Source organism: Rhodococcus sp. K11/5 (assembly GCF_055193735.1).
Genome location: NZ_CM143721.1, coordinates 3,614,815 through 3,672,485, shown reverse-complemented (window position 1 = coordinate 3,672,485; position 57,671 = coordinate 3,614,815). Strand labels below are relative to the sequence as shown.

Genomic DNA, 57,671 nt, shown 5'->3' with positions numbered 1-57,671 from the left:
CGGCATGACCTTCGCCGGAGCGGACGTCGACGACGCCTCGCACTACCCGATGACCGTTCTCGCGCACACGGATTCGACCGTGCACGTGACGCTCAAGTACCTGCCCTCGGTCTTCGGGGCCGATCGCGTCGAGACCATCGCAACGCGCTTCGCGCACATTCTGGAGATCGTCGCGACCCGAGGATCGTCGACGGTGGGCGACATCGACCTGCTCACCGACGCCGAGCGTCGCTCGGTGCTCGTGGACTTCAACGACACCGCCCGCGAGGTCCCGGACACCTCCCTGACCGCGCTGATCGGCGCGCAGGCGGCTCGCACTCCCGACGCGATCGCGGCGGAGTTCGCCGGCGAGACGATGACGTACGCGCAGTTCGACGCGCGGGTCGCTCGGGTGGCTCGCGGTCTGCTCGCGCGGGGCCTCGGTCCCGACGATCGGGTGGGAGTGGCCCTGCCGCGCTCCCTCGATCTGCTGGTGAGCCTGGTGGCCGTCAGCGCCGCCGGTGCGGCGTACGTACCGCTCGACCCGGAGAACCCGATCGAGCGCACGGCGGCGGTCCTCGCCGCCGCGTCGCCGCGAACCGTGATCGTCCACGACGCCGCGACGAGCGAGATCGCCTCCCTCGGTGTGGACGTGGTCGAGCCGGCGCACTTGGCGGAGGGACGCTCGGACGAGCCGATCACCGACGCCGAACGCGGCGTCGTGCACGCCGATGCGCTGGCCTACGTGCTCTTCACCTCCGGTTCCACCGGTGTCCCCAAGGGCGTCGAGGTGACGGTTCGCGGGCTGGTCAATCAGCTCCGGTGGTTCACCGAGACGTACGACCTCACCGAGAGCGACGTCGTCCTGCTCAAGACCCCGGTGACGTTCGACGCATCCGTGTGGGAGGTGTTCGCGCCCCTGACGGTGGGTGCGCGCACCGTGATCGCGGAACCCGACGGTCACCGCGATCCGGCGTACCTCGCGCGCACGGTGTCCGATCGCCACGTCACGGTCGTGCAGTTCGTGCCGTCCGTGTTGTCGCTGTTCGTCGAGGCCGCAGCATCGGGCGAACTCGATTCGCTGCGCGTGGTCTTCTCCGGCGGCGAGGCCCTCGGCTCCGCCCTGGTGGAACGCGTTCGAGCGGTCACCGAGGCTCGGGTGGTCAACCTCTACGGCCCCACCGAGGTCACGGTCGACGCGACCGCACACGAGGTGGTCGAGCCCGTCGGGGCCTCACCCGCCATCGCCGGCGCGGGTGCCCTCCCCATCGGTCGTCCGGTCTGGAACACCACGGCCAAGGTCCTCGATCACCGGCTGAAGCCCGTCGCCCCGGGCGCGTCGGGCGAGCTGTATCTCGCCGGCACCCAGGTCGCACGGGGCTACGCGGCGCGTCCGGATCTCACGGCCGAGCGGTTCGTCGCCGATCCGTACGGAGCCGCGGGTGAGCGGATGTACCGCACGGGCGACCTGGTGCGCTGGACGCCCGACGGCGATCTCGAGTTCGTCGGACGCGTCGACTTCCAGGTGAAGTTGCGCGGTCTGCGCATCGAGCTCGAGGAGATCGAGGCCGTCCTGGCCGATCACCCGGACGTCGCGCGCGCCGCGGTGACGGTGCACGAGAGCGGATCCGCGAGCGTGCTGGTGGGCTACGTCATGCCGCGCCCCGGGACCGACGTGGACGCCGACGCGGTGATCGCGGCGGCGGCCCGGTCGCTCCCGGCGTACATGGTGCCGGACACGGTGATGGTGCTGAGCGAGTTCCCGTCCACGTCGAGCGGCAAGACCGATCGTCGCGCGCTCCCTGCCCCGCAGCTCACCTCGTCCGGGGACTACCGGGCGCCGAGCACGGCGACGGAAACGGCGCTGGCCGCGATCGTCGCCGAGGTGTTGGGCGTCGAGCGAGTAGGCGCGGACGATTCGTTCTTCGAACTCGGCGGCGACAGCATCGTCTCCATGCAGCTCGTCGCGCGCGCCCGCGCCGCCGGCATCGTGTTCACCGCACGCAACGTGTTCGAGCTGAGGACGGTCTCCGCCCTCGCGGCAGCCGCGGACGCGAGGTCGGATTCGGCTCCGGCCGAGCAGGTTCGGGATCGAGTGGGCAGCGCGCCGCTGTCCCCGGTCGCGGAGAAGATGCTCGATCGCGGCGGTGACTGGTCCGGATTCGTCATGCCGATGATGCTCACGCTCCCGGCGGGTGTCGCGGCAGCGGACCTGCACGCCGTGCTGGGCAGCGTCGTCGACCGCCACGACGTTCTCCGCGCGCGCCTCGACGTGACCGATCACGCTCTGGTGATCCCCGAGCCGGACGCGTTCGACCTCGCGGCGTCGGTGACGCGCATCGACCTGCCGATCGGGGCGGAGCCCGGCACCGACGGATACGCCGATCTGCTTCGGGAGCACTTCGACGCGGCGCTGCACCGGCTCGACCCGGTCGCCGGACCGATGCTCGAGTTCCTGTGGTTCGCACCGTCGGAGTCGTCCGTCGCCGGACGGCTGCTGATCCTCCCGCACCACCTGGTGGTCGACTCGGTGTCCTGGCGCATCCTGGTGACCGACCTGGTCACGGCGGGCGCCGCGGTGGCCGCGGGGGAGACCCCGCAGCTCGCCCCGGTGGACACGTCGTGGCGAACGTGGGCGACGGGCCTGCACCGCGCGGCCACCGGCCGCCGCGGCGAGCTCGAGTACTGGCGATCCGTTCTGGCTCCCGAGGATCCGCCGTTGGGTCGACGTCGGTTGGACCCGGCCGTCGACACGGCCGACCGCCTGTCTCGCACGACGGTCGTGGTGCCCGACGCGGTCTCCGAGGTGCTGCTGGCGCCGTCGACCGAGGGACAGGCGTCCACGTCCGATCTGATCGTCGCGGCGCTCGCCGTCGCGGTGGCACGGTGGCGCGCGCAGCGCGGGACGCCCGCGTCGTCGGCGCTGTTCACGCTGGAGGGCCACGGCCGCGAGGAGTCCGCGGTGCCCGGCGCGGACGTGGCCCGCACGGTCGGCTGGTTCACCACCATGTACCCGGCGCGGGTCGATCTGTCCGGCGTCGACGTCGAGGCCGAGGCGGCCGAGGACATGGCCGTCGAACGCGTGCGGTCGGCGATGGCGGAGGTGCCGGATCACGGCATCGGCTACGGATTGCTGCGGTACCTCGACGAGCCGTCCGCGGCCGAGTTGAGTCCGCACGGCGAGCCGCAGATCGTGTTCAACTACATCGGTCGGGTGGCCGAGACGGCCGTGCCGGAAGGGCTGCGCGGATCGCCCTGGCTGCCGGACTTCGACACGCCGGATCTGGTCGACGTCGCGCGCAATCGCATGCCGGCGCAGGCCGAGCTGGACATCCAGTCGATGGCGGAGAGCGACGCGTCGGGATCGCGGATCAAGGCGTTCCTGTCGTACCCGCCCGAGGTGTTCTCGGACGCGGACGTCACCGAGCTGACGGAACTGTGGCAGGCGGCGCTCGCCGCGATCGTCGGTCGGCGGTAGTCCACCCACTCACGGACGAAGGCCCGAGGAGAACCGGAGAACGGTTCTGCTCGGGCCTTCGGTCGTGAGCGGCGCGGTCGGGTCAGCGCCCGACGTCGTAGGGAAGTACTCGCTGCGGGTGCTTGGAGATCAGTTGCTTGATCGAGTAGTTCCCCGACACCGGATTCCAGGCCCGTGAGGGGACCCAGAACACCAGATGCATGATGCGCATGAACCGCACCGAGGCCTTGGACTTCTCGGCCTCGTCGTGCATTCCCCGCGCCTCGTAGGTGGCGGGCATGTACTCCACGAAGGTCTTGTAATTGGCAACGCTCGAGAGCATGCGACGACCCGACGCGCTGATCTCCATGCCGGGTACCAGCACCGACTTCTGTCCGGCCTCGGTGACGCACAGCGTGATGTCGAGATCGTCGAAGATGCCGGGGATGTCGAGCAGGTGCGGACGGATGGTCGTCCAGGTCGATCGCCGCACGGCCATGTTGGCACCGAAAAGCGTCGGTACCTCGAGGGGGCCGTCGGTGTCGTTCTTGAAGCCGGCGTTCAGCATGAATCGGTGCACACTCTGAAGCGGCATGTCGTACTGATCGAACTTGCCGGTGCCGGCCCCGATGTCGTCGGCGGCGGTCGCGAAGAACTCACGAACGGTACGCGCCCACCCCGGCTTGGCCCGGGCGTCGGCGTCGAGTCGGCCGATGATGTCTCCGGTCGCGGCGTCGAAGCCGGCGTTGCGGGCCTTCACCACGCCGGGAGCGGTTTCGTCGATCACCCGGAGCTTCGGAATATCGGCCGACAAGGTGGCGAGAATTGCTGCCGTTCCGTCCGTCGAATTGTTGTTCACGACGATGATCTCGTGCAGGTCGTCCTGTTGTTCCCGGATCGAGTCGATGAGATACCCGATGGTGTCTTCCTCGTTGAACGCGGGAATTACAAGAGACAGCGTGGGTAATTCCATGGCGACGATGTTACGTCAGCGGCGTGGTTCGGGCAGTGGCGTGGTTCAGGCAGCGGCGAGAAGATCGAGAGCGGCGATCGTTTCGTCGACCACGGTCTGCGGATCCGTGAGTTGCACGTAATGGCCGCGCTTCTTCGCCAACACGTGCCGTCCAGCGGGTGCAGCCGTGACCGTGTCTCGGTGGCTCTGATAGATCCAGTCGCGTTCGAGTTTCTCCGGATCGGCCGAGCGCAATGCGGTGATCTCGGTGACGTAGGTGTCGGGGACATGAGGCCCCGACGCCTCGAGGTCGTGCAATCCGGCAATCATGTGCTTCCACTCGCTGCGGGCCGACTTGGTCGCGGAGACCCGGCCGCCTTCTTCGGTCGCCTCGCGCAGCGCGGCGCCGTCCAGGTGGCGGAAGTAGGTTCGCCGTAGGGCGCGGGTCTGAAGTCCGATTCGGGCGAGATTCACCTGCATTCCGTACAACAGGCCGGCCCCGGACATACCTTTCTGCAGCTTGGCGGCACCGCTGATCTCGGACACCTCGTCGACGAGGACGACGCCGATGACCTTGTCTGGGCGCTCGAGGGCGGCGCGGCGCACGATCGGGCCGCCGTAGCTGTGGCCGACCAGAAGGCAGGGGGTGTCCACGACCTCGTCCAGCATGCGGAGGTGGTCGTCGAGGAGGGCGTCGAAGGTCCTGGCGCGCCGCGCAACGTCGCTGCGTCCCAGGCCGGCGCGATCGTAGGACACGGTGCGGGCATGACGGGCCAGTGCGGGTTGCGTGAGGGACCAGGTCGACCGGGACTTACCGAGACCGGCTTCGAAGAGCACGGTCACCGGTCCATCACCGTCCGTGCAGTAGTGGAGGTTGCGCGTTCCGGTGCTGTCACGAACGGGAAGATAACGCGACTCACCCTGTGCGGTCGTCGTCTGCATCGAATTCCTCCACTGGTGATTTTCTTCGGTAATGACAGTTACCAGTGTATCCACCGAGCGCGAGGACAATCTTTCAGGAGAACAAACCGATTGCCTGTTCGGGTCGACTTCTGCGAGCTTCGAGGTTTTCTACCGGAGGCGATGACGAAACGTGGTCGAGACTCGATCGATAAACGAACCGAATTGTGAAATCGGACTCATCGCTTCGAAAGCATCCACTATCGCGATCGAATTACCGGGCCGTCCGAGGGAACGTGAATTTCATCGATTCGTGGTCGACGAGGTCGAAAGAGCGCGTCGCGGTTCCGGCGCGTCGCCGCTGTGTCGGCGTAGCAGTCGGCCGGGTCGGAACGTTTCCGACGACGGCTCCCAGGCCCGGAAGGGGAGCCACATCGCCGCGTAGAAGGGCAACGACACCGTGAGCATGGTGACGACCGCAGCTCTGCGCTCGGCCGGGCGGCCGTGGATCGCGAAGGTACGCTGATCGCACCAGCAGTACTTGGCGTAGGACACCACACCGCTGGTGTACCGGCGACCGGAGATTCGGGCCCTGGCTCCGGGAATGATCGCGCACCGCACCCCGACCTCCTGTGCGCACAGGGTGAGGTCGACGTCTTCGAAGATGTCGGTGCGCATCGACGTTCGTGAGGCGATCCGCCGCCACGCGCTCGCAGTCAGGGCCATGTTGGAGCCGAACAGCCGGGGAGCGTCGACGTCTTTGCCGGCGAGGAGCTTCGCCTGCACCGACTCCGTCAGGGTGTCCTGGGCGGCCTGGAAACGCTCTTGGAACGGCAGGTCGTATGCCGTGCAGGTCCCCGACCCGGCCTCGTACACGTGACCGTGCGCGTCGAAGAAGTCGACGATTGCGCGGGCCCATCCGGGCTGAACCCGGGTGTCGGCGTCGATGCGGGCGAGGACGGTTCCGCGCGAGGCGTCGAAGCCGGCGTTACGGGCCGGGGGAATGCCTTGCCGGGACTCGTGCAGCAGCACGATCTGCCCGCCGTGGGCATCGGCGAGCCGTCGCACGACCTCCGCGGTGTCGTCCGAAGAATTGTTGTCGACAACGATGATCTCCGCGATGTCGTCGATCTGCGCGAACAACGCCTCCAAGCACGATTCGATAGTGGAGGCCTCGTTGTACGCCGGAATGACGACGGACAGTGTATTGCGTGACATCGTGTGCACCTCGAACCTCTGTCGAGTGAATAACGGCGACGTAACCGGATGAACGGTACGGAATGGGTGCCGTGAGCATAACCGCTGTTGGACGGGTTCGCTGATGTCGAGCGGGGCGTCCTGACGCCTTTTTGCAACGCGAAAACAATCGAAGTGCTGTCTTTTGTCCTCGATTGCAGGATCGACACTCGAAGGAAATTCCACGAAAGGCCGATCACTGCGGATACGAGCGGTGTGTTTGCGTGGATCAGGCGTTGCGGCTTCCGAACCGGGTCAGTCGGGGGCGGAGCACGAGACGGGTGAAGGAGGTGTCCCCGCGTCGTCGAGCCCGCGCATGATCAACCACGGCATCGGGTCGGCGGATGCGAGCGCCATGTGATCGATCGTGGAGTCGGGGCACACGTCCTGTACCCAGACGTTGTCGACGGTGGCGCCGGGCCCAGCGGCGAGGAACGTGTTGGCGGGCGGGGTCGAGACCGTGTCGTTGCGGCTCGCGATCACGGTGTAGTCGATTCCGGGAAGGGTGTCGCCACCGGCGTTCAGGATCTGCAGGAACGGGGATCCGACCATCTGCTGCACTGCGGACGGGCCGACGGCCGCGGCGGCGACGTCGACCACCGGGATCCCGACCAACTCGGCGAGCTTCCCCCAGAACTGTTTGTCGTCGTAGGTGGTCCCGTGGTTCGTGGCGCCGAGGGTCACCACGTTCTTCACCGCGTTGCGGGACGGGTTCAACACGTCCGCGCCGCCGTTGAACTTCAGATACTGACGAGCGAGGATGCCGCCCTGCGAATGGCCGACGATGTCGACGCGATCGGCGCCGGTACGTGCCCTCACGACATCGACGAAGGCAGCGAGGTCCCCGGCGGAACGGGCGATGTCGGCGCCGCCCCACAGGTTGAGCAGATTGTTCGGATCGAGCCCTTCGCGCTGACCGTAGTCCATCGCGAACACGCAGTACCCCTGCTCACGCAGCTGCGGGGCCAGATCGGACCACGTGGCCTCGGCGTTGGACCAGGTCCCATGGACCAGGACCACCGGACGTGGATGCTCGGGTGATGGGATGCAGTTCATGTCGTCGGCGCCGGGCACGGTCATGCTCGCTTCGGGAATGGGGGGCGCTTCCTCGCGGGCCTCGGCTGTGGACGGTGATGCGGCCAGGGCGGCGGTCGTCAGCGCCACGGCAGCGATCATCGTGCGGGAACGAAACACCATGCGCTCAGACCTTCGATCGACGACTTCATGCGTCTTCACGTTACAGGTGAGGCAGAAGTGACTCGAGTTACGGTGGTGGTCCGATCGGGACGCGGACCGTGATCCGAACCGGTAGGTTCGTCGGCTGTGACACCTACTGATGCCGTCGCGGCCATTCGGAGGGAGACAGTGGCCGTGCTGCGGGACGTCATTGCGCCGGGACCGGTTGCATTGCTCGACTACCCCCATTATTTCAACGCCGGCGACCACCTCATCTACGCGGGCACCGCGGCATACCTCGATCGGCTGGGCTGCAGCGTCGACTACGTCTGCGCGCCTCATACCTACGACGCGCGGCTGCTCGCCGAACGCGTCCCCACCGGACCGATTCTCCTGCAAGGGGGAGGAAACTTCGGCGACCGGTGGCCTATGCATCAGAAATTTCGAGAGAAGGTGATCGGGGATTTCCCCGGCCGGACCATCGTGCAACTGCCGCAGAGCATCGACTTCTCCTCGGACGAGGCTCGGGCGGCCGCGGCAGTGGTCTACGACGCCCACCCCGACCTGACGGTTCTGATCCGCGACCACGACGGCGTCGAGCGCACCGGCGCCGGCTTCGCCGGAACCACGGTGCGATTCTGCCCGGACCTCGCGTTCGGTGCCGATCTCGCGATCCCACCGGGCAGCGCCCCCGAAGTCGACGTGGTGTTCCTCGCTCGGCGAGATCCGGAAGCGATTCACCGGCTCGACGACGACGCGGTGAACGACCTCACCACCGAGCGTGTCGACTGGTCCCTCGGACCCGCGGCGAACGTGCAGTGGTGGTCTCTCGCGATCGCGGAAGCTTGCGCGGGGAAGGTTCCAGGAGCGAGGCGGCGTACGTACGACGCAGCTCGCCGTGCCATGGACCACCGGTCGACCCTGAACCTCGACGCCGCGATACGACGGCTGGCGAGGGGACGCGTCGTGATCACGGACCGGCTCCACGGAGGTGTGCTCGCCGCCCTGCTCGGGATCCCGGTCGTCCTGGTGGACAACGTCAATCGCAAGGTGTCGGCCGTCCACCGTGATTATCTCGGTGACTGTCCCGGGGTGCACATGGCCATCGATTTCGACGACGCAGTCGGCGCGGCCCGTCGCATCCTGCACGATTCCGACGTCATCCGATGAGTCGCCGCGAGGCGCAGGAGCCCCGTGCCGTCCGGTGCTCGGTGGTTCCCGGCGACGTGGTGGAGGCCACCGTGCGGACTCCGGCGGGGACGGTCCTGGTGAGGACGGTCGCCGATGTTCCGCTGTTGCCGTCGGCCGCTGCCGTGTTGCCGGCGGCGCTGCCCGTGGCGATGCGCGTCGGCGGTGACCTGTACCTCGACGGCACCATCGATTCCGTGCAGCGGGCGAACATCGATGCCGCACAGCAACTCCTGCTGTCCTGGTACCGGCATCTTCGTCCTGTCGACGTACACGTCACCATCGACGACACAGTGCCCGAGCGCGCCGCCGGCGTCGGGTGCTTCTTCAGCGGGGGCGTCGATTCGTTCTACGCGGTACTACGGCACCAGGAGCGGATCACCCACCTGATCTTCGTCCTCGGCTTCGACATCGCGGTGGACGACACCGCGCTGGGTGAATCGACGCTACGCGAAATCCGTTCCGCCGCATCGGCTCTGGGAAAAGAACTGATCGTGGTCCGAACCGACGTACGGGCGCTCGGAGCGCGCGCGAAGTTGGACTGGGGACCGATCTACCACGGTGCGGCGATGGCCCACGTCGCGATCGCGCTCGCCCCGTACGTGGGCACCGTGATCGTGCCGAGCACACACGTCGTCGACAGCGTGGTTCCCTGGGGAACCCATCGAGATCTCGACCCGTTGTGGTCGACGGCTCGGGTGACGTTCGAGCACGATTCGATCGAGGTCGGTCGGCCCGGCAAGGTCGCACGGATCGCGTAGAGTGCGGTGGCCATGCGGCACCTTCGGTTGTGCTGGATCAACTACGACGGCGCCTACAACTGCGGGCGGTGCGAGAAGTGTCTGCGCACGATGCTGTCGCTGCGTGCGATCGGCGCGACCTGTGAGACGTTTCCCGATCACATCGACCCGGCGTCGGTGCGCCGCCTGCGTCTGACGCGCAGCCAGGCGCGTGCCATGGCGCGCAATGTCGTCGCGCTCGAGGAGTCCGACGGTGACCACGCCGAACTGATCGAGGCGGGGCGTCACGCCATCGCCGCGTCGAGACGGGTGTGGGCTCGTTTCTTCGAGACCTACGACTGGTTCGTCTCGGGTGCCTGTCGAGAGATCTGGCGCCGCGGCGATCGGTGACCGTAGTCGTCAGGTCCAGGCAGGTGCCACGCGCCGCGCGCGGCGTCCGGCCTGCAGGCGACCCAGCGAGAAGGTGCGCGTGTCCGGGTCGTAGGCCCGAAACGGCACCCACATCACCAGGTAGAACGGCAGCGTCACGACGGCAAGGCGAACCCGAGCCAGCCGTTCTTCCCGCTTCATCCCGTGTGCGCGGTAGGTCGTCATCTCCCGGCGCGCGTACCGCAGGTAGGTGGGCAGCGGGTCGAGATACCGCCGTCCCGAGATGGTCGCGGTCAGCCCGGGAATCACGGCGATGCGGTGACCGTGTTCGCCGAGGGTCAGGCCGAGGTCGAGATCTTCGAACCTGGCGGTCGAATCGGCGAGCGCCGAGCGCACCGACCGCCACGTCCGGCGGGTGATCGCCATGTTCGATCCGAACAGGCGCTCCTGATCGATCGCGTCACCCTCGGCCAGGCGCTGGTCGAGGTCCGCGGACATGGTGGCATGAGCGTCGGCGAATTTCTGCTGGAACGGCAGGTCGTATGCCGTGCAGAAGCCCGCACCGGCTCCGTACACCGCACCGTGTGCGGCGAAGAAGTCACGAACTCGCGCGGACCAGTCGGGTGGAACCAGAGTGTCGACGTCGATGCGACCGATGAGGTCGGTGGTGACGGCGTCGTATCCCGTGGTGCGGGCATGCACGGTGCCCTTGCGGGGTTCACTCAGCACCCGTACGGAGACCGAGCTACGCGCCGCGAACGCCTCGGCGCGCCGACCGGTGTCGTCGCGAGAGTTGTTGTCCACGACGATGATCTCGTCCGGTGGTTCGGTCTGGGCCTCCAGGGCGTCGAGACACGTGTCCAGATTCGCGCCCTCGTCGAAGGCAGGGATCACCACGGTGAGCGTCGGGCGAGGCGTGGCGTCGAGTGTGGCGTCGTGCGATGTCGGCTCGTTCGAAGAATTCGTCATCGCCGAGCAACGTTATTCGCAGTTCGAACGACCCGCATCTCGAGTCACGGGCGGGTGCGCGCCCCGAGCTGCCGCGTCGAATCGGCGGCCAGCGTCCGTCGCACGAGTTCGACGGCGTGCGGGTCCGTGGTCAGCTGCATGTGATCGGCCGTGTTCGCCGGGTCCCCGTCCTGTAGCCAGACGTTGCTCACCTCGGCTCCCGGACCGGCGTCGAGGAACGTCGCTTCCGGGGGAGTGGACACGGAGTCGAATCGCGTGGCGACGGCGGTGTAGCGCACTCCCGGCACGGTGTCGCCACCCTCGTTGAGCGCGGCGATGAAGGGGGACCCGAACAGCTGCTGCGCATACGACGGGCCGACCGTCGCGTCCGTCGTGGGCACGACCGGGAAGCCGAGCCGTTCGGCCACCGCGCCGACGACCTGTTTGTTGCCGTACGTGGTGCCGTGGTTGGTGGCCCCGAGGGTGACGAGGGTGCGGACGCGGTTTCGACGCGGGTCGCTGCGGTTCGCGCCACCGTTGAACTTCACGTATTGATGCGCCACGGTCCCGCCCTGCGAGTGGCCGACGATGTCCACCGCGTCGGCGCCGGTCGAACTGGCGACCTTCTCCACGAAGCCGGCCAACTCTCGCGCGGAATCCGCGATGTCGCCACCGCCGACCATGTTGAACGCGTTGGTGGAGTCGTAGCCGCGGCGATGGCCGTAGTCGAGTGCGAAGACGGCGAAGCCGTCGGCCACCAACGCGGGTGCCAGGGTCGACCAGGTGTCGTAGGCGCTGCACCACGTTCCGTGAACGAGGATCACCGGGCGGGGGCGACGTGCGCCGGTCATCACCGAGAAGTCGTTCACTCCGGGAATGTCGTCGAGCCGTTGCGGATCGACCGAGGATTCCCGGAGCGTCCCGACGAAGGCTCCCACCGCGGCGACGACGGTCCGAAACGGAGACCGGTGACCGCCCGGCTTCTTGTCGGGTGAAGCGCCGTGTGACGAGGCCATGTGAGGTGTCGACTCCTACGTTTTTCTTCGGGCAGTGTCGCGGTGAAGCGAGCGATGGTTCGGAACGCGAACAACCTCGTCCACGATACCGCCGTGCGGTGTCGGCATCGACGTTCTCGACCCGTTTATGGTGGTCGCAGAGAAGTGCTTGTGCTCGAGCCGACAACGGAAATCCGCGAACAAGACTTTTCGGACATTCGAGGGGGAGTGGTGTGCCGGAGCTAGGCCTGAGTCGTGTGGTGTCCGAGCGAGCCGCGGCGAACCCCGACGCGGTCGCGGTCGATCACGCCGGCGTCACGGTCACCTTCGGTCAGCTCGAGCGGACGGCAGCGGGTCTGCGTGCGGCGGTACCGACCTTCGCGGCGGCGCCCGATTCGGCGCTGTCGGCCGCACTCGCCGTTCTCGCACCGACGGCCCTCGCGGACCTCGGCAGCACCTTCGGCGCGGTGCTGCGCGCCGCGGCCGGCGGTGGCACCCTGGCGGAAGAGATTCGCCGCGTCGCCCGCGACCATCCCCACCGACCCGCTGTGATCGACGGAGATCGAACCCTCACGTTCGCCGCTCTGGACGCCGCGGCCGAGGCCCGCCGATCGGAGGGCTCGGTGACACCGGTCGCGGTGCCACGGACGGAAAGCATCGACACCGCGGTGACCGTCGTCGCTCTCGCCTACGACGGTGCCGCCGCGGTGTTCGGAAGCCGAGACCACGACGTCTCGGCGGTCCGCGCGCCGTCGATGGCCGTGGTCGTCCCCGACGAGAGCGGATGGAGCGCCTTCGACGACGCCGCGGTGATCGAGGGATCGCGCGCACTGTGGTCGGCCGTGGCATCCGCACCGGACGGATCGGCGCTCCCGGTCGGATCGGTGCTCTGGGGCCACCTCGACGATGCGCGGTGGGGGCCGCTCGAGTTCTGGGCAGCACTGCTCGCGGGGTGGACGCTGCGGGTACGGGACCGAACGACGGACGCGATCACGCAGTGCCGCCGCGACGGCGTCGCGCTGATGACGGCGACGGTGCACGAGGCGGCGCTCGCGAGCGCGGCAGACGCCGAGCGCCCGGTCGGGGATTCGATCGTCGTCGCGGTGGACGACGCGTTCGCCGGCACGATCGACGGCGCGTCGATCAGACCCTGCCGCATGCTGCCGGGGGTGTTCGGTCCGTTCGATCCGGCGAACGCGATCGTGGTGGACCGCCGACTGCGACGGGCCCCGGCGGGAGTGTCCGGCGACCTCTACGTGACGGGGGGTGCGGTGGCGTCCGACGTCGGGGGCAGCGCCGCGGTGTCGGCGGCTCGGTTCGTCGCGTCGCCGGCAGCCGCGGGCGGCGCGCGGGCCCTGTGGACCGGAGTCGCTGCGACCGTGGACAGATCGGGAGCCGTCACGGTCGGCGCCCAGCGGAGAACGGCCGCCCTGCGCCGCGGTGTGCGCGTCGACAGCGCCGACATCGCGGCCCGCCTCAGGCAACGTCCGCTCGTGGTGGACGCCGTGGTCCGCTCCGTGCACGACGAGCGTGCCGGCGTCCGCGTCGTCGCTCACGTCCATTTCGCGGAGGAGGTCGCCGACCCGCACGGGTACGCCGCCGAGGCGCTGCCGGACTACGCCGTTCCCGACGCGGTGGTGCCGGTACCGGAACTGCCCCTGGACCGCTCCGGGCGGGTCGAGGAATCCCTGCTGCCGGCGCCGTCGCCGCCGGAATCCGTCTCGGACGACGCGACCGCCCCGCGATCGCCGTCGCTGGACGTGATCGTCTCGGTGTTCGTCGACGTGCTCGGTACGGCACCGATCGGCCGGGATCAGAGTTTCTTCGACCTCGGCGGATCGTCGCTCTCGGCCACCAAGGCGATCGCCCGGATCAACGCCGCGACCGACGCGGGCCTTCGTGTGGCCGACATCTTCGATGCTCCCACCCCGCGCGGTCTGGCCCGAGTGCTGGACGGGCGCAGCGGAGTTCGAGAATCCGACCTGCCGCGCTTCGCCGCCGTGGCCGCGACCGCGCGCCCCGACCGGATCGCGGTGGCGCCTGCCCAGCTTCGGCTGTGGGTGCTGAACCGGCTGGATCCCGAGTCGTCCGCGTACAACGTGCCGATGGTCCTGCACCTGTCGGGGACTCTCGATCACGGCGCGCTCTCCGCGGCCCTCGGCGACGTGATCGCCCGACACGAGATCCTGCGAACGTACTTTCCGGACGACGGTGACGGCCCGGTGTTGGTGACGGCGGATCCGCCGGCCACGGAGCTGCCGGTGATCAGCGTGGACGACGGCGGGGACGTCGACGCGATCGCCGACCTGGTGTCGGCCCCGTTCGACGTCACCGCGGCGCCGCCGGTACGCGCCGCCCTGGTACGCCGCGCGGAGACCGATCACGTTCTCGTGGTGTGTGTCCATCACCTGGTGATGGACGGGGAGTCGTTGTCTCCGTTGGTCATCGATCTCGGTACCGCGTTCGCCGCCCGGGTACGCGGAGTGGCCCCGACGTGGGCGGAGCCCGCGCCGCAGTACGCCGACTACGCGCGGTGGCAGCACGCGATGCTCGGGACGGAGGACGAACCGACGGACCTCGCTCGGACGCAGCTCGCGTACTGGTCCGACGCGCTGAGCGGGCTGCCGGATGCGGTGGAACTCCCCGTCGATCGAACGCGGTCGCCCGTGCGCCCCGACACGGGCGCCGGACAGGTGCGCCGCGACCTCCCGGCGGAGGTGCACCGGTCGATCGACGAGCTCGCCCGCGCCCACGGGGTGAGCGAGCACATGGTGTTGCTCGCGGCCTACTCCGTGGCCGTGGCGCGGTGGACCGGGTCGACGGACTTCGCCGTGGGCATCGCCACCGCCGGCCGTACCGATCCGGCGTTGGACACCGCCCTCGGAACGTTCGTCGGCACGGTCGCGGTGCGGGCCGTTCTCGGCGCATCGGACACGTTCGTCGATGTCCTGCAGGGAATTCGGCGCACGGCCGTCGCCGCGTACGACAATGCCGACGTTCCGTTCGATCGGGTGATCGCCGCAGCAGGACGGGCCGCGTCGCCGCCGTATCGCATCGGATTCGCTTATCGCGCATCGCGATCGGAGGTATCGGTCGAACTTCCCGGCGTCACCGCCCGCATTCTCGGCACGGAGGCGATCGCGGCGAAGGACGATCTGCTGCTCACCGCGGAGGCGTCCGTGGACGCCGACGGTCGCCCCGCCGGCATCGCTCTGTCCCTGGTCTACGCGACCGCGCTCTTCGACGAGACGACGGTCGACGCGTTCGCCTCGTTGCTGCGTACCACCGTCGACGCCGTCCTGGGCGACACCGCGACCCCGGTGATCGACCTCGACGTCACCGGTGTCGTCGAACGGACCCGTGTCCTCGGCGCGTTGCGGGGACCGGCGACGGCGTGGGACGGACCGTCGACCCTGCCGGAGATCCTCGCGGCGGCGGCGCGGAGCCATCCCGATCGACCGGCGGTGCGCACCGACGAGCACGCCGTCACCTACCGCGAGTTGTCGCGTCGCTCGAACCGGTTGGCGCGCCGACTGATCGAGCGCGGCGCCGGACCCGAGACCGTGGTCGCGCTGTCCTTTCCCCGGTCGATGGACATGGTTCTCGCCGTGTGGGCGGTGGCCGCGACCGGGGCGGCCTACGTTCCGCTCGACGCGAGTTATCCCGAGGCGCGGTTGGCGCACATGGTGTCCGACAGCGGGGTCGGGCTCGGAGTCACCCGCCGCTCCGCCGTGTCGACTCTCCCCGCGTCGGTGGACTGGCTCGACGTCGACGACGTGTGGAGCGCCGATCTCGAAGCCTCCGAATGCGATCCGGTCGCCGTCGCGCCGAGCGCCGTGCGCATCGACAACGCCGCCTACGTCATCTACACCTCCGGATCCACCGGACTGCCCAAGGGCGTCGTGGTCACCCACTCCGGTCTGACCACCCTCGCGGCGGCGACGCGGGAACGCTTCGCGACCACCTCTCGGTCGCGGCCCGCGCAGACCGCGTCGCCGAGCTTCGACCCGTACGTGATGGATCTGCTCGTGGCCGCCATTCCGGGAGCAGAACTGGTGGTGGTTCCGCCGGACCTCGTCGGCGGCGACGCCATGACGGACCACCTCGCCGAGCACGGGGTGACGCACCTGTCGTCGACACCCGGTGTGGTGTCCACCCTCGACGCCGAGCGGCTGCCCGATCTCGAGATGATCTCCGTCGGCGGGGAGCCGTTGGCACCGTCCCTGCGGGACACGTGGGCCGAGCGCGTCCGCCTCGTCAATGCGTACGGACCCACGGAAGCCACGGTGGCGAGCCACTTCTCGGAACCCGTTCGCGTCGGGCACCCGGTGGGCATCGGTCGCTCGCTCGCGGGGACGGGATGCGCGGTGCTGGACGCCCGGATGCACCCGGTGCCCGACGGGGCGATCGGAGAGCTGTACCTGTTCGGTCCCGGTCTCGCGCGCGGCTACCGGTCGTCGACGTCGCTGACGGCCTCGCGGTTCGTCGCGTCGCCGTTCACCGCCGCCGGTGAACGGATGTATCGGACCGGCGACCTGGTGCGCACGGTGATCTCCGCCGACGGCACGGCCTCCGACCTGCGGTACGTGGGACGCGTCGACGCCCAGCTGAAGATCCGCGGGATCCGCGTGGAACCCGGCGAGGTCGATGCCGTTCTGGTGCAACGTCCGTCGATCGTCGCGGCGATCACCGTCGGACGGCCGGGGCCGTCGGGGGAGACCGCGCTGGTGTCCTACTTCGTGTGCGGAGGTGGGCCCGAGGATCCGATCGCGTTGCGAGCGAGCCTCGTCGAGGAACTTCCGCCGCACCTGGTGCCCGCGGTGCTGATGGAACTGGAACGCCTGCCGCTGAGCCCCAACGGCAAGGTGGACCGTGGTGCACTGCCGACGCCCGAGTTCGCCGTGCGCGGTCGCTCCCGAGATCCCCGGACGGACACCGAGCGTGCCGTGCTGGCCACGTTCGTCGAGATCCTCGGGGACGAGTCCCTCGGTGTCGAGGACGATTTCTTCGCGGGCGGCGGCAACTCGCTGAACGCGACGCGGGTGGTGTCCCGGATCGGCCGTGATCTCGGCCGACGGGTGGGGGTGCGGGCGCTGTTCGACGCGCCCACCGCCGAGCAACTCGCCGCTTTTCTGGACGCCTCCGGCGAGGACAGGTCGATCGCCCTGGCGGATGTGGTGCGCCCCGAACGTGTTCCGCTGTCCTACGCCCAGACCCGCATGTGGTTCGCGAACGTCTTCGACAACTCGTCCTCCCTCGACGAGGCGGGTGCCCGGTGGAACGCGACCGCCTACAACGTGCCGCTCGTCGTGCGCATCACCGGTGCGCTCGACGTCGAGGCGCTCGCCGCCGCCGTGGTCGACGTGATCGACCGGCACGAGAGCCTGCGGACTCGGTTCCCGGATTCGGCGAGCGGGCCGTACCAGGAGATCGTGCCGACGTCGTCCGTGCCCATCGAGCTGTCGCCGGTGCCGATCGACGAGGGTGATGTGGTGGACGCGGTGACGGAGTTGGTCACCACGCGGTTCGACGTGACCGCGGCGCCGCCGATCGCGATGCGACTGTGGGCGGTGGGAAGGCCGGAGGCCGAGGCAACTCACGTTTTCGCGCTGGTCGTCCACCACGTGTGCACCGACGGCGAATCCATGCGCCCGCTGGTGCGGGACCTGGTCGCCGCGTACTCGGCCCGTGCGGCGGGGGCGGCTCCCGCGTTCGCACCACTTCCGGTGCAGTACGCCGACTTCACCGTCTGGCAGCGGGCGCGCCTCGGTGACGCGACCGATCCGACGTCCGAGGCGGCGCGGCATCTCGACCACTGGCGCGCGTCGCTCGCCGGCATCCCCGACGCCCCGGTCCTCCCCACCGACCGACCCCGGCCGCCGGTCGCGAGCCTGCGATCGGCGACGGTCCCCGTCACTCTCGACGCGGAGGTGCATCGGGCCCTGCGCGGGGTCGCCGACGCCACGGGTGCGACGCCGTTCATGGTGGTGCACAGCGCGCTCGCGGTCTTCCTCGCTCGGTGGGGCTCGTCCGCGGACGTGGTGATCGGTACGCCGATCGCCGGACGGGGTGACCGCGAGTTGGACGATCTGGTGGGCATGTTCGTCGGAACCCTCGCGCTGCGGACTCCGATCGAGTCCGGCGCATCGTTCCTGGACACCGTACGAGCGGTGCGAGCGGCGGATCTGGATGCGTTCTCGCACAGCGAGATCCCGTTCGAGCGCGTCGTCGACGCACTGTCCCCGGTGCGGTCCACCGCGCACCATCCGATCTTCCAGACCATGCTCTCGTTCCAGAATCTGGAGATGCCCGCGGCGGAGGTGGCGGGCGTGCGGCTCGAAGCGCTGAACGTCGATCCGGGAACCTCGCAGTACGACCTGCACCTGGTGGTCTCGGAGACCGTGGGCGCCGACGGTTCACCGGCGGGTCTCGCAGCGGCACTGACGTTCGCGACCGACCTGTTCGGCCCGGATACCGGGGCCGCGATGGCGCGGTCGTTCGAGACCTTGACGGCGGCGCTTCTCGCGGACCCGGACGGCCCGGTGGGGGACGCCGCCCTGCTCGGCCCGGCCGAACTCGACGACCTGCTGGTGCCCGGCATCGCCACGGCTCCGGACGAGGTCACCCTGGCCGGTCTCCTGCATCGCTCGTACGTCGATTTCGCCGACCGGGTCGCGGTGACGGATACCGATCGCACCCTGACGTACGAGGAGCTGGGTCGTGCGGTCGTCGCGCGGCGGGACGCCCTGCGTGCGCAGGGCGTGGGACCGGAATCGGTTATCGCCGTGGAGATGTCGCGTTCGATCGACATGATCGTCGAGATCCAGGCGATCGTGTGCGCCGGCGCGGCGTACCTGCCGATCGACCCGGCGCTCCCGGCCGATCGACGTTCCGCCGTGCGCTCGGCCGATCGACGTTCCGCCGTGCGCTCGGCCGCGAGACTTCCCGGAAGCGGAGGCGCCCTCGGTCCGCAGAACCCGGCCTACGTCGTCTTCACGTCGGGGTCCACCGGTGCGCCGAAGGGAGTCGTCGTGTCCCACGGGGCCGTGACGAACCAACTGCGCTGGCTCCGTGCGGCGATCGACCTCGACGCGGACGACGCGATGCTGTGGCGCACCTCGGCGTCGTTCGACCTGTCGGTGTGGGAACTGTGGCTGCCGATGACCGCCGGAGCACGGCTGGTGGTCGGACCTCCGGGCTGCGAGCGCGATCCGGCGATTCTGGCGAGGACGCTCGCCGAGCAGCGGGTGTCGGTCCTGACGTTCGTGCCGTCCCTGCTCGATGCGTTCCTCGCGCACGGCGCCGCCGCGGTCCGAGATGCTCTGGAGGGAGTGCACACGGTGCTGTGCATCGGAGAGGCGTTGTCGCCGAGCACCGTTCGCACACTCGTGAGCCTCGGCCCCGACGGTCTCGCCGTGCACAACCTCTACGGGCCCACCGAGGCGGCGGTGAGCATCACCCACCACCGAATCGGCAGTCCGGTGTGACGCGGGGTCACTCGCAGGCGGCGAGTTCCCGTCGGAGCGCGGCGATTCCCGAGTAGTCCTGCACCAGCGGTTCTCTCGTCGCGTCGGCGGCGACATCGGCCATCATCGCCTCGCGTCCCGGCACTTCCTCGAGTTCGAGGATGCGGTCCCACGTCGTGAGGTCGTTCGACGCGAACGCAGCCATCGCACCGTCGAGTTCGCGCTGGAACAGCGCCCGATCGTCGATCGACAGGGTGCGGTAGACGACGACGGCCATCTCGGCCGCGATGGATGCGTGGCAGTGCTCGTCACGTTCGTGCAGCGCCACCGTCGCCCGGTTCACCGGTTGGATGTCGGGGCCGTCCTCGATGAGCTTCAGGTACGAGGTGATCGAGATCTCGGCCACCGTCGTGTAGGCGAGAGTGATGAGCGCGGCGGCCCACTCGTCGTCGGTCGCGCGCAGCCGGGCCCTCAGGTTCCGGACCGTGGCGGGCGAGGGGAGGTCCCGGTCCTGCACGGCCAGTCCGCGTTGCCGGCGCGTCAACGCGCTCGCTTGGAGGTGCATCAGCGTGTGGTACTGCTCGTCGACCATGGCCTGCGTGACGGCGACGGCCAGCGTGTCTCCCATGCCGGTGCCGAAGACGTCCTGCGCCAGCAACGCGAAACCGGGGTTGACCACGTGCTGCTCGACGTCCATCACGTTCTTGTTGAACGCGATCCAGGCGAGCGCCCGGATGCGGTGGCGACGGTGTTCGGGGAGGGAGGTGTAGCCCTCGTGTCGCGCGAAGGGCACGAGAGCGTCGGGGTAATCGTGCTTGTTCTCGTCGAACAATCCGTCCCACGTCGGTTCCGGCTTCTTCACCGTCGCGCGCCGATGCCAGTTGGCGGCCAGGCGGGCCACGACGGCGCTCTCGACGGGGGTCCGCGGGTCGAGGGACGGCAGCGTGGTCTCGAGGTCGGCGGTGGTGTCGATGGTCATGAGTGCTCCGGATCTGCGGTCGAACGGTGACGAAAGGGAACGGCGAACAGTGCCGCACAGTGTTCTCGGTAGGAGTCGGTGTCGGAGCCCAGCGCGGTCGCGGCCGTGGACATCGCGGTGGCGAACTCGGGTTCGGTGGCGGCGGCACTGTCGAGGTCGCGCACCGCGTCCGCGAGCGCCAGTCGAGCGGCTGCGGCGTACGGATTACCGTGCTGCACATCGTGATACACCTCGGGGGTGCCGGTCGCGATGCGAGCGAGCAGGGCGGACATCGTGGCGTGCGGTGGCGGTCCCAGGGCGAGGGCGAGGTCCGGATCGACGCCGAGCCGGGCCGCGGCGGTCCCGAAGGCGAGCACGGCGGCGTGGGTGAGCGCCTGGGTGGTGGCCACGGTGCGGTCGTGTTGCTCGGCGTCGACGCGCACCACGCTGGTGCCCCAGGAGGTGAGGAGATCGGTGAACTCGGCGACGCGGGGGTTGGCGTCGTAGACCACGAGTGCCGTCACGCGTCCCGACATGCCCAGGGACGGTGCGAACATCGGGTTCACCCCGACCACGCCGCACCGCGGCTTCGCCGCCGCCGCGCTGCGGGACATGTCGGTCTTCACCGACAGGGTGTCCACCACGAGTGCGTCGGGTCGAAGTAGGGCGGTCACTCCGGCGAGTGCTCCGAGGGCGGCCGGTTCGGGGACGGCCAGCAGCACGATGTCACTGCCGGACAGCGTCTCTCGCAGGGACGCGTCGGGCCGGGTGATGTCGCCGCCCGTCGCCCGATCGACGGCGTGCACGACGAGTCCGGACGCCCGGCACGCGTCGACGTACATGCGGCCGACGGCGCCCTCGGCGCCGACGACGGTCACGGTGGTCACGATCGGCGCGATCGCGCGGCGGTGGGTCGACGCGGGGGAGCGGGATCGTGCCGACACAGCGGCCGCGACGGAGGCGTGAGTTGCGCCGCGGCGATCGGGGCCGGCGCGAGCGAGAGCGCCTTCTGCACCGTCGACGCCTTCACCAGGGTCTCCTCGAACTCGTCCTCGGGATCCGAGAGGGCGGTGATGGCGCCGCCGATACCGAAGCGGACGCGGTCGTCGGTCACGACCATGGTGCGGATGACGATCGACAGGTCCGCGCTGCCGCTCAGCGAGAGGTAACCGATGCTGCCGGAGTAGACGCCGCGAGGCCCCTCCTCGAGGCGGTCGATGATCTCCATCGTGCGGATCTTGGGTGCGCCGGTCATCGATCCGCCCGGGAAGGTCGCCCGGATGCAGTCCACCACCGACGCGGCCGGGGCCAGCGTTCCGCGCACCGTCGAGACGAGCTGGTGCACCGTCGCGTAGGTCTCGACGCCGAACAGAGTCGGCACGTGGACCGTGCCGGCCGCGCACACGCGCGAGAGGTCGTTGCGCACGAGGTCGACGATCATCAGGTTCTCGGCGATGTCCTTCTCGCTGCCGAGGAGGTCGTCCCGCAACGCCGAGTCCGCGGCGTCGCTCAGTCCGCGTGGACGCGTTCCCTTGATGGGCTTGGATTCCACGACGCGGTCGTCGCCGATCCGCAGGAACCGCTCCGGTGAGGTGCTCACCACCGCGAAGGAACCGAACTCGAGCAACGCGGCGTGCGGAACCGGGCTTACTCGACGCAGGTTGTCGAAGGTGGTGACCGGGTCGATCGAGGCCTCGACCGACCCCGCGTTGGTCAGACAGACCTCGTAGGTCTCGCCGGCCCGGATCAGATCGAGGCATTCGCGTACGCGGTCGACGTACTCGGTGTGGCTGTGCCGCAGCGTGATCTCGGTGTCGCTGGGGTGGGTGGCGATGGCCGGAGCGGGCGCGTCCTCGGAATCCGCGACGTCGGGCAGCGCGGTCAGCAGCTCCGTCATCTCGTCGAGCCACGCCCGCGAGACCGGCTCGCCGGCCTCGGCGCTCAGGCAGAGCGCGAAGGCACGGTGACCGTCGTGGTCGAGCACCACGGCACGATCCGCGAACACCATGGCCGCATCGGGATCGGGGGAGGAGTGGGCGGCGCGGCCACAGGTCTCGGCCTTCAGCTCGTACCCCAGGTACCCGACGAACCCGAGCCGGAAGTCGAACGGCAACGGACGCGTCGGATCGTCCGGGGCGATCGTGGTCTCGCGCAGCCGATGGTCCAGAAAGTCGAAGAACGGACTGCGGACGGTCTCGACCCCGCCGTCGCTGCGTCGTACCCGGACCGTCGTCGACTCCACGTCGTAGGTGATGTACTCCGCGCGCGGGCCGTCCGCGTCGCCGATGATCGTGAATCGGGACGCGGCGTCGTTCTTGGCGCTGCCGTCGAGCCAGAAGCGTGTGTCGGCGTTCGCCGCGGGCGTTCGCCGGGCCAGGGCGTCGCGCACGGCCCGAGGATCGAGATTGCGCGGCACCTCGACGTGCTCGACGACGTAGCGAGGAGTGGGAGCAGGCGCGGGGTCGGTCGCGGTCGGAGCGGGCACGAAGGACGAGCCACCGTCGCTTCGCGACAAGTCCCGGCTCGCGCCGTTCTTCCGGGACAAGTCCCGGCTCGCGCCGTTCTTCCGCGACAGGTCCCGGAAGTTCCCCAACAGGCGCCGACCACCGTCGGACGAGATCGACTCGGGATGGAACTGCACACCCCACTGCGGCCGCGATGTGTGCCGCATCGCCATGAGGACGCCGTCGTCCGTCCAGGCCGTCGCCTCGAGGTCCGTCGGCAGATCGGCGACGACGAGCGAGTGATAGCGCACGACGGACAGCGGTGAGTCCAACCCGTCGAACAGGTCGGTTCCGGAGTGCCGGATCTGCGAGACGCGTCCGTGCATCGGTTCGTCGGCGCGGACGACGCGGGCGCCGTAGGACGCACCGAGGCCCTGATGGCCGAGGCAGATACCGAGAACCGGGAGGGTGGATTCGGCGATCACGCGGGCGCACACACCGAAGTCGTCGGTCCGGTCGGGGCGCCCCGGTCCGGGAGAGACCACCACGTTGTCGTACTCGTCGAGATGCAGGGTGTCGAACGGGACGTCGTTACGCACCACCGTCGGCCGCTGCCCGTTGACGTGCGTCAACAGGTCGTACACGTTGTAGGTGAACGAGTCGTAGTTGTCGATCAGCAGGGTACGGGTCATGCGTTGTCCGCACGGGGGTGTCGGTCGGCGTCCGAGGCCACCAGGGTGTCCTCGACCCGGCACGTCTCGGCGATGATCAGCTCGTACAACGACTCGAGGTAGTCCGGCGACATACCGTTGCGCTCGGCGAAATCGCGGGCACCGCGGGTGACCTCACCGACGCGGGCGGGCTGCATGACGGCGATGTCGTGATCGCGCTTGAGGCGGCCGATCTCCTCGCACACGTCGAGACGGGCACGCAGGGCGTCCCGCAGACGATGGTCGACGGAATCGAGTTCGCGGCGCAGTGACGCCAGCCGTTCGTGGGCATCGGTCGACACGGTCACCGCGGTGGCCAGGTCGGGGGCTGTCGATACATCGTCGCGGGAGTCACGAAGCGCCATTGTTCTTCCCCAATCGTTCACGCCGGTGCCGTCACTGGTTCATCGCTCGTAGGGAGGAATTCGTTTCCAGTGCTACGAGTAGATGGTTGTGATCTCGTACATTTCTGTATCGATCAACCCATCGGCACGCAACGTTCGATCGGAGCATATCGACCCTCGCGAAGTCGTGCCGAGTACGTGCGGGTGTACCCGGTCACCCGGCCACACCCCGAGAATTCAGCCGCGGCCCATCGCCGCTTTCCGGTAGCCGCGGATGGCGGGGACGGTGAACAGGACCGTCAGCGCGACGGCCCAGATGGCGGTCTGCATGAGCGGCTGCGCAATCGGACCGCCGATCGCGAGCGCCTTCATCGCGTCGATGGCGGTCGACATCGGCTGGTTCGCGACGAAGCCCTGGAGCCACGGTGGGTAGGCCTGCGTGGGGACGAAGCCCGAGTTGAAGAACATGAGCAGGGTGCACACCAGCGAGAGGAGCTCGACCAGTGGCAGTTTCGGAGCCATGACGGCCAGTGCCGTCACGAACGTCGCGAAGCCGGTACCCAGGAGCAGGGGCAGGCCGAAGAAGCCGATCGCGTGCAGAATGCCCTGGTTGAAACGGAATCCGATGGCGTAACCGACGAGCACGATGAAGAACGTCGTGAGTACCATCCGCACTGCTTCGGCCAGCAGCCGTCCCATCAGTCCGGACGCTCGATGCGTCGGCATCACCCAGAACCGGGTCAGCAGCCCGGTGCGCGCCTCGCGTTTGAGCGAGACACCACTGGCGAGTGCGCCGAAGACGGAGCCGACCAACGCGATCAGCGGCACCTGGCCGAAGATCGCGTCCTCGCCCGTCGCGCCCGAGATCGATCGACCCAGTACCACGGAGAACATGAGCAGCGTGACCGACGGGTAGAAGACGGTCTGAACCATGGTCAGCGGATCGCGGAACCACTTCGTCAACAGCCGCTTGGCCTGCAGGAGGCTGTGAACCACGAAAGCGGAGGGGCTGCGCTCGCCGCGGTCGCGATCCGCGGGCGGGAAGGACGAGCGCGGCTCGTGCACGGCCGGGATACGGATCTGCTCGGTGACGGCGTCGGACGCGGCGACGTCCTGCGTGCGGCCACGCGATGTCGGCATGGTCATGTCACTGCCTTCTGACGTTGGCCCAGATGGACAGGGGCGCGAAGAGAACGACGAACACGGCGCACCAGATCAACGCCGGCACCATCGACGACGCCACGATCGTTCCTTCTGCGAGGTCTCGCATCGCGGTGGCGAACTGCGAGATCGGCTGGTTCCGGGCGAACGGACGGATCCACTCCGGGAAGCCGTCCTCGGGGACGAACCCGGTGGAGAGCATGCCGAGGATCAGCTGGGGGAGCGTGAGTGCTTGAGATGTGGCCTCGGGACTGCGGCTGAGCACACCGATGGCGTCGCCGCCGAAGGCGAACGCGGTGCCCACCAGCATGGCGATGACCAGGAACAGCAACGACGGCAGAAAGCCCCCGGAGAACCGGAAGCCGATGAGGACGCCGTAGAAGATGGCCATGGCCAGCGAGAGCGCGGAGCGGAACGTCGCGCCGGCCATACGGGCCAGCAGTGGTACCGCCGGTCCGATCGGCATGGTCTTGAAGCGAGGGTTGATGCCGTTGAGCTCTTCCTGCGCGCCGCGGCTCGCGGCCGAGATCGCCGTGAACGCCATGGCCTGGAGCACGATGATCGGCATGACGAACTGGGCGTAGTCGATGCCCTGCGTGCGCATGACGAAACGCAGCGGAAGGTAGAAGCCGATGGTGAAGATGGCCGGCGCCAACAGGGCCACCGTGAGCTCGTGCGTGCGGAGCTGGCTCGCGATCACCCGGCCGGTGAGCGCCTGCCACTGTTGGAACGACGACAACTCGGGAGCTCGGTGGCGCCCCGCCCGGGCACGGGCTTCGGTCGTCGCGGTCACGATCGAGACTCGACCGGACGAGCCGGCTGCGCGGTGAGGGAGAGAAAGACATCGTCGAGCGACGGGCGGCGCAACCCGATGTCGGCGAGCTCGACGCCCGCGAGGTCGAGCCGTCGCACCACCTCGGTGAGGGTGCTCGGCCCGTGCGGGGCCGGGATGGACATGCGGTCGGGCTCGGAGTCGACGACGCGGTCCGACGATCCGGCGATGCCCACGAGGATCTCGTGGATGCGGGGCAGATCGTCGGTGTGCACCGGCACCACCTCGCAGTAGCTCGCGCCGGTGCGCGATTTGAGCTGGTCGGCGGTGCCCTCGGCGATGACGGTGCCCTTGTCGATGACCACGATGTTGTCGCTGAGGAGGTCGGCTTCCTCGAGGTACTGGGTGGTCAGCAGGATCGTGATGCCGTCCGCCTTCAGCCCCTCGACGAGATTCCAGACGCTCTGACGGCTGCGCGGATCGAGTCCGGTGGTCGGCTCGTCGAGGAACACCACCTCGGGCCGGGTGACCAGGCCGCAGGCGATGTCGATGCGGCGACGCATGCCGCCGGAGTACCCGGACACCTTGCGAGCCGCGGCGTCCTCGAGGTCGAACTGTTCGAGGAGCTCGGCGCCGCGGGCGCGGGCGGACTTCTTGCTCAGACCCATGAGTCGACCGAAGAGTTCGAGGTTCTCCTTGCCGGTCAGACCCTCGTCGAGGGCGGCGTACTGACCGGTCATCATGATGCGTCGGCGCACCTCGGGGGCGCTCTTGACGACGTCGAAACCCGCCACCGACGCGTAGCCGGTGTCCGGGCGCAAGAGGGTGGACAGCACGTTGACCGTGGTGGTCTTGCCGGCCCCGTTGGGGCCGAGAACACCGAGAACCGAGCCGGTGGGAACGGTAAAACTCACTCCCCGCAGAGCGTGTACGTCCCCGAAGGATTTGGTGATGCCGTCGACGTGGACGGCCACTCCGGGAGATGGCATGACAGCGAGTATGTCACGACGATGTCGACGACACGGTTCAGCCGGGTCGACGGTCGAACCACCACCTCGTGACCCAAAGAAACTTTTGGTCCGTACGTAACGTGGATAACAAGTTATTCGATACATTACTAGCGAGTCAGTTGCCGTGGCTCAGGGAAATAGCACGACAAACCACTCTTTTCTTGCACATCGGAACAGAACGACGCGTCGACCGGACGCGCATCGACGGACAGGGGGGATTGCTCTACATGCGCGATCGCTCCCTCGTCTCGTCCGATCGGGTGCGCACGCTCGCCGATGGCTCCGTGTCCCGCCCGCAGCCGGAGACCTTTCCCCTCTCCGACGCCCAACGCGGACTCTGGTACGCCCAGCACGCCGCCCCCGACGTCCCGATCGTCATCGCGCAGTACGTCGAGATCCACGGCGACGTCGATCCCGACGCGTTGGCGCAGGCGGGTATCGACGCCGCAGCCGAGATCGGCTCCGGAATGGTGCGCATCGTGGAGGTGGACGGCGAGCCCCGTCAGTTCGTCGATCCCGACGCACCGTCCGTCGTGAGCCGGATCGACCTGCGCGGAGCGAGCGATCCGCACGTGGCCGCGCTGGAGTGGATGCGCGCCGAGTACAGCACCCCCGTCGACCTGCTCGCAGACCGTCTGATGGCTGCGGCCGTGCTGCGGCTCGAGGACGAGCGGTGGTACTGGTACGCCCGCGCCCACCACATCGTGCTCGACGGCGTGGGGGCGAAGAACTTCACCGAACGCGCGGCTGCCGCGTACACGACCGCTGTCTCCGGCCACGCGGTCTCCGTGACGACGCCGATGGAGCCGCGCGAGCTGTTCGAGTACGAGGCGGCGTACCGCACGTCCGATCGTTTCGTCCGCGACGCCGAGCACTGGCGTGAGGTGACCCGCGACCTCCCGGACCCGCCCCGGCTGACCTCGGCCCCGGCCGCACCCTCGGCCCTCTCGCGCATCGCCGCCGACGCGCTGCCGGAATCGACGCTCGCGGTGCTCGCACGTCGGGCGGAGGCCACCGGCGGAAGCTCGGCTCCCTTCGCCATCGCGGCGTACGCGATCTATCTGGCCACCATGGCCGGAGTCGACGAGATCACGCTCTCCCTCCCGGTGACCGCGCGCACAACGGCGTCGAGTCGGCGGTCGGGCGGGATGTTGTCCAACGTCGTGCCGTTGCGCCTCGACGTCGGCCGCGACCGCGCCCTCGAGGATCTGCTGACCGCGGTGGGTCGCTCGGTGACCGGCGCGTTGCGACACCAGCGCTACCGACACGAGGACATCCGCCGGGACGCGGGGGACAGCGGACTCGGCCTGTTCGGCCCGGTCGTCAACATCATGCTGTTCGGAAACGAGATCAGGCTCGGGGATCTCGTCGGCCGCTCGCACGTGCTCACCACCGGTCCCGTCGACGATCTCGCCCTGAACGTCTACGAGGGTGAGGACGGGCGGCTGCACGTCGACTTCGAGGCCAACCCCACCCTCTACTCGCAGGCGGACCTCGACTCCCATCACCGCCGCTACCTACGGGTGCTCGAATCGGTGCTGGGGCACGATCCCTCCTCGACCGTCGGCGAGATCGATCTGCTCGACGCGAGCGAGCGCGGCGTGCTGGTCCCGGCGTCGGGTCCACCGGGCGCCGCGCCGACGACTCTGCGGGCGCTGCTCGCCGCCGCGGTCGTCGATCCGGAGGCCCCCGCTCTCGTCACCGACGACGCCACCCTGACCTACGCCGAGCTCGATCGGTACTCCGACCGCCTCGCGCGGGCCCTGATCGCGTCGGGCGCCGGACCGGGTCACGTCGTCGCGGTCGCCGCGCCGCGGTCCGTCGTCGCAACCGTCGCGGTGTGGGCCGTCGCCAAGTCCGGTGCGGCCTTCGTCCCCGTCGACCCGAGCTACCCCGACGAACGGGTGCGGCACATGCTCGCCGATTCCGGGGCGACGTGGGGGGTGACGACGCCCGCTCTGCGTGCGTCCCTGCCCGACGACGTCCGGTGGCTGCTGCTCGATTCCGATCCGTCGGAGGCGTACTCGCAGTACGACGGTGTCGACGGACACGACGAGCCGACCCGGGTCGAGGCTCGGCCGGGGGACCCCGCCTACGTCATCTACACCTCGGGATCGACGGGCGTGCCCAAAGGCGTCGTCGTCTCCCACGCCGGGGTGGCCGACCTGGTCGCCGATCAGCGCGAGCGTTTCTCGATCACCGCGTCCGCCCGGGTGCTGCAGGTGGCGTCGCCGAGTTTCGACGCGTCGGTGTTCGAACTGCTCATGGCCGTCGGATCCGGCGCGACCGCCGTGATCGCGCCCCCGGACGTGTTCGGCGGCGCCGAGCTGACCGACCTGCTGATCCGGCACCGCGTCACCCACGCGGTGATCACACCGGCCGTGTTGGCGGCCACGCGTTCGGCGGGGGTGACCGACCTGCGCGTGCTGGTCACCGCCGGTGACGTGTGCCCGCCGGAGGTCGTGGCGGAGTGGGCACCCGGACGCACCTTCGTGAACGCCTACGGGCCCACCGAGTTCACCGTGATGGCCACTCGCAGTGCCGCGCTGGTTCCGGGCGCGCCGATCACCATCGGGACACCCGTGCAGGGATCCGCCGCGGTGGTCCTGGACCGTCGACTGTCCCCGGTTCCCGTCGGTGCCCCCGGCGAGCTGTACGTCTCGGGGCCCGCCGTCGCGACGGGGTACCTCGACCGGTGGGGGCTCACCGCCGGCCGCTTCGTCGCGGATCCGTTCGGTCACGGGACCCGGATGTACCGCACCGGAGACACCGTTCGGTGGGTCGGCGACGGTGCCGGCGGGTACGAACTCGAGTACCTCGGCCGCAGCGATCAGCAGATCAAGGTGCGCGGACTGCGCGTCGAACTCGGCGAGATCGACGCCGTCCTCGCCGCGCATCCCGGCGTGGCGCAGGCGGCGACCATCGGGCGTGTCGACCCCGCGGGCGGTACGCGCTTGATCGCCTATCTCGTCGCCGACGACGGCGCCGAACTGGACGCCGATGTGGTGGAAGCCGCTGCTCGGCATCGTCTTCCGGCGCACCTCGTGCCCACCGTGGTGGTTCTCGACGCACTGCCGCTCACCGGCGCGGGCAAACTCGACCGGGCCGCGCTCCCCGATCCCGGCCGCGCCTCGACCCGCCCGTATCTCGCCCCCGAGGGTGCCGATCAGCTGGCCGTCGCGGCGGTCTTCGCCGACGTGACCGGCGCGGCCGAGGTGGGCGCGGACACGGACTTCTTCGAGCTGGGCGGCGACTCGCTGACGGCGACGACGGTGGTGGGTCGGCTCGGCGAGAGCGTCGGGGTGCGCATCGCGGTGCGTGAGCTCTTCGAGTTCCCCACCGTGTCCGCACTGGCGTCGCGCCTGGGGTCCCTGCGGGCCGAGCGGTCCGGCTCGGCACCGGCGCTCGGCGCGGTCCCGACGCGGAGACCGGACGTGCTCCCGCTCTCGCCTGCGCAACGACGACTCTGGTTCCGCAACCGGTTCGATCCGACCTCCGGGGCGGACAACATCCCGTTCTCCGTCACGATCACCGGCTCGCTCGACGTCGCCGCCCTGTCGGCCGCGCTCGCGGACGTGGTCCGGCGACACGAACCGCTGCGCACGATCTACCCGGACGGTCCGGAGGGGCCGCACCAGCACATCCTCGACGAGCCGACGCTCGCGCCGTCGGACCCGACGGTGCTCGATCCGACGCCGGTGGACCGCGAGGCGCTCGCCGCAGCCCTGCGAGAAACCGCGACGACCGGGTTCGATCTGACCACCGAGTTGCCCTTGCGCACAGCGCTGTTCGCGCTGCCGGGCGAGGACACGCACGTGCTCGCGGTCGTGCTCCACCACATCTCGGCCGACGGGTGGTCGGTGTCCCCGCTCGCGCGGGACGTCGCCGCCGCCTACGCCGCGCGGGTCGACGGCTCCGACCCGGCGTTCGCCCCGCTCCCGATGCAGTACGCCGACGTCGCGGTGTGGTTGCGCGAGAACCTCGGCTCGGAGGACCACCCCGCCTCGGTCGCCGCCGAGCAGCGCCGGTACTGGGAACGCACTCTGGCCGCAATGCCGGATCAGCTCGACCTGCCGTTCGACCGACCGCGCCCCGCCGTACCGTCGGGCCGGGGATCGGTCGTCACCACCACGGTGGACGGCGCCCTGCACGACGCGATCGCCGCACTGGCACTCCGACATTCGGCGACGCCGTTCATGGTGGTCCACGCCGCGTTCGCGTTGCTGCTGGGACGGATCTCCGGCACCGACGACGTGACGGTGGGAACTCCGGTCGCCGGGCGAGGGCATCACGCGGTGGACGACCTGGTGGGGATGTTCGTCGGCACCGTCGCCCTGCGTACCCGAATGGACCGATCGTGGACCTTCGAGGAATTGCTGCGGTCGGTGCGCGAGACCGATCTGTCCGCGTTCGCCCACACGGACCTGCCGTTCGAGCGCGTCGTCGAGGTCGTCGACCCACCGCGCGTCGCCGGTCGGTCCCCGATCTTCCAGGTCGCCCTGTTCTTCCAGAACCTCGCGCGCGCCGAGTTCACCCTTCCCTCCGTCTCGATCGCGGTGGACGAGATCGCCACCGACACCGCACCGTTCGATCTGCGCGCGACCTTCTACGAGCGCGACGAGCACGCCGGGATCGACGTGCAGTTCTCCTTCGCCCACGACGTGTTCGACCGTGGAACGGTCGAGACGATCGCCGAGCGTTTCCTCCGTGTGCTGCGCGCCGTGGTCGCGCATCCCGCCGCACCCGTGGACACGGTGGATCCGATGAGCCCGCGCGAACGGCGTCGGGTGCTGCATGAATGGAACGACACCGCGGTCGCCGTGCGCCCCGGAACGCTCGTCGGCCGTTTCGATGAGCAGGTCGCCCGGACCCCCGATGCCGTCGCGCTCACCTACGAGGGTGTCCACCTCACCTACGGTGAGTTCTCGGCGCGGGTGAACCGGCTGGCCCGCCATCTGATCGAACGCGGTGTCGGCCCCGAGGTGTACGTCGGTGTGGCCGTGCGGCGTTCGCCCGAGATGATGGTGGCTCTCTACGCGGTGCTGACCGCCGGCGGTGCCTACGTGCCGATCGATCCGGACCATCCGATCTCGCGCAACGCCCTCGTCGTCGACGCCTCGAATCCGCGCTGCATCCTGACCACCGGGGATGTCGCGGGTAGGCTCCCCGAGCACCCCGCGGTGCTGGACGTGCGGACGTTGTCGCTGTCGGGGTACGCGTCGGGACCGGTGGGGGACGCCGAGCGACTCGGGACGCTCACGGCCGACACCGCCGCCTACGCGATCTTCACCTCGGGCAGCACCGGCCGCCCGAAGGGTGTGGTGATCTCGCACCGCGCCGTCGTCAACCAGCTCGACTGGAAACAGCACCGGTACCGGCTCACGGAGCAGGACGTCGTGCTGCACAAGATCGCGGTCACCTTCGACGTGTCCGTGTGGGAGTTGTTCTGGCCCGGCCAGATCGGCGCCCGCACGGTCATCGCCACGCCGGACGGCCACCGCGACGCCGCCTACGTCGCCGCGATCATGCGGGAGCAGTCGGTGACCGTGGCGACGTTCGTGCCCACCATGCTCGCCGCGTTCGTGGCCGACGCGGGCGATCGCATTCCGGAGTCGCTGCGGGCCGTCTTCGCCATCGGTGAGGCGCTGCCCGCCGAGACCGCCGCTCGCCTGCGTGCCCACAGCGACGCCGAGGTCCACAATCTCTACGGCCCCACGGAGGCCGCGGTCAGCGTCACCGCCCACACCTACCGCGAGTCCGACGCGCACACCGTCCCCATCGGAACCCCCGAATGGAACACGCGCACCTACGTTCTCGACGCGCGGCTGCAGCCGGTCCCCCCGGGGTCGGTCGGAGAGCTCTATCTCGCCGGAGTGCAGCTCGCCCGCGGGTACGCCGGTCGGCACGCCCTGACCTCCGAGCGGTTCGTCGCCGATCCGTTCACCGGCGCGGGCGAGCGGATGTACCGCACCGGAGACCTGGTGCGGTACCGCGTCGCGGGCGGTGAGCCGGACGGTGTCCTGGAGTACCTGGGCCGCACCGACTTCCAGGTCAAACTGCGTGGCCAGCGCATCGAGCTCGGTGAGATCGACGTCGCGCTGTCCGAACATCCGGATGTGCGTTCCGCCGTCACCGTCGTGCACGGCGACGATCCCGCCCACCAGCGATTGGTCGCCTACGTGGTGCCCACCATCGTCGACGGGCTCGACGTCGCGGCGCTGCGGACCGACCTGCTGCGGTCGCTGCCGAGCCACATGATCCCCGCGCAGTTCGTCTCGCTGGAGAGCTTCCCGCTCGGCCCCAGCGGCAAGCTCGACCGCGGTGCGCTGCCACCGCCGAGCGCGCCCATCGCCGAGCATCGTGCGCCGGAGGGTTCGGCCGAGGAGACCGTGGCGGCCGTGTTCGCCGCGGTCACCGGAGCGGACGGGTCGTCCGTCGGCCGGGACAGCAGTTTCTTCGAACTCGGTGGCAACTCGCTGAGCGCGACGAGAGTGACGGCGGCGCTGCGGGATCGGACGGGTGTGGATCTGCCGCTGCGGACCCTGTTCGACGCCCCGACGGTCGCCGAGCTCGCGGCCCGCATCGCGGACGCCCGCCCCACCGACACGCGGCGGGTGCCGACGGCACTCCCGCGGCCGGAGCGGCTGCCGCTCTCGCCCGCTCAGAACCGGATGTGGTTCCTGAATCAGTACGACACCGACTCCGCCGCGTACAACCTGCCGTTCGCGCTGCGTCTCGACCCCCGGCCGGGCACCGAGATCGATCGCGCGGCGTTGGCGGCGTCCGTGCTCGACGTGCTCACCCGGCACGAGGTGCTGCGGACGTACTACCCGGACCGTGGTGTCGGACCGGAGCAGGTGATCGTGCCCGCGTCGGAGGTGCTTCCGTCGGGAGTGGACGTGCTCACCGTGCGCGCCGCCGACGTTCCCGCGACCGTGCACCGGCTCGCCACCACCGGATTCGACGTCGCTGCCGCCGTTCCGGTGCGCGCCGTGCTGCTCGAGGTGCCCGACGCGGGTCACACCGTGGTCGTCGCGGTGGTCCATCACATCGCCGGCGACGGTTCGTCGTTGGCGCCGCTCGCCCGGGACGTGTTGACCGCGTACGCCTCTCGGGTTCACGGCGGTGTGCCGTCGTGGGAACCCCTGCCGATGCAGTACGCCGACTTCGCCGTCTGGACCCACGCCTCGCTGGGCGCGGAGAGCGATCCCGAATCGCGCGCGCACGCCGAGATCGCCTACTGGCGTGAGAGGCTGGCGGACGCCCCGGCTCTGGTGTCGCTTCCCGCCGCGCATCCGAGGCCCCCCGCGCTGTCCCTGCGCGGCGACGCGATCGACGTGGTGATCGACCCGGCCGTTCGCGGACGCGTTGCGGACCTGGCCGAGCGCACCGGAACGACGGCCTTCATGGTGATGCACGCCGTCCTCGCCGCGGTCGTGGCCCGACTGAGCGGGACCGACGACGTGGTGGTCGGTGCTCCCGTCGCCGGCCGCGCCGACGCCGTTCTCGAACCGATGGTGGGAATGTTCGTCGGGACTGTCGCGCTGCGCACGCAGATCCGGACGGCCGAGACGTTCGCCGAGTTGCTGGCGCGGATCCGGGCCGACGACCTCGCGGCGTTCGAGCACACCGACGTTCCCTTCGAGCGCGTCGTCGATGCCCTCGACGTCCCCCGGTCCACCGCCCACCACCCCGTGTTCCAGGTCGGCCTGTCCTACGAGAACTTCGAGCGCCGCGACTTCGAACTGCCGGGCATGACCGTCACCGCGCTCGAGGTGCCGCGGGTGTTCGCGAAGTACGACCTCGAGCTCACCCTGATCGAGGGCGACGCGGAACTCACCGGGGCCCTGACCTTCTCGACCGATCTGCACACCCGCGAATCGGCCGCGCGCATCCTCGACACCGTGGTGCGCGTCCTCGACCGGGTCACCCGCGAGCCCGACGCGGTGGTGGGCGACCTCGAGATCGCGTCGCAGGCCGAGCGCGCCACCGTCGACGCCCTGACCCGGGGACGCTCCGTCCCGCTCGCATCCCGCACCCTGGTGGACCTCCTCACCGCGCAGGTGGCCCGTACTCCCGATGCCGACGCCCTCACCTTCGGTGTCCGCACGCTCACCTACCGCGAGTTCGACGCCCGCACCACCCGCCTGGCCCGTCGGTTGATCACGGCCGGAGCGATGCCGGGCGCCGTGGTCGCCGTGGCGCTCGAGCGGTCGATCGACCTGGTCGTCGCGCTGCACGCCGTGGTGCGCACGGGCGCCGCGTATCTCCCGATCGACCTCGATCACCCGGCGGAGCGGACGGCCTACGTGGTGGAGTTGGCGTCGCCCGTCGTGGTGGTGGCGGCGGACGCGGATCGGGTGCCCGGAACGGTGCCGCATCTGGTTCCGGACGTGGACGGTCCCGGAGCCGACGATGTCGATACCGACGGCGCCGGAACCGACGGCGAGTCGAGTGCGCCGCTCACCGACGCCGACCGCGGCGCGCGGCTCACCCCCGGCCACCCCGCCTACGTCATCTACACCTCCGGATCCACCGGCCGGCCCAAGGGTGTGGCGGTGTCGCACGCCTCGATCGTGAACCGACTCGAGTGGATGCAGGGCGAGTACGCGTTGAGCCGCGACGACGTGGTGCTGCACAAGACTCCCGTCACCTTCGACGTGTCGGTGTGGGAGTTGTTCTGGCCCTTCGTGGTCGGGGCGCGGCTGGTGGTCGCGGAACCGGGTGGACACCGCGATCCGGAGTACCTGGCCCGCGTGATCCGTGACGAGCAGGTGACCGACGTGCACTTCGTACCGTCCGTGCTCGCGGCGATGGTCGAGTCCCCGGAACTGTGGGAGTGCACGTCGCTGCGCCGGGTGTACGCGTCGGGCGAGGCACTCGGCGCCGACGTCGCCCGCCGGGCCGCCCGGGCCACCGGCGCGGAACTCCACAACCTCTACGGACCCACCGAGGCCGCCGTGGACGTCACCCACCACCGGGTGACCGACGCCGATCGACTGTCGGTACCCATCGGTCGGCCGGTGTGGAACACGGACACCCTCGTCCTGGACGGACGGCTCCGGCCGGTGCCGGTCGGCGTGCCGGGTGAGCTGTACCTGGCCGGCGCGCAGCTCGCCGTCGGGTACGTGGGCCGCGCCGCGCTCACGGCGGACCGGTTCGTCGCGCGCCCCGGCGAGTCCGACGGCGCGCGGATGTACCGCACCGGGGATCTGGTGCGGTGGTCCGAGACCGGTGAGCTGGAGTTCCTGGGCCGCACCGATTTCCAGGTCAAGGTGCGGGGACTGCGGATCGAACTCGGCGAGATCGAGGCGGCCGTCGAGGCGGTGCCCGGGGTGTCGCGGGTGGCCGTGCTGCTGAAGACCCTCGCCGGCCGGGACGCCCTCGTCGCCTACGTCGAGGGAACCGGCCCCACCGACGCGGAGATCCTCGACGCCGTGCGGCGCACGTTGCCCGAGTACATGATTCCCGACGCGGTGGTGCGGCTGGACGTCCTGCCGTCGAGTTCCAGTGGCAAGCTCGACGGCCGGGCGCTGCCCGAACCCGAGATCGCTCGGTCCCTCGTTCCCGCTCGGGCCCCGCGCACCGACACCGAACAGCGGGTCGCCGACGCCGTGGCGGCCGTACTGGGCGTCGAGAGCATCGGGATCGACGAGTCCTTCTTCGCCGCCGGCGGCGACAGCATCATGTCCATCCAGCTCTCGACCCGATTGCGGGCCGCGGGACTGTCGGTGCGCCCCAAGGACATCTTCGATTTCCGAACGGTGGCCGGCATCGCCGCCGCAGCGGACGCGGCGACCGAGGAGCACCCCGTGCTCGCCGAACTCGACGGCGGAGGCGTCGGTCCGTTCCCCACCCCGCCCATCGTGCGATGGGCTCGCGCCGGCGGCGCCCTCGACCGCTTCGCCCAGTCCGCGCTGCTGACGCTGCCGTCGGACGCGAACCGGGCCCACGTCGAGCGGGTGATCCAGGCCGTGATCGACCGGCACGACGCGCTGCGCATCGCCACGACCGACGATCCGACCGTCCTCACCGTGCGGGCGCGGGGATCGGTCTCCGCGGCCGATCTGCTCACCGTCGTCGACGTGGTGTCCGCCGCGGACGTCGACTCGCTGGCCTCCGCGGAACTGCAGTCGGCCGTCGACCGACTCGATCCCGCCGCGGCCGTCGTGGTGCGTGCCGTCTGGTTCGCCGCCGCCGAGGGGCCGGGCCGAATCCTGCTGGTCGTGCACCACCTCGCCGTCGACGGAGTGTCCTGGCGCATCCTGGTCGAGGATCTCTTCACCGCCGCGCAGCAGGATCTCGCCGGTACCGACATCGTGCTGCCGGACGTCGGCACCTCGGTGCGGCGATGGGCCCACGCGATGGCCGAGTCGTCCGATTCCGCCGCGGCGACGTTGCCGCAGTGGGTGTCCGCGGTGTCCGGACCGGATCTGCGCTGGCCGATCCGCCCGCTCGACTCGGCGCAGGACACCGTCGACACCGTGTCCACGCACCGCGTCTCGATTTCCACCGAGGTCACCGCGGCGTTGTCCGCCGACGTGCCGCGGGTGTTCCGGACCGGCCCGGCCGACGCGCTCGTCGCGGCGCTCGCCCTGGCTCTGCGCGAGTGGAGCGGGGAATCCGACGACGAGTTCGCCGTCCTGATCGCGCTGGAGGGCCACGGCCGCGACGGCATGGACGACGCCGATCTCTCGCGCACTCTCGGATGGTTCACCACCCTGCACCCGGTTCCGATCGAGGTGCGCGACATCGCGTTCGACGCCGTCGTGACCGGGGAGGCCGCCGCGGGCGAGCTGCTGAAGAGGGTCAAGGAGCAGGTGCGGGCGGTGCCGCCCGCCGCGACCTACGGCGTCCTGCGGTACCTCGACGACGCGGGCTCCGACCTCCTCGGCGCCGTCGCCGAACCCGCCGTCCTGGTCAACTACCTGGGCCGCACGGGGGCGATTCCCGATGTCGGAGCCGACGTCGGCTGGGTGCCGGACGTCGGCGCACGCCGCACCTTCGACGGCACCACCGGAGCACCCGCCGCAGCCCTCGAAGTGCTTGCGGCGATCGAGGACTCGGCCGACGGCCCGATGCTGCACGTCGACTTCCGATACGTCACCGGGGCGATCACCGAGGACGACGCGCGACGGATCGGGGAGTCGGTCGGTGCGGCGTTGGCCGGCACCGCGCGGCACGTCCGGTCCGACGGTGCGGGCGGCCTGACCCCCAGTGACGTCGCGGCGGCGGGCGTCGCCGCGGCCGATATCGCCGAGTTCGAGCGCCGGTACCCGGACCTGACCGACATCCGCCCGCTCGCGCCGCTCCAGGAAGGTCTGCTCTTCCACGCCGAGGCCGCCACCGGCGCGACCGACGTGTACACCTCGCAGATCACGATGACCCTGTCCTCGGTGGACACCGAGCGACTCCGCCGCGCAGCCGCGGTGCTGCTCGACCGGCACGACGTGTTGCGCACGGCGTTCGCGAGGACCGCTCGGGGTGGTGCCGTCCAGATCCCGCGCGCGAGTGCAGAACTCGTGTGGCGCGAGGTGACCGACGGTGAGTCGGCCGACGGGCGAACGGTGGGGGAGACCGAGCAGCTCCGCGATCGCCGGGATCCGTTCGACCTGGCCTCCGGTGCGGTCGTCCGCTTTCTCGTGGTCCACGGCACGCGCGACGGTTCGGTGGCCACGGCGGAGTGCTCGATCACCGCGCACCACATCGCGCTCGACGGGTGGTCGGTGCCGGTCCTGGTGCAGGAGCTGTTGACGCTCTACGCCGCCGACGCCGACCCCTCCGCACTGGCGCCCGCACGTTCGTACGCGACGTTCCTCGACTGGCTCGGTACCCGTGACCACGCCGCGGCCGAATCCGCCTGGGCAGCAGCGCTGTCCGGGGTGGACGAGGCGTCCATCGTGGTGGACGCCTCGGCCGCACCGGGTTCCGCGGACTGGACGGAGCCGACGGATCTCGTCCACACCGTGAGCGAGGCGCAGACCGACCGCGTCGTCGACCTCGCGCGCCGCGCGGGAGTCACCGTCAACACCGTGGTGCAGGCCGCGTGGGCCGTGATGGTGGCATCGGTGGTGGGCCGCGACGACGTGGTGTTCGGAACCACGGTGTCCGGACGCCCCAGCGAGCTGGCCGGGGTCGAGTCCATGCTCGGCCTGTTCGTCAACACCGTTCCGGTTCGCGTCCGGGTGGACCCGGGTGAGACGGCGGTGGACCTGGTGTCGCGGGTGCAGCGCGAGCAGTCCGCCGTCCTCGATCACCACCATCTCGCGCTCGGGGACATCGCGACGGCGGCGGGGCCGGGCAGCGGATTCGACACTCTCGTCGTCTTCGAGTCCTACCCCCTCGACGAAGACGCCCTGGCCGAGCAGAGCGCCGCCGTCGGCGTGACCGTCGAGAAGATCGCATCGATCGGTCACACGCACTACCCGTTGACGCTGGTGGTGCAGATCGGGGCACGACTGATCCTGACCCTGCAGCACACCGGAATCGACGATCGCCTCGCGTCGTCGATGCTCGATCGCGTGGTGGACACGCTCGCCGCGATGGCCGAGCCCGCCGACTCTCGTGGGATGGACCGGTTGATCGGTCCGAGCACGACCGAGCGCGCACTGGTGTCGACGGCCTTCAACGAGACCTCGCACCCGGTCGAGCCCGCCACCGTGCTCGATGCCTTCGCCGCTCGGGTTCGCCTGACACCCGACGCGGTGGCCCTGCGCTTCGCCGAGGACACGGTGACCTACGCCGAGTTGTTCCGACGGTCGAACCGGTTGGCACGCAGCCTGATCGAGCAGGGCGTGGGACCCGAATCGATGGTGGCCGTGGCCGTCGAACGGTCCGTGGACATGGTGGTGGCGGTGTACGCGGTGCTCGCCGCCGGTGGCGCGTACGTCCCGGTGGACGTCGAACTACCCGCCGCGCGTATCGCTCACATCGTGACCGGTGCGCACCCGGTGGTGGTGCTCCTCGGCAACACCGCGGTCCCGCTGCCCGACGGTGTGCCGAGCGTGCGGGTCGTCGACGCGATCGCCGCCGCCGCGGATCGTGCGGACACCGCGATCACCGACGCCGAGCGCACCGCAGCGCTTCTGCCGCAGTCGCCCGTCTACACCATCTTCACCTCCGGTTCGACGGGTGCGCCCAAGGGCGTGAGTGTCAGCCACGAGTCGGTGGTGAACCGTCTGGAGTGGATGCAGAGCGACTACCCGCTCACCGACGCCGACGCGGTGCTGCAGAAGACGCCGATCGGATTCGACGTCTCCGTCTGGGAACTGTTCTGGCCGTTGCGTGTCGGCGCGCGGATGGTGATCGCGGCACCGGGCGGACACCGCGACGCGGACTATCTGGCGGCGTTGATCTCCGAGGCCGCCGTGACCACGGTCCACTTCGTTCCGTCGATGCTGGCCTGGTTCCTGGGGCACGGCGGGACCCTGTCGGGTCTGCGCGTGTTCACCTCGGGAGAGGCACTCGGCGGGGAGGTCGCGGCCGTCGCGCACGGCGCCGGAGCCGCAGCGCTGCACAACCTCTACGGTCCCACCGAGGCGGCCGTCGACGTCACCGCGTTCGACGTCCCGGGGTTCGACGTCCCGGGGTCCGACGCCGGTCCCGCGTCGGTGCCCATCGGTCGGCCGGTCTGGAACACCGAGACGTACGTGCTGGATTCGCGGCTCCGTCTCAGCCCGATCGGTGCGGCGGGCGAGCTCTACCTGGCCGCCACCCAGCTCGCCCGCGGCTACCTGGGCCGACCGTCGCTGACGGCCGATCGTTTCGTGGCGCACCCGTTCGAGGACGGCGAGCGGCTCTACCGCACCGGAGACGTGGTGCGATGGAACCCGGACGGCATCCTCGAGTACCTGGGCCGCAACGATTTCCAGGTCAAGATCCGCGGCGTGCGCATCGAGCTCGGCGAGATCGAGCGGGCGCTGACGTCCCTGCCGTCGATCGTCCGCGCCGTCGTGGGGACCGTCGCCGCCGCGTCGGGACCGCAGTTGGTGGCGCACGTGCAGGGCGCCCCCGGTGCCCCGGACGTCGAACCGGATGCGGTGCGGTCGGCGCTGCGCGAGACCCTGCCGGAGTACCTGGTGCCCGTCTTCGTGGTGCCCGTCGAGCAGTTCCCCACCACCGCAAACGGCAAGCTCGATCGCGCGGCTCTGCCGGCCCCGGTACGCCGCGACGACGAGTACGTACCGCCGGGAACCGACACCGAACGCCGACTGGCGGCGCTGCTCGCGGACGTTCTCGGCGTCGACCGAGTGGGACTGAGCGACAACTTCTTCGAGCTCGGCGGAAACTCGCTGAGCGCCACGCGGGCCGCCGCCCGCATCGGCACGGAGTTCGGGATCTCCTTCGGCGTCCGCGCTCTGCTGCAGGCCCCGACGCTCGAGCGGTCGGCCGCCGTCGTGGACGCCGCGCGGCGGGGAGGAGAGACGGGATCGGTGCGGGTACCGGTGGCGGACTTCGTCGACCGGTCCGACGACGCGCACATCCCGCTCTCACCGGCCCAGCGTCGAATCTGGTTCCTCAACCGCCTCGAGCCGGAGTCGCCCCTGTACAACCTTCCGCTCGTCGTGCGGATCGCCGGTGGGGTCGACACGGCCGCGCTGGCGGCCGCGGTGAACGACGTCGTCGCCCGCCACGAGATCCTGCGCACCCGATTCCCCGATTCCGAGTCCGGTCCGCACCAACTCGTGGAGGACGGGATCGGGGACGACGGCTACGTCGACCTGGCCGTGACGTCGGTGTCGGAGGCCGACGTGTCGTCCGCCGTCCGCGACATCGTGACCGCGCCGTTCGACGTCACCGTCGATCTTCCCGTCCGCGCCGCGGTGCTCGAATCGTCCGACACGCCCGACGCGATCGTCGTGGTGGTCGTGCACCACATCGCGGCCGACGGGGTGTCCTTCGGACCGTTCCGGCGGGACCTGCTCACCGCCTACGCCGCCCGATGCGCGGGGACGGCGCCGGCACGGGCTCCGCTCCCGGTCCAGTACCGGGACTACGCGAGGTGGATGGTCAGCGCGCTCGGTGACGAGTCCGACCCCGATTCGACGGCCGCACAGCAGCTTCGGTTCTGGACGCGAACCCTTGCCGACGCTCCGGACGAGCTGACCTTGCCGTTCGATTTCCCGCGCCCGGCCGCCCCGTCCTACCGGGGACTGTCGACGCCGTTCGTGATCGACGCCGATCTGCGCGCGGACGTCGTCACGCTCGCGGCCCGCCACGAGGCCACCCCGTTCATGGTGCTGCACACCGCTCTCGCGGTTCTGCTGATGCGCTCCGGTGCCGGTTCCGACGTGGTGGTGGGAACGCCCGTCTCGGGACGCGGCGACGCGGCGCTCGACGATCTGATCGGGATGTTCGTCAACACGCTCGCGCTGCGCACGGCCGTCGATCCGGCCGTCGGGTTCGGCGAGGTGCTCACCGGCGTACGCGCCGTGGACCTCGACGCCTTCGCGCACGCCGACGTGCCTTTCGAACGCCTCGTCGACGTGCTGGACCCGCCGCGGTCCCCGGCCCGACACCCGCTGTTCCAGACGGTCCTCTCGCTCGTCCCGCACGGGCCGGGCGATACGGACACACCCGGCGTCGAGTTCGTCGACGTCGATACCGAACTCGCGAAGTTCGACCTGCAGTTCACGCTGAGCGACCGCGGCGGCGACGGTATGGACGGCCTCGTCACGGTCTCCGCCGACGTCTTCACCGCCGCGAGCGCTCGGGCGCTGGGCGAGCGCTTCGTGCGGGTGCTCCGATCCGCGGTGGCCGAGCCGCAGCGGCCCGTGTCGGCGTTGCCGGTGCTCGGCGAGACGGACCGTGACCTTCTGGTTCCGGTCCGCGGCGACGAGTCGGTTCCGGCGCGCACGCTCGCCGATCTGCTCGCTGCGGCGGCGACGGCGCATCCCGATCACCCGGCCCTCGAGCATCCGGCTGTCGACAACGCGGCTACCGAGAACCCGGGGGTCACCACGACCTACCGGGAGCTGTACGAGCGGGCGACGCGGCTGGCGCGGGTGCTCGTCGAACGCGGGATCGGCGCCGAGGACATCGTGGCGGTCGCGGTTCCGCGGTCGCCGGAATCGGTGCTCGCCGTGTGGGCGGTCGCGTTGAGCGGCGCGGCCTTCGTCCCGGTCGATCCGATGTACCCGGCGGAACGTCGCGCGCACATGCTCACCGACTCCGAGGTCGCGACCGGCATCACGATCGGCGCCCACGCCGCGGAGTTGCCTGCCACCGTCGACTGGATCGTGCTGGACGACGCCGCGGTGATCGCCGACCTCGCGATGCGTTCCGCCGAACCGATCGGCGACGACGAGCGGGTGCGCACCGTGACTCCGCGGCACGCCGCGTACGTGATCTACACGTCGGGTTCGACCGGCCGGCCCAAGGGCGTCGTGGTCACCCACGGTGGACTCGCCAACTTCGCCGCCGAGCAGCATCGGCGCTACGCGCTCACCCGGGACGCCCGCACCCTGCACTTCTCGTCGCCGAGCTTCGACGCCTCCGTCCTCGAACTTCTTCTCGCCGTGGCCGCGTCGTCGACGATGGTGATCGCGCCGCCCACCGTGTACGGCGGCCGGGAACTGACGGATCTGCTCCGGCGCACGGCGGTCACCCACGCCTTCGTCACGCCCGCCGCTCTCGCGACCGTCGACGAGGGAAGCGTCCCGGAGCTGCGTCACCTGGTGGTCGGCGGCGAGGCCTGGGGCGTCGACCTCGCGCGGCAGTGGGCGCCGGGCCGCGATCTCCACAACGGGTACGGGCCGACCGAGACGACCGTGATGGTGGCCATCGGCGAACCGATCGATCCCGCCCGACTACCGGACTCCGGCCGGCTCGATCTCGGCTCCCCGGTGATCGGTGCTCGCGCCGTGGTGCTCGACGATCGCCTGCAGCCCGTGCCGGTGGGGGTGACCGGGGAGCTGTACGTCGGCGGACCGGGGGTCGCCCGCGGTTACCACCGTCGCCCCGCGCTCACCGCGGCCACCTTCGTCGCCGACCCGTTCGGCGCGCCCGGCGACCTGCTCTACCGCACCGGTGACGTGGTGCGATGGGTGACAGCGGACGGTGCGCGGCCGGTGCTCGACTACGTCGGCCGCAGCGACGGCCAGGTCAAGATCCGTGGATTCCGCATCGAACTCGGCGAGATCGACGCGGTGCTCTCGGCGCACGAGGCCGTCCGCTTCGCCACGACCGTCGCGCACACCCGGTCCGACGGCGCCGTGTCGCTGGTGTCCTACGTCGTCCCCGAGGCCGGGTCCACCGTCGATGCCGCGCACCTGCGTGAGCGGTGCGAGGCAGCGTTGGCGCCGCACATGGTGCCGGCCGCCATCACGGTTCTGCCCGAGATCCCGCTGACTCCGACGGGCAAACTCGACCGCGACGCGCTCCCCGCACCGGAGTTCGCCGCGGACGCGGAGTTCGCGGCGCCGCGCACGTCGACGGAGATCGTCGTCGCCGCCGTCTTCGCCGAGGTGTTGGCGGAGGACACCCCGATCGGCCGCGCCGACAGCTTCTTCGACCTCGGTGGCAACTCGCTCTCGGCCACTCGGGTGGCCGCCCGCCTCGAGGAACGGATCGGCGGCGCGGTGCCCGTCCGCGCGCTGTTCGAGAACCCGACCGTCGCGGCGCTCGCCGCGGCGATGGACTCCCGCACCGGGACCGGGGTCGACGAGGGGCTGCTCGAGGTCGCGGCGCGTCCTCGACCCGATCGCATCCCGCTCTCCCTCGCGCAGCAGCGCATGTGGTTCCTGAACCGGTTCGACCCGGAGTCGGCCGCGTACAACGTGCCGGTGGTCATGCGCCTGGACGGCTCGCTCGACACCGATGCCCTGTCCGCCGCGCTCGTCGACGTGACGGATCGACACGAGGCCCTGCGCACCGTCTACCCCGATTCGGATTCCGGTCCCCGCCAGCACATCGCGCCGCAGGCCGGGGTCGCCCTGCACCGAGAGCGCGTCGCGAGCGACGCCCTCGAGGGCGCCGTCGTCGATTTCGCCGCGCGGGGATTCGACGTGGTGACCGAGATCCCGGTGCGGGCGGCGCTGTTCGAGATCTCCGCGACGCGGCACGTCCTCGCGATCGTCGTCCACCACATCGCCGCCGACGGATGGTCGATGGGCCCGCTCGCCCGCGACCTGGTGACGGCCTACGCCGCCCGGACGGCCGGCGCGGCGCCGTCCTGGACCCCGTTGCCGGTGCGGTACGCCGATTACGCACTGTGGCAACAGGATCGACTCGGAACGTCGACGCACCCGACGGAACTGATGCGCGCGCAGGCCGCCTACTGGACGGATCACCTCGCCGGCATCGCCGACGTCCTCGAGCTCCCGACGGATCACCCGCGCCCCGCGGTGCAGTCGGGCCGCACCGCACGCGTGCAGCGCTCGGTGGATCCGCGGACCCACGCCGCGCTCGACGCGCTGGCCCGGCGCACCGACTCGACGCTGTTCATGGTCGTGCACACGGCGCTGTCGATCCTGCTGGCGCGGGTGTGCGGGACCGACGACGTGGTGGTGGGAACCCCGGTGGCCGGTCGCGGTCGCCGCGAACTGGACGACGTGGTGGGCATGTTCGTCGGCACGGTCGTTCTCCGGACGCGCGTCGACATCGCCGACACCGTCGAGGACCTGCTCCGCCGCGTGCGATCGGTGGACCTGGACGCGTTCTCCGCCGCCGACGTACCGTTCGAGTATCTGGTCCAGGTGCTCGACCCGGTGCGGTCGACCTCGCACCGTCCGATCTACCAGGTGGAGTTCGCGTTCCAGAACAACGAGATTCCGACCCTCGACCTCGGTGGGCTCGAGGTGTCCGGCATCGATCTCGCCGGCGCACCGTCGGAATCCGATCTGTCCGTGGTGATCACCGACCATCGGACCGACGGTGCGGAGCCCGACGGATTGACGGTGTACCTCGACCACGCCTGCGATCTGTTCGAGCCCGCGACCGCCGACCGTCTCGTCGACGCGCTCCTGGCCGTCCTGGACGCGGCCGCGTCGAACCCGTCGGTGGTGGCCGGTGACATCGGCATCCTGTCGCGGCGGGAGTCGACGCGCATCGACCGGTGGAGCACCTCCTCTCGGCCCGTCGGTCCCGGAGGAGAACTGCTGCTGGACCGGTTCCGGGACCGCGTGGCGCACACCCCGGACGCCGTCGCGCTGCGCAGCGAGACCGAGCGGGTGACCTACGCCGAGCTCGCCCGGCGCACGCTGGTCCTGGCGCGCGAACTGCTCTCGCGCGGAATCGGTCCCGACGATGCTGTGGGGGTCTCGCTGCGCCGGTCCGTCGATCTCGTGGTGGCGGTGTACGCCGTCGTCGAGGCGGGCGCCGCGTACGTTCCGCTCGACCCCGACCAGCCCGCGGAACGCTTGTCGACCATCGCTCGGACGGCCGCGCTGCGGGCCGTCGTGTCCCGGCCCGGCGACGACGAGGCCGCGGCCGCCACCGGGATCGACGTGGTGGCGGTACCCGGCCCTGCCGACGGCGAGCGGGTCGAGTGGATCTCGGACCGCGAACGCGGCGCCCGCGTGGTGCCCGAGAATCTGGCCTACGTCCTGCACACCTCGGGCTCGACCGGGGTACCCAAGGGTGTCGCCGTCTCGCACGGTGCCGTGGTCAACCAACTGCGGTGGATGGCGAGCGACGGCGGACTCGCCGCGGACGACACGGTGATCCAGCTGGCGCCCTTCACGTTCGACGTGTCGGTGTGGGAGTTGTTCGCCGTTCTCGGCGCGGGCGGCACCCTGGTGGTGCTGCGCCCGGACGGACATCGCGAGTTCGATCACCTCGCGCGCACCATGATCGACCACGGAGTGACCGTGGGTGAGTTCGTCCCGTCGGTGCTGACGGAGCTCGCGAACCTGTTCCCGGATTCGCTGGCGGCGATGCGTCGGGTGATCGTCGGCGGTGAGGCGTACACCGCGACCGTGGCCGACGCCCTCGCCCGCAGCGGCGTTCCGCCGGAGCGGGTGGAGAACTCGTACGGTCCCACCGAGGCCGCGATCACCACGGTCGTGCACCGCATGTCGGCGGGTGAGACCGAACCGCCCATCGGGTCGCCGATCGCGGGGACCACGGCCGAGGTCCTCGACGCACGGTTGCGGCGGGCGGGGATCGGCGTGCGCGGCGAGCTGTACCTGTCCGGGCCACAGCTCGCGCGGGGATACGTGGGCAGGCCCGGTCTCACCGCCGAACGGTTCGTGGCGGCTCCGGGCGGCGAACGGGTCTACCGCACCGGCGATCTGGTGCGCTGGACGGCGGCCGGCGAACTGGACTACCACGGGCGCATCGACACCCAGGTGAAGGTGCGCGGTGTCCGCATCGAGCTCGGCGAGATCGAATCGGTGCTCGGTGCGGCCCCCGAGGTCGCGGCCGTCGTCGTGGTGGTGGCCGACGATGCGGCCGGAGATCGGCTCGTGGCCTACACGGTTCCGACGCCGGAGACGACGATCGACCCCGACGCGCTGATCGCGACGGCCGCCCGGCGCCTGCCGCGGTACATGGTTCCCGACGCGGTGCTGGTGATCGACCGGCTGCCGGTGGCGTCGAACGGGAAGATCGATCGCCGCGCCCTGCCCGACGCGCCGATCCACCCCGACGGGTCCGTCTCCGACGTGGCAGAGCCGGTCGGGGCGACGGAACGTCTCGTCGCCGAGGTCGTGGCGGAGGTGTTGGGCGCCGCGCACATCGGCCGCGGCGACGACTTCTTCCGCAGCGGCGGCAATTCCATGTCCGCGGTGCGGGTCGCGTCCCGGTTGACGTCGGTGCTGGGCCGTCCCGTGGCGGTGCGATCGTTGTTCGACGCGCCGACCGTGCGCGGACTCGCCTCGCTTCTGGACGACGAGACGGACGGTCTCGCGCACACCCCGCTCACGCGCACACTCGACGACGATGCCCTCGCCGCCGGCGTGCCGCTCTCGCCCGCGCAGACCCGGATGTGGTTCCTGAACCGGTTCGATCCGGATGCGACGGCGTACAACGTGCCGCTGGTGGTCCGCATCTCGGGCGAGCTCGATCGGGGCGCGCTGTCGTCCGCGTGGGCGGACGTCGTCGCACGGCACGAGGTGTTGCGCACGGTGTACCCGGAGTCCGAGGCCGGTCCGCGGCAACGGGTTCTGCCCACCGGGCCGGAGCTCGGGTACACCGAGCTCACCGAGACCGAGGTCGACGCGTGGGTGGTGCGCACCGTGTCCACGCGGTTCGACGTCACCACGGACGTGCCCGTCGTCGCCGCCCTCGCCGCCGTCTCGAGGGTCGCCGCCTCGAGCGCACCTGCCCGGTCGACGGAACACGTTCTGGCGCTGGTGATCCACCACGTCTCGGCGGACGGCGTCTCGGTCGACCCGTTGCTGGCGGACCTCGTGCAGTGCTACCTGGCCCGTGTGTCCGGTGTGCCTGCTGCGCTCGCGCCGTTGCCGGTGCGGTACGCCGATTACAGTGTGTGGCAACAGACGATGCTCGGTGCGGACACCGATCCGCGCTCGCTCGCGGCACGGCAGATCGGGTTCTGGTCGGAGCAGCTCGCGGACCTTCCGGTCCGGATTCCGCTGCGGACCGATCGCCCGCACCCGCCCGTACCGTCGTACCGCGGCGACGTGGTCGACCTCGGTGTCGACGCCGAGGTGCACCGGAAACTCGTCGCGGTGACCGAGGCCGCCGGCGTCACGGTGTTCATGGGCGTGCACGCGGTGTTCGCGGCGTTGCTCGCGCGACTGGGCGCGTCGGAGGACATCGTGCTGGGGACGGCGATCGCCGGCCGGGGCGCGAGCGAACTCGACGGAGTCGTCGGCATGTTCGTGAACACCCTGGTGCTGCGCACCGAGGTCGACCCGCACGCGTCGTTGACGGATCTGCTCGCCGAGGTGCGCGAGGTCGACGTGAACGCTTTCGCTCACGCGGACGTTCCGTTCGAGCGTCTCGTCGAGCGGCTGGACCCGGAACGGTCGCCGGCGTTCCACCCGTTGTTCCAGGTGGCGCTCGACGTCGAGACCCGCGACGTCCACGCCGCATCGGCGACCGAGGTATCCGGTCTGGTCGTCGAACCGCTCCGGATCGACACGGCCACGGCGAAGTTCGACCTGCAGCTGTCGGTCGTCGATCTGCGCGACGGTGAAGCCCCGGCGGGGCTGGAGTTCTCGTTCACCTACGCCACCGACCTGTTCGATCGCGACACCGTCCGGCGCATCGCAGATCAGCTCGCGGTTCTGCTGGACGCCCTGATCGCCGACCCCGGCGCCCCGATCGGCGACGCCGACCTTCTGGACCCCGCCGACCGAACCGCGCTGGTGCCCGCCCGCGGACCGGTGCCCACCCCACCCGCGACGCTGGCGGGTCTGCTCGCCGACACCGCGCACACTCACCGGGATCGCCCCGCCGTCGTCACCGACGCGGGGGAGGTGACGTACGGCGATCTCGCCGCCCGCGCCCATCGTCTGGCGCGAGTGCTCGTCGACCGCGGTGTCGGACCCGAGACCACGGTGGCCGTCGCCGTTCCGCGATCGCTCGACTCGGTGATCGCGGTGTGGGCCGTGGCCGCGACGGGCGCCGCGTTCGTCCCCGTCGACCCCGGGTACCCCGCGGCGCGGGTCGAGCACATGATCCGCGACTCCGGTGCGATGGTCGGCCTCACGACCGCCGCGCACGCATCCGCGCTCACCGACACGGTGTCGTGGCTCGCCCTCGACGCACCCGAGGTCACCGATGCGGCGGCGCGGGAATCGTCGGCGCCGCTGACGGATTCGGATCGGATGACGCCGCTGCACCTCGGCTCGGTTGCATACGTCGTGTACACCTCCGGTTCCACCGGGACGCCCAAGGGAGTCGCGGTGGGCCACCGCGGCCTCGCGGATCTCGTCGCACACCAGCGGATCGCGTTCGGTGCGGACCCGGCCTCGCGGGTGCTGCACGCGGCCTCGCCGAGCTTCGACGCCTCGGTGTTCGAACTGCTGCTCGCGGCCGGTTCCGGTGCGGCGCTGGTGGTGTCACCCGCGGGGGTCGTCGGCGGTGACGAACTGGCGGACGTGCTCACCGCGCACGAGGTCACCCACGCGGTCCTCACCCCGTCGGTGCTCGCGTCGCTGGGCGCACCGGACCTGCCGACGTTGCGGGTGCTCGCCACCGCCGGCGAATCGTGCCCGGCCGAGGTGCGCGACCGATTCTCCGGCGGCCGAACGATGCTCGACCTCTACGGCCCCACCGAGACCACGATCTGGGTCAGCGGCACGGACGGGTCCACCGAGAGTCACGGGATCGGCCGACCGATCACGGGAACCTCGGTGGTGCTGCTCGACGCGCGGCTGCGTCCCGCTCCGCTGGGTGCGGCCGGGGAGATCTGGGTGGGCGGGGAGTCCCTGGCGCGCGGTTACGTGGGGCAGCCGGGTCTCACGGCGACCCGCTTCGTCGCGGATCCGACGGGCGACGGGCGCCGCCTCTACCGCACCGCGGACCTCGCGGCATGGGACGGCCGGGGTGATCTCACCTACCTCGGTCGACGGGACGGGCAGGTCAAGATCCGAGGAATGCGCATCGAGCTCGGGGAGATCGACGCCGCGCTCGGCTCGCATCCCGAGGTGACGTTCGCGACCACCGTCGTGCACACGGACGCCGCCGGCCAGGATTCGCTCGCCGCGTACGTCACCGGGCCGGACGACACCGACACCACGGCGTTGACCGCGTTCCTCGGAACCCTCCTGCCGTCGCACCTCGTGCCGTCGTCGATCACGGTGCTCGCCGAGGTACCCCTGACCCCGGTGGGCAAGCTCGATCGGTCCGCGCTCCCCGCGCCCGCGGTGGCCGCCGCGGACTACGCGGATCCGGTGGGGGAGCGCGAGATCGCGATCGCCGCGGTATTCGCGGACATCACCGGCGCCGAACAGGTGGGCCGGGACGACAGCTTCTTCGCGCTCGGTGGCAACTCTCTGTCCGCGACACGCGTCGTCGGCCGGGTCGGTGAGCGGTACTCGATGCGGGTTCCCGTGCGCACCCTGTTCGACGCGCCGACGCCGCGAACCCTGGCCGCGGCCCTCGCCTCTCACGCCGACGCGGCCGTGATGCCTCTCGCGCCGATGCCGCGGCCGGACCACATTCCACTGTCGCTGCAGCAGCAGCGCATGTGGTTCCTGAACCGCTTCGACCCGTCGTCCGGAGACGTACTGCCCCTGGTGATCCGGCTCGGCGGTGCGCTCGACGTCGACGCGCTGCGAACGGCGGTGCGGGATGTGATCGGGCGGCACGAGTCGCTGCGCACGATGTACCCGGACACTCCCGACGGTCCGCGCCAGCTGATTCTCGACGAGACCGGTGACGTGGTCGTCGTCGACGTCGAGCCCGACGAGATGGCCGCGGTGGTTCGCACACGCGTGACCGAGCCGTTCGACGTCACCCGCGCCGTCCCGCTCCGTGCGCATCTGTTGCGCAGCAGCGACACCGAGCACGTGCTGGTCGTCGTGCTGCACCACATCGCCGGGGACGGGTACTCGCTGGGACCGCTCGCGCGGGACGTCGTCGTCGCGTACACCGCGCGCCGGGAGCAGCGTGCTCCCGAATGGGCGCCGCTCGAGGTCCAGTACGCCGACTACAGCCTGTGGCAGCGTGCGGTCCTCGGCGACGGGGACGACCCTCGTTCGCTCGACGCGCGCCAGATCCACTACTGGACAGGGCAACTGGCGGACATTCCCGACCGGTTGGCGCTGCCGACGGATCGGCCACGACCGCCGGTGCAGAGTCACCGCGGCGCGTCGGTGTCGCTCGGGGTGGACGAGGACGTGCGCGCCGGTCTCGCCGCGGTGGCGGCGGACGCGGACGCCTCCCTCTTCATGGTGGTGCACGCTGCCTACGCGATGGTGCTGAGCCGCCTGGCGACTCAGCCGGACGTGGTGATCGGCGCACCCGTCGCGGGCCGCGGTGAGCGGGCGCTGGACGACGTGATCGGCATGTTCGCCGGCACCCTGGCCCTGCGGACGACCGTGGACGCGAACGAGTCGTTCACCGATTTCCTGGCACGTGTCCGCGCGACCGACCTCGACGCCTTCGAGAATGCGGACGTTCCGTTCGAGCGCCTCGTGCAGGTGCTCGACCCGGTTCGATCGATGGCCCACCACCCGATCTTCCAGGTGGCGTTGTCCTTCCAGAACCTGGAGGAGACGACGTTCGCGCTGCCGGGCCTCGAGATCTCGACCGTGGCGCCGGACGAGGGCACCGCACAGTTCGATCTTCACCTGGTGGTGGAGGAGGACGCGGCGAACGGGCTCGCCCTCACCCTGAACTACGCGAGCGACCTGTTCGACGCGGCGACGGTGGCCGGGTTCGGTCACCACCTGGCGACCGCGTTGCGCGAGATCGCGCGGAATCCGTCGATCCCGACGGGCGCCGTGTCGCTCCTGGACCCGGCTGCGTCGGACGCCGTCCGATCCGCGGAATCCGGTGTCGTGCGGCCGGTGACGACGGTGTCGCAGACCGCGGGGACGGTCGACCACGCCGCCGCCGACCCCACCGCGATCGTGGTGCAGTACGGCGACACCCGCGTCACCTACGGCGACTTCGCCGCCCGGCTGCTCACCGTCGCCCGCGCTCTCCGAGAGCGGGGCGTCGACACCGAGGTGACGGTGGGGGTGAGTCTGCACCGGAGCGTCGATCTGGTCGTCGCGCTGTACGCGATCGCGGCGGCCGGGGGAACGTACGTGCCCGTCGACCCGGATCAGCCCGGCGATCGCACCGATCACGTGGTGCGGGCGTCCGGGATGGCGCTGATGATCGCGTCCGGTGCGGACGCCGGCCGCGGTGTGCCCGTGGTGACGCTCGCCGAGTTGGAGGGCGACGTCGTTCCCGACGCTGTCCCGGATGCAGACCTGCCCGCCGCGACCCACCCCGCTGCGGCCGCCTACGTGATCTTCACGTCCGGTTCGACGGGGCGGCCGAAGGGTGTCGCGGTGTCGCGCGCCGCCGTGGCCAACCAGCTCGAGTGGAAGCGCGCCCACTACGACCTCGGACCGGGCGACGCGGTGCTTCTGCACACGGCGGCGACCTTCGACCTGTCGGTGTGGCAGTTGTGGTCCGCACCGAACGCGGGGGCACGCCTGGTTCTGGCGGACCCCGGCACCGAGCGTGACGCGAAAGCTCTGCTGCACACCATGATCGACGGTGGTGTCACCGTTCTGCACGTCGTCCCCTCGACGCTCGCGATGCTCGACGCCTACGTGGCGGACACCCCCGGCGCGCGGTACCCGGCGACCCTGCGCCGCATCCTGTGCATCGGTGAGGCGCTTCCCGCCGACCTCGCGGCGGCAGTGCGTCGACGGTCGGGGGCGCGGGTCGACAACCTCTACGGACCCACCGAGGCGGCGGTATCGGTGACGATGCACGAGACCTCGGACGACGACCGGTCCGTCGTGCCCATCGGTGTCCCGCAGTGGAACACCACGGTGCGCGTGCTGGATTCGCGGCTCGGCCGCGTTCCGGACGGGGTCACCGGCGAGCTGTACCTGGGCGGCGCCCAGCTCGCCCGCGGCTACGTGGGGGAGAGCGGTACCACCGCTCGCACCTTCGTCGCCGACGCCGATGGCCGGCGCCTCTACCGCACCGGCGACCTGGCGCGCTGGATCGTGCGGGACGGCGAACGGATGCTCGAGTACGGGGGGCGCAGCGACTTCCAGGTCAAGATCGGCGGCTTCCGCATCGAGCTGGGCGACGTCGAGGCGGCGCTGCGTCGGTGCGACGGCGTCGACGAGGCCGTGGTGGTGGCCCGCGGTGATCGCCTGGTCGCGTACGTCGGCGGCCCGGCCGACGAACACGCGGTTCGCCGACAGGTCGCCGATCTCGTTCCGTCCTACCTGGTGCCGGCGTCGATCGCGGTGTTGGACGCCCTACCCCTGGGAACGACCGGCAAGGTCGATCGGCGCGCGCTACCCGATCTCGAATTCGATTCGGGTATTGACAGTTTCGTGGCACCGTCCACCCCGATCGAGCGACTGGTCGCCGCGACGGTCGGCGACGTCCTCGGCCGGGACGGCGTCGGCACGGGAGACGACTTCTTCGACCTCGGCGGCAACTCGCTCGTCGCGACGCGTGTGGTCGCCCGGCTGTCCGCCGCCCTCGGATCCGAGGTTCCCGTGCGCTCGATCTTCGAGGCGCCGACCGTGGGAGAACTCGCCACGTGGATCGACACCCGCGTCGATCCGGGTGCACTTCGTGCACCGCTGGTGGCCGGCCCGCGACCCGATCGCGTCCCGCTCTCCCTGCAGCAGCAGCGCATGTGGTTCCTGGCCCGGCTCGCTCCGCGGTCCGCGGCGGACAACATCCCGCTCGCGGTGCGCCTGTCCGGCGACCTCGACACGGATGCGTTCGCCGCCGCCGTGCTCGACGTGATCGGTCGGCACGAGCCGCTCCGCACCCGGTACCCGGAGGTCGACGGCGCCCCGGCCGCGGTGATCGAGCCGACGGTGGACCTCGACCTCACCCCGACCGCCGTGCCCGGGGACGCCGACACCGAGATCGCGCTGCTCGCCGCCCGCCCGTTCGACGTGACCGCAGCGGCGCCCGTGCGCGCGCGCCTGCTGCGTCTCGCCGACGACGAGCACGTCTTCGTGTTGGTGGTGCACCACATCGCGGCCGACGGGTACTCGATGGGACCGGTGGCGCGGGACATCGTCCTCGCCTACACCGCCCGGCGCGCCGGACGCGCCCCCGAGTGGGCGCCGCTGCCGGTGCAGTACGCCGATTTCGCGCTGTGGCAGCGGGAGTCGCTCGGTTCGCTCGATCACGAGGGGTCGGTGCTCGCCCGCCAGGGCGCGTACTGGCGTGAGCGCTTGACCGGGGCACCCGACGAGTTGGCCCTGCCGTTCGATCGCCCCCGCCCGGCGGTGTCGACGGCTCTGTCCGCCGCCGTGACGATCACCCTGCCGCAGCCGACGCGTGCCCGCGTGCAGGCCGCGGCCCGCGCCGCCAAGGCCACCGAGTTCATGGTGCTGCACGCCGCGTTGGCGTCGACGTTGGCGCGGCTCACGGGTACGTCCGACATCGTGATCGGAACGCCGGTAGCCGGTCGCGGTGACGCCGCGCTGGACGATCTGGTCGGCATGTTCGTCGGCACGGTGGTGCTGCGGACGACGATCGATCCGGACGCCGGCGCCGCCGAGATGCTCGATCACGTTCGCGCGGTCGACCTCTCGGCGTTCGACCACGCCGAACTGCCGTTCGAGAAGGTGGTGGAGCTCGTCGATCCGCCGCGCTCACGGTCCCGGCACCCGATCTTCCAGGTGATGCTCGCGCTGCAGAATCTCGGTGAGGTGTCCGTCGACCTGGACGGGCTGACCGTGCGCGCGCTCGACCCGGGGGATCGACCGGCGAACTACGACCTCGAGTTCACGGTGTCCGAACGTGCCACCGGCGCCGGAGACCCCGACGGATTCGACGTCCGGCTCACCTACGCCACCGACGTGTTCGACGCTGCCACCGCCGAATCCATCGCTCACCGCTTCGAGGCGGCGGTGGCCGGAGTGCTCGACGGGTACGTCGGCGCGCTCGTCCTGGATTCCGAGCGTGCGGAGCTGGTGGCCGCCAACGACACCGCGCGGTGGTTGCCGCCCACCACGGTGGTCGATCTTCTCGCCCGCCACGCGGACCTCACGCCCCGGGCCACGGCCGTGGTCTTCGACGGCGAGCACGTCACGTACGGCGACTTCGACGCGCGGGTGCGCCGGGTGGCCGCGCAGCTCGCCGTCCACGGGATCGCCTCCGAATGCGCCGTTGCGGTGGCGATTCCGCGGTCGATCGAGATGATGGTCGCGATCCACGCCGTCGTGCGGTCGGGGGCGGCGTTCGTCCCGATCGACCCGACGCATCCGCGCGAGCGCATCGATCACATCCTGCGCACCGCCGCCCCGAAGGCGGTGCTCGAGGTGGCCGAGTTCCCGGTCGCGGTGCCGGCCGGCCTGGAGACGGAGGTTTTTCGCTTCGCGGACCTGGAGGCAGCCGACTCCGACACCTCCGAGACAGTCGATGTCCGTCCTGTTCTCATCCGCCCGGATACGCCCGCGTACGTGCTGTTCACCTCGGGATCGACGGGTCGGCCGAAGGGCGTCGTGGTCACCCACGCAGCGCTGACCAACCGGATCCTGTGGATGCAGGACACCTACCCGCTCACCGCCGACGACGCCGTTCTGCAGAAGACCCCGACCACCTTCGACGTGTCGGTGTGGGAGTTGTTCTGGCCGTTCGTGGTCGGTGCGCGCTCGGTGGTCGCTGCACCGGACGGGCACCGTGACCCGGCCTACCTCGCCGAGGTCATCGAACGCGAGCAGGTGTCCGTGGTGCACTTCGTGCCGTCGATGCTGTCGGTGTTCGTCGCGCACGAGGGCACCGGACTCGAGGGCAAGGCCCGGTGCGGTTCCCTGCGCCACGTGTTCGCGTCGGGTGAGGCGTTGCCCGTGTCCACCGCGTCGGCGGCGCGCGCCGCGCTCCCGGCCGCGCGGCTGCACAACCTCTACGGGCCCACCGAGGCAACCGTCGACGTCTCGTATCACGAAGTGACCGAGGAGGATTCACACGTGGTGCCCATCGGAGCACCCGTGTGGAACACCGGACTGCACGTCCTCGACTCCATGCTGCGCGAGGTACCCGTCGGGGTGGCGGGTGAGCTGTATCTGAGCGGGGTGCAGATCGCTCGCGGATACGTGGGCAGCCCCGCCCTGACGGCAGCGCGGTTCGTGGCGGCCGGTGCCGGGCGGAACCGGATGTACCGCACGGGAGACGTGGTGCGCCGCCTGCGGTCCGGTGAGCTCGTCTACCTCGGGCGCAGCGACGATCAGATCAAGGTGCGCGGTCAGCGCATCGAACCCGGTGAGGTCGAGGCGGCGATGCTCGCGCACACCGGCGTGTCGCAGGCCGTCGTCCTCGTGCGAGGGGCGGGGGAGAGTGCTCGCTTCGTGGGATACCACGTGGGCACCGCCGACGAGGAGACGCTGCGCGCACACCTGTCGACTCGCTTGCCGGAGTTCATGATTCCGCTACTCGTGCGCCTCGGGTCCCTCCCGGTGACGGCCAACGGCAAGCTCGATCGCGCGGCTCTGCCCGAGGTCTCGGCCCGTACCGACGAACCCGTGGCGCTCGCGACGGACACCGAACGCGCGCTGGCCGGCGTGCTCGAGGAACTGCTCGAGACGGGACCGATCGGAGCGCTCGACGACTTCTTCCGACTCGGCGGCAACTCGTTGCTCGCGGTTCGGGTCGCCGCGGAGGTGCGGTCGAGACTGGATCGGGAACTGCCGCTCGACGCGTTCTTCGCCGCGCCGACCGTGCGTGGCCTCGCTCGCCGCCTCGACCTCATGGACCGCGGCGACGTGGACGCGACGTCGGGTCTGGACGTGGTCCTGCCGATCAGCACCACCGGATCGCGCACCCCGGTGTTCGCGGTGCACCCGTCCCTCGGCATCGCGTGGGGGTTCGTCTCGCTCGCGTCGTACCTACCGGACACCCCGCTGTACGGCCTGCAGTGGCCCGGTCTGACCGAGGACGGTGACGTCGCGGACTCCCTGGACGAGCTCGCCGTGCGCTACGTCGACGAGGTCGAGCGCCTTGCGCCGTCGGGGCCGGTGCGGTTGGCCGGCTGGTCGCTCGGTGGAGTGATCGCGCACGCCATGGCGGCCGAGCTCCTGAGCCGCGGCCGCGTCGTGGAGTCGATCGTCATGCTGGACAGCTACCCGCACGCCGACACCGAATCCGAGTCGACGGTGACCGTCGGGGATCTGCTGGCCTCGACCTCCGGCGCCACCGCACCCGTGTCGTCCGTCCTCGACACCGACCTCACGGCCCTGTCGGCCGAGGGAACGGACGATCTGATCGCGCTGCTCGCGGCCGAGATGCCGGGGATGACCGCGTCCGAC

General features: G+C 70.4%; 19 protein-coding genes (2 of these 19 only partly in view). 6 read left to right on the top strand and 13 right to left on the bottom strand.

Annotated elements, in window-relative coordinates:
* A protein-coding gene (locus tag ACY466_RS17175; RefSeq protein ID WP_463246874.1) for a non-ribosomal peptide synthase/polyketide synthase crosses the window boundary here: on the top strand, positions 1 to 3,457 show its 3' end. It extends 30,416 nt beyond the left edge of the window; only the last 3,457 of its 33,873 coding nucleotides appear in the window; its start codon lies off the left edge, out of view; its stop codon occupies positions 3,455 to 3,457.
* 82 nt (positions 3,458 to 3,539) lie between these two features.
* Here ACY466_RS17175 and ACY466_RS17170 read toward each other — a convergent pair whose 3' ends face one another.
* From ACY466_RS17170 to ACY466_RS17155, 4 genes are all read right to left on the bottom strand, one after another.
* Entirely contained in the window at positions 3,540 to 4,409 is an 870-nt protein-coding gene (locus ACY466_RS17170) for a glycosyltransferase family 2 protein (RefSeq protein WP_463246872.1), read from the bottom strand.
* A 45-nt stretch (positions 4,410 to 4,454) separates the two neighbouring features.
* On the bottom strand, positions 4,455 to 5,330 hold the full coding sequence (locus tag ACY466_RS17165) for an alpha/beta fold hydrolase (RefSeq protein ID WP_463246870.1): 876 nt from the start codon (positions 5,328 to 5,330) through the stop codon (positions 4,455 to 4,457).
* A 261-nt stretch (positions 5,331 to 5,591) separates the two neighbouring features.
* Positions 5,592 to 6,506: a glycosyltransferase gene (locus tag ACY466_RS17160; RefSeq protein WP_463246868.1), complete on the bottom strand. Its 915-nt coding sequence runs from the start codon at positions 6,504 to 6,506 to the stop codon at positions 5,592 to 5,594.
* 273 nt (positions 6,507 to 6,779) lie between these two features.
* Positions 6,780 to 7,721, bottom strand: a complete 942-nt coding sequence (locus tag ACY466_RS17155) for a lipase family alpha/beta hydrolase (protein ID WP_463246866.1) — start codon at positions 7,719 to 7,721, stop codon at positions 6,780 to 6,782.
* A 168-nt stretch (positions 7,722 to 7,889) separates the two neighbouring features.
* On the opposite strand from ACY466_RS17155, the gene ACY466_RS17150 reads away from it, so the two are divergent.
* Genes ACY466_RS17150 through ACY466_RS17140 form a run of 3 tightly spaced genes read left to right on the top strand, consistent with a single transcriptional unit; the run spans position 7,890 to position 10,018 of the window.
* Positions 7,890 to 8,870, top strand: coding sequence for a polysaccharide pyruvyl transferase family protein (locus ACY466_RS17150; RefSeq protein ID WP_463246864.1), 981 nt, complete (start codon positions 7,890 to 7,892; stop codon positions 8,868 to 8,870).
* Positions 8,867 to 9,649 (top strand): hypothetical protein, encoded by a 783-nt coding sequence (locus ACY466_RS17145; protein WP_463246862.1) that lies wholly within the window; start codon positions 8,867 to 8,869, stop codon positions 9,647 to 9,649. Before ACY466_RS17150 ends, ACY466_RS17145 begins: the two co-directional genes overlap by 4 nt.
* Before the next feature lie 12 nt (positions 9,650 to 9,661).
* Complete coding sequence (locus ACY466_RS17140) at positions 9,662 to 10,018, top strand: hypothetical protein (RefSeq protein ID WP_463246859.1); 357 nt, start codon at positions 9,662 to 9,664, stop codon at positions 10,016 to 10,018.
* 9 nt (positions 10,019 to 10,027) lie between these two features.
* On the opposite strand, the gene ACY466_RS17135 is transcribed toward ACY466_RS17140, so the two are convergent.
* Together ACY466_RS17135 and ACY466_RS17130 are read right to left on the bottom strand one after the other, a co-directional pair.
* The gene (locus ACY466_RS17135; RefSeq protein ID WP_463246857.1) at positions 10,028 to 10,966 is read right to left on the bottom strand and encodes a glycosyltransferase family 2 protein; all 939 of its coding nucleotides are present in this window, start codon (positions 10,964 to 10,966) and stop codon (positions 10,028 to 10,030) included.
* 44 nt (positions 10,967 to 11,010) lie between these two features.
* Complete coding sequence (locus ACY466_RS17130; RefSeq protein ID WP_463246854.1) at positions 11,011 to 11,961, bottom strand: esterase/lipase family protein; 951 nt, start codon at positions 11,959 to 11,961, stop codon at positions 11,011 to 11,013.
* 239 nt (positions 11,962 to 12,200) lie between these two features.
* Between ACY466_RS17130 and ACY466_RS17125 the strand changes: the two genes are divergently transcribed.
* The gene (locus ACY466_RS17125) at positions 12,201 to 19,427 is read left to right on the top strand and encodes an amino acid adenylation domain-containing protein (RefSeq protein ID WP_463246852.1); all 7,227 of its coding nucleotides are present in this window, start codon (positions 12,201 to 12,203) and stop codon (positions 19,425 to 19,427) included.
* Positions 19,428 to 19,434: 7 nt separating this feature from the next.
* On the opposite strand, the gene ACY466_RS17120 is transcribed toward ACY466_RS17125, so the two are convergent.
* The 7 genes from ACY466_RS17120 to ACY466_RS17090 all read right to left on the bottom strand — a co-directional run bounded on the left by ACY466_RS17120 (position 19,435) and on the right by ACY466_RS17090 (position 26,784).
* Positions 19,435 to 20,385, bottom strand: a complete 951-nt coding sequence (locus ACY466_RS17120) for a diiron oxygenase (RefSeq protein ID WP_463246850.1) — start codon at positions 20,383 to 20,385, stop codon at positions 19,435 to 19,437.
* On the bottom strand, positions 20,382 to 21,251 hold the full coding sequence (locus tag ACY466_RS17115) for a prephenate dehydrogenase/arogenate dehydrogenase family protein (protein WP_463246848.1): 870 nt from the start codon (positions 21,249 to 21,251) through the stop codon (positions 20,382 to 20,384). Before ACY466_RS17115 ends, ACY466_RS17120 begins: the two co-directional genes overlap by 4 nt.
* Positions 21,248 to 23,500, bottom strand: a complete 2,253-nt coding sequence (gene pabB / locus ACY466_RS17110) for an aminodeoxychorismate synthase component I (RefSeq protein ID WP_463246847.1) — start codon at positions 23,498 to 23,500, stop codon at positions 21,248 to 21,250. The genes ACY466_RS17115 and pabB overlap by 4 nt, the downstream gene beginning before the upstream one ends.
* The gene (locus tag ACY466_RS17105) at positions 23,497 to 23,883 is read right to left on the bottom strand and encodes a chorismate mutase (protein WP_463246844.1); all 387 of its coding nucleotides are present in this window, start codon (positions 23,881 to 23,883) and stop codon (positions 23,497 to 23,499) included. Before ACY466_RS17105 ends, pabB begins: the two co-directional genes overlap by 4 nt.
* Before the next feature lie 216 nt (positions 23,884 to 24,099).
* On the bottom strand, positions 24,100 to 25,008 hold the full coding sequence (locus tag ACY466_RS17100; RefSeq protein ID WP_463246842.1) for an ABC transporter permease: 909 nt from the start codon (positions 25,006 to 25,008) through the stop codon (positions 24,100 to 24,102).
* 1 nt (position 25,009) lies between these two features.
* Positions 25,010 to 25,816 (bottom strand): ABC transporter permease, encoded by an 807-nt coding sequence (locus tag ACY466_RS17095; RefSeq protein WP_463246840.1) that lies wholly within the window; start codon positions 25,814 to 25,816, stop codon positions 25,010 to 25,012.
* Positions 25,813 to 26,784, bottom strand: coding sequence for an ATP-binding cassette domain-containing protein (locus ACY466_RS17090; RefSeq protein WP_463246838.1), 972 nt, complete (start codon positions 26,782 to 26,784; stop codon positions 25,813 to 25,815). Before ACY466_RS17090 ends, ACY466_RS17095 begins: the two co-directional genes overlap by 4 nt.
* Before the next feature lie 248 nt (positions 26,785 to 27,032).
* Between ACY466_RS17090 and ACY466_RS17085 the strand changes: the two genes are divergently transcribed.
* A protein-coding gene (locus tag ACY466_RS17085) for a non-ribosomal peptide synthase/polyketide synthase (RefSeq protein ID WP_463246836.1) crosses the window boundary here: on the top strand, positions 27,033 to 57,671 show its 5' portion. Its footprint extends 285 nt past the window's final position; the window shows 30,639 of its 30,924 coding nt (coding positions 1-30,639); it begins with the start codon at positions 27,033 to 27,035; its stop codon lies beyond the right edge, outside the window.

What these genes read in the sequence shown, in the direction of transcription:
- ACY466_RS17170 (WP_463246872.1), bottom strand. Translation starts at nt 4,409, where the DNA reads ATGGAATTACCCACGCTGTCTCTTGTAATTCCCGCGTTCAACGAGGAA.
- ACY466_RS17165 (WP_463246870.1), bottom strand. Translation starts at nt 5,330, where the DNA reads ATGCAGACGACGACCGCACAGGGTGAGTCGCGTTATCTTCCCGTTCGT.
- ACY466_RS17160 (WP_463246868.1), bottom strand. Translation starts at nt 6,506, where the DNA reads ATGTCACGCAATACACTGTCCGTCGTCATTCCGGCGTACAACGAGGCC.
- ACY466_RS17155 (WP_463246866.1), bottom strand. Translation starts at nt 7,721, where the DNA reads ATGGTGTTTCGTTCCCGCACGATGATCGCTGCCGTGGCGCTGACGACC.
- ACY466_RS17145 (WP_463246862.1), top strand. Translation starts at nt 8,867, where the DNA reads ATGAGTCGCCGCGAGGCGCAGGAGCCCCGTGCCGTCCGGTGCTCGGTG.
- ACY466_RS17140 (WP_463246859.1), top strand. Translation starts at nt 9,662, where the DNA reads ATGCGGCACCTTCGGTTGTGCTGGATCAACTACGACGGCGCCTACAAC.
- ACY466_RS17135 (WP_463246857.1), bottom strand. Translation starts at nt 10,966, where the DNA reads ATGACGAATTCTTCGAACGAGCCGACATCGCACGACGCCACACTCGAC.
- ACY466_RS17130 (WP_463246854.1), bottom strand. Translation starts at nt 11,961, where the DNA reads ATGGCCTCGTCACACGGCGCTTCACCCGACAAGAAGCCGGGCGGTCAC.
- ACY466_RS17120 (WP_463246850.1), bottom strand. Translation starts at nt 20,385, where the DNA reads ATGACCATCGACACCACCGCCGACCTCGAGACCACGCTGCCGTCCCTC.
- pabB (WP_463246847.1), bottom strand. Translation starts at nt 23,500, where the DNA reads ATGACCCGTACCCTGCTGATCGACAACTACGACTCGTTCACCTACAAC.
- ACY466_RS17105 (WP_463246844.1), bottom strand. Translation starts at nt 23,883, where the DNA reads ATGGCGCTTCGTGACTCCCGCGACGATGTATCGACAGCCCCCGACCTG.
- ACY466_RS17100 (WP_463246842.1), bottom strand. Translation starts at nt 25,008, where the DNA reads ATGACCATGCCGACATCGCGTGGCCGCACGCAGGACGTCGCCGCGTCC.
- ACY466_RS17090 (WP_463246838.1), bottom strand. Translation starts at nt 26,784, where the DNA reads ATGCCATCTCCCGGAGTGGCCGTCCACGTCGACGGCATCACCAAATCC.